The sequence below is a fragment of the Micromonospora sp. TSRI0369 genome (genome assembly GCF_001905625.1).
Taxonomy (GTDB): Bacteria; Actinomycetota; Actinomycetes; order Mycobacteriales; family Micromonosporaceae; genus Micromonospora; species Micromonospora echinospora_A.
The window spans coordinates 1-56180 of the sequence record NZ_LIVU01000014.1 but is presented as its reverse complement, the minus strand read 5'-3'; the positions used below and the strand labels follow the sequence as shown (position 1 = coordinate 56180).

The 56180-nt window shown below is 72.2% G+C and carries 55 protein-coding genes and 1 pseudogene (1 of these 56 running past the window's edge); 39 read left to right on the top strand and 17 right to left on the bottom strand.

What is annotated here, in order from left to right:
* The 6 genes in view from AMK25_RS29305 to AMK25_RS29280 are tightly spaced (at most 50 nt apart) and all read right to left on the bottom strand, a layout consistent with a single transcriptional unit that may run on beyond the window.
* Positions 1 to 43, bottom strand: the start of a protein-coding gene (locus tag AMK25_RS29305) for a TIGR03619 family F420-dependent LLM class oxidoreductase (protein WP_073831597.1). Its footprint begins 827 nt before the window's first position; only the first 43 of its 870 coding nucleotides appear in the window; it begins with the start codon at positions 41 to 43; the stop codon falls past the left edge of the window.
* Positions 44 to 47: 4 nt separating this feature from the next.
* A complete protein-coding gene (locus tag AMK25_RS29300) occupies positions 48 to 566 on the bottom strand; it encodes a nuclear transport factor 2 family protein (protein ID WP_083664858.1) in 519 nt (172 codons plus the stop codon).
* A gap of 50 nt (positions 567 to 616) precedes the next feature.
* Positions 617 to 1513: a TIGR03619 family F420-dependent LLM class oxidoreductase gene (locus tag AMK25_RS29295; protein WP_073831596.1), complete on the bottom strand. Its 897-nt coding sequence runs from the start codon at positions 1511 to 1513 to the stop codon at positions 617 to 619.
* Positions 1510 to 2646 carry a TIGR03617 family F420-dependent LLM class oxidoreductase gene (locus AMK25_RS29290; protein WP_198937704.1) on the bottom strand — a complete coding sequence of 379 codons (1137 nt, stop codon included), beginning with the start codon at positions 2644 to 2646 and terminating at the stop codon, positions 1510 to 1512. Before AMK25_RS29290 ends, AMK25_RS29295 begins: the two co-directional genes overlap by 4 nt.
* Positions 2643 to 3518 carry an SDR family NAD(P)-dependent oxidoreductase gene (locus AMK25_RS29285; protein ID WP_073831594.1) on the bottom strand — a complete coding sequence of 292 codons (876 nt, stop codon included), beginning with the start codon at positions 3516 to 3518 and terminating at the stop codon, positions 2643 to 2645. The genes AMK25_RS29290 and AMK25_RS29285 overlap by 4 nt, the downstream gene beginning before the upstream one ends.
* On the bottom strand, positions 3515 to 4162 hold the full coding sequence (locus AMK25_RS29280; RefSeq protein ID WP_158070682.1) for a PaaI family thioesterase: 648 nt from the start codon (positions 4160 to 4162) through the stop codon (positions 3515 to 3517). Before AMK25_RS29280 ends, AMK25_RS29285 begins: the two co-directional genes overlap by 4 nt.
* Positions 4163 to 4572: 410 nt before the next feature.
* Between AMK25_RS29280 and AMK25_RS29275 the strand changes: the two genes are divergently transcribed.
* The 16 genes from AMK25_RS29275 (at position 4573) to AMK25_RS29200 (ending at position 23446) form a co-directional block, all read left to right on the top strand.
* Positions 4573 to 6144, top strand: coding sequence for an ABC transporter substrate-binding protein (locus tag AMK25_RS29275; protein ID WP_073831592.1), 1572 nt, complete (start codon positions 4573 to 4575; stop codon positions 6142 to 6144).
* A gap of 62 nt (positions 6145 to 6206) precedes the next feature.
* Entirely contained in the window at positions 6207 to 7841 is a 1635-nt protein-coding gene (locus AMK25_RS29270; protein ID WP_083664857.1) for an AMP-binding protein, read from the top strand.
* The gene (locus tag AMK25_RS29265) at positions 7838 to 8986 is read left to right on the top strand and encodes a CaiB/BaiF CoA transferase family protein (RefSeq protein WP_073831591.1); all 1149 of its coding nucleotides are present in this window, start codon (positions 7838 to 7840) and stop codon (positions 8984 to 8986) included. Before AMK25_RS29270 ends, AMK25_RS29265 begins: the two co-directional genes overlap by 4 nt.
* An 89-nt stretch (positions 8987 to 9075) precedes the next feature.
* Positions 9076 to 10773 (top strand): AMP-binding protein, encoded by a 1698-nt coding sequence (locus AMK25_RS29260; protein ID WP_073831590.1) that lies wholly within the window; start codon positions 9076 to 9078, stop codon positions 10771 to 10773.
* A 58-nt stretch (positions 10774 to 10831) separates the two neighbouring features.
* On the top strand, positions 10832 to 12016 hold the full coding sequence (locus tag AMK25_RS29255; RefSeq protein ID WP_073831589.1) for an acyl-CoA dehydrogenase family protein: 1185 nt from the start codon (positions 10832 to 10834) through the stop codon (positions 12014 to 12016).
* Positions 12013 to 13038: a bifunctional MaoC family dehydratase N-terminal/OB-fold nucleic acid binding domain-containing protein gene (locus tag AMK25_RS29250; RefSeq protein WP_073831588.1), complete on the top strand. Its 1026-nt coding sequence runs from the start codon at positions 12013 to 12015 to the stop codon at positions 13036 to 13038. The genes AMK25_RS29255 and AMK25_RS29250 overlap by 4 nt, the downstream gene beginning before the upstream one ends.
* Positions 13038 to 14165, top strand: a complete 1128-nt coding sequence (locus AMK25_RS29245; protein ID WP_073831587.1) for an acyl-CoA dehydrogenase family protein — start codon at positions 13038 to 13040, stop codon at positions 14163 to 14165. The genes AMK25_RS29250 and AMK25_RS29245 overlap by 1 nt, the downstream gene beginning before the upstream one ends.
* On the top strand, positions 14162 to 14587 hold the full coding sequence (locus tag AMK25_RS29240) for a MaoC/PaaZ C-terminal domain-containing protein (protein WP_198937703.1): 426 nt from the start codon (positions 14162 to 14164) through the stop codon (positions 14585 to 14587). The genes AMK25_RS29245 and AMK25_RS29240 overlap by 4 nt, the downstream gene beginning before the upstream one ends.
* A gap of 1 nt (position 14588) precedes the next feature.
* Positions 14589 to 15770: a lipid-transfer protein gene (locus tag AMK25_RS29235; RefSeq protein WP_073831586.1), complete on the top strand. Its 1182-nt coding sequence runs from the start codon at positions 14589 to 14591 to the stop codon at positions 15768 to 15770.
* 128 nt (positions 15771 to 15898) lie between these two features.
* Positions 15899 to 17476: an ABC transporter substrate-binding protein gene (locus AMK25_RS29230; RefSeq protein ID WP_073831585.1), complete on the top strand. Its 1578-nt coding sequence runs from the start codon at positions 15899 to 15901 to the stop codon at positions 17474 to 17476.
* A gap of 139 nt (positions 17477 to 17615) precedes the next feature.
* Entirely contained in the window at positions 17616 to 18557 is a 942-nt protein-coding gene (locus tag AMK25_RS29225) for an ABC transporter permease (RefSeq protein WP_073831584.1), read from the top strand.
* Positions 18554 to 19519 carry an ABC transporter permease gene (locus AMK25_RS29220; RefSeq protein ID WP_083664856.1) on the top strand — a complete coding sequence of 322 codons (966 nt, stop codon included), beginning with the start codon at positions 18554 to 18556 and terminating at the stop codon, positions 19517 to 19519. The genes AMK25_RS29225 and AMK25_RS29220 overlap by 4 nt, the downstream gene beginning before the upstream one ends.
* Before the next feature lie 26 nt (positions 19520 to 19545).
* Entirely contained in the window at positions 19546 to 20613 is a 1068-nt protein-coding gene (locus tag AMK25_RS29215; protein WP_083664855.1) for an ABC transporter ATP-binding protein, read from the top strand.
* Positions 20613 to 21446, top strand: coding sequence for an ATP-binding cassette domain-containing protein (locus AMK25_RS29210; RefSeq protein WP_073831583.1), 834 nt, complete (start codon positions 20613 to 20615; stop codon positions 21444 to 21446). Before AMK25_RS29215 ends, AMK25_RS29210 begins: the two co-directional genes overlap by 1 nt.
* 3 nt (positions 21447 to 21449) lie before the next feature.
* Complete coding sequence (locus tag AMK25_RS29205; protein ID WP_073831582.1) at positions 21450 to 22919, top strand: MmgE/PrpD family protein; 1470 nt, start codon at positions 21450 to 21452, stop codon at positions 22917 to 22919.
* On the top strand, positions 22916 to 23446 hold the full coding sequence (locus AMK25_RS29200; protein ID WP_073831581.1) for a nitroreductase/quinone reductase family protein: 531 nt from the start codon (positions 22916 to 22918) through the stop codon (positions 23444 to 23446). The genes AMK25_RS29205 and AMK25_RS29200 overlap by 4 nt, the downstream gene beginning before the upstream one ends.
* 5 nt (positions 23447 to 23451) lie before the next feature.
* Here AMK25_RS29200 and AMK25_RS33010 read toward each other — a convergent pair whose 3' ends face one another.
* The gene (locus AMK25_RS33010; protein ID WP_073831580.1) at positions 23452 to 24405 is read right to left on the bottom strand and encodes a quinone oxidoreductase family protein; all 954 of its coding nucleotides are present in this window, start codon (positions 24403 to 24405) and stop codon (positions 23452 to 23454) included.
* A 10-nt stretch (positions 24406 to 24415) separates the two neighbouring features.
* Positions 24416 to 25672, bottom strand: coding sequence for an FAS1-like dehydratase domain-containing protein (locus AMK25_RS31670; RefSeq protein ID WP_083664854.1), 1257 nt, complete (start codon positions 25670 to 25672; stop codon positions 24416 to 24418).
* 156 nt (positions 25673 to 25828) lie between these two features.
* On the opposite strand from AMK25_RS31670, the gene AMK25_RS29180 reads away from it, so the two are divergent.
* Together AMK25_RS29180 and AMK25_RS29175 are read left to right on the top strand one after the other, a co-directional pair.
* Positions 25829 to 26623, top strand: coding sequence for a hypothetical protein (locus AMK25_RS29180; protein ID WP_073831579.1), 795 nt, complete (start codon positions 25829 to 25831; stop codon positions 26621 to 26623).
* Positions 26620 to 27435: an SDR family NAD(P)-dependent oxidoreductase gene (locus AMK25_RS29175; RefSeq protein WP_198937702.1), complete on the top strand. Its 816-nt coding sequence runs from the start codon at positions 26620 to 26622 to the stop codon at positions 27433 to 27435. The genes AMK25_RS29180 and AMK25_RS29175 overlap by 4 nt, the downstream gene beginning before the upstream one ends.
* A 10-nt stretch (positions 27436 to 27445) precedes the next feature.
* Here the strand turns inward: AMK25_RS29175 and AMK25_RS29170 are convergent, their stop codons facing one another.
* Genes AMK25_RS29170 through AMK25_RS29155 form a run of 4 tightly spaced genes read right to left on the bottom strand, consistent with a single transcriptional unit; the run spans position 27446 to position 30899 of the window.
* Complete coding sequence (locus AMK25_RS29170; RefSeq protein ID WP_083664853.1) at positions 27446 to 28252, bottom strand: SDR family NAD(P)-dependent oxidoreductase; 807 nt, start codon at positions 28250 to 28252, stop codon at positions 27446 to 27448.
* Positions 28245 to 28835, bottom strand: a complete 591-nt coding sequence (locus AMK25_RS29165) for a nuclear transport factor 2 family protein (protein ID WP_073831578.1) — start codon at positions 28833 to 28835, stop codon at positions 28245 to 28247. Before AMK25_RS29165 ends, AMK25_RS29170 begins: the two co-directional genes overlap by 8 nt.
* Positions 28828 to 29649 carry an SDR family NAD(P)-dependent oxidoreductase gene (locus AMK25_RS29160; protein ID WP_198937701.1) on the bottom strand — a complete coding sequence of 274 codons (822 nt, stop codon included), beginning with the start codon at positions 29647 to 29649 and terminating at the stop codon, positions 28828 to 28830. The genes AMK25_RS29165 and AMK25_RS29160 overlap by 8 nt, the downstream gene beginning before the upstream one ends.
* Before the next feature lie 35 nt (positions 29650 to 29684).
* Positions 29685 to 30899, bottom strand: a complete 1215-nt coding sequence (locus tag AMK25_RS29155) for an MFS transporter (protein WP_073831577.1) — start codon at positions 30897 to 30899, stop codon at positions 29685 to 29687.
* 97 nt (positions 30900 to 30996) lie between these two features.
* On the opposite strand from AMK25_RS29155, the gene AMK25_RS29150 reads away from it, so the two are divergent.
* Genes AMK25_RS29150 through AMK25_RS29140 form a run of 3 tightly spaced genes read left to right on the top strand, consistent with a single transcriptional unit; the run spans position 30997 to position 34238 of the window.
* Positions 30997 to 31896: an SDR family oxidoreductase gene (locus AMK25_RS29150; RefSeq protein WP_338013384.1), complete on the top strand. Its 900-nt coding sequence runs from the start codon at positions 30997 to 30999 to the stop codon at positions 31894 to 31896.
* A 37-nt stretch (positions 31897 to 31933) separates the two neighbouring features.
* Entirely contained in the window at positions 31934 to 33082 is a 1149-nt protein-coding gene (locus AMK25_RS29145; protein ID WP_198937709.1) for an acyl-CoA dehydrogenase family protein, read from the top strand.
* 10 nt (positions 33083 to 33092) lie between these two features.
* Positions 33093 to 34238 carry an acyl-CoA dehydrogenase family protein gene (locus tag AMK25_RS29140; RefSeq protein WP_143194804.1) on the top strand — a complete coding sequence of 382 codons (1146 nt, stop codon included), beginning with the start codon at positions 33093 to 33095 and terminating at the stop codon, positions 34236 to 34238.
* An 84-nt stretch (positions 34239 to 34322) separates the two neighbouring features.
* Here AMK25_RS29140 and AMK25_RS29135 read toward each other — a convergent pair whose 3' ends face one another.
* Together AMK25_RS29135 and AMK25_RS29130 are read right to left on the bottom strand one after the other, a co-directional pair.
* On the bottom strand, positions 34323 to 35129 hold the full coding sequence (locus AMK25_RS29135) for an SDR family oxidoreductase (RefSeq protein ID WP_073831574.1): 807 nt from the start codon (positions 35127 to 35129) through the stop codon (positions 34323 to 34325).
* Entirely contained in the window at positions 35129 to 36280 is a 1152-nt protein-coding gene (locus AMK25_RS29130; protein ID WP_073831573.1) for an acetyl-CoA C-acetyltransferase, read from the bottom strand. The genes AMK25_RS29135 and AMK25_RS29130 overlap by 1 nt, the downstream gene beginning before the upstream one ends.
* Before the next feature lie 183 nt (positions 36281 to 36463).
* Here AMK25_RS29130 and AMK25_RS29125 point away from each other — a divergent pair, with 183 nt between their 5' ends.
* Complete coding sequence (locus AMK25_RS29125) at positions 36464 to 38068, top strand: FadD3 family acyl-CoA ligase (RefSeq protein ID WP_198937708.1); 1605 nt, start codon at positions 36464 to 36466, stop codon at positions 38066 to 38068.
* Between the two features lie 130 nt (positions 38069 to 38198).
* Positions 38199 to 39419 carry an acetyl-CoA C-acetyltransferase gene (locus AMK25_RS29120; RefSeq protein WP_073831571.1) on the top strand — a complete coding sequence of 407 codons (1221 nt, stop codon included), beginning with the start codon at positions 38199 to 38201 and terminating at the stop codon, positions 39417 to 39419.
* 88 nt (positions 39420 to 39507) lie between these two features.
* Here the strand turns inward: AMK25_RS29120 and AMK25_RS29115 are convergent, their stop codons facing one another.
* Together AMK25_RS29115 and AMK25_RS29110 are read right to left on the bottom strand one after the other, a co-directional pair.
* A complete protein-coding gene (locus AMK25_RS29115) occupies positions 39508 to 40584 on the bottom strand; it encodes a phosphotransferase family protein (RefSeq protein WP_073831570.1) in 1077 nt (358 codons plus the stop codon).
* A 54-nt stretch (positions 40585 to 40638) separates the two neighbouring features.
* Complete coding sequence (locus AMK25_RS29110) at positions 40639 to 41226, bottom strand: TetR/AcrR family transcriptional regulator (protein ID WP_073831569.1); 588 nt, start codon at positions 41224 to 41226, stop codon at positions 40639 to 40641.
* Positions 41227 to 41413: 187 nt separating this feature from the next.
* Here AMK25_RS29110 and AMK25_RS29105 point away from each other — a divergent pair, with 187 nt between their 5' ends.
* Together AMK25_RS29105 and AMK25_RS29100 are read left to right on the top strand one after the other, a co-directional pair.
* A complete protein-coding gene (locus AMK25_RS29105) occupies positions 41414 to 42337 on the top strand; it encodes an SDR family NAD(P)-dependent oxidoreductase (protein WP_073831568.1) in 924 nt (307 codons plus the stop codon).
* A gap of 63 nt (positions 42338 to 42400) precedes the next feature.
* The gene (locus tag AMK25_RS29100) at positions 42401 to 43216 is read left to right on the top strand and encodes a sugar phosphate isomerase/epimerase family protein (protein ID WP_073831567.1); all 816 of its coding nucleotides are present in this window, start codon (positions 42401 to 42403) and stop codon (positions 43214 to 43216) included.
* A 4-nt stretch (positions 43217 to 43220) separates the two neighbouring features.
* On the opposite strand, the gene AMK25_RS29095 is transcribed toward AMK25_RS29100, so the two are convergent.
* Complete coding sequence (locus AMK25_RS29095) at positions 43221 to 43982, bottom strand: enoyl-CoA hydratase/isomerase family protein (protein WP_073831566.1); 762 nt, start codon at positions 43980 to 43982, stop codon at positions 43221 to 43223.
* Positions 43983 to 44154: 172 nt separating this feature from the next.
* On the opposite strand from AMK25_RS29095, the gene AMK25_RS29090 reads away from it, so the two are divergent.
* The 14 genes and pseudogenes from AMK25_RS29090 to AMK25_RS29025 all read left to right on the top strand — a co-directional run.
* Positions 44155 to 45015, top strand: coding sequence for a CoA transferase subunit A (locus AMK25_RS29090; protein WP_073831565.1), 861 nt, complete (start codon positions 44155 to 44157; stop codon positions 45013 to 45015).
* The gene (locus AMK25_RS29085; RefSeq protein WP_073831564.1) at positions 45012 to 45830 is read left to right on the top strand and encodes a CoA-transferase subunit beta; all 819 of its coding nucleotides are present in this window, start codon (positions 45012 to 45014) and stop codon (positions 45828 to 45830) included. The genes AMK25_RS29090 and AMK25_RS29085 overlap by 4 nt, the downstream gene beginning before the upstream one ends.
* Positions 45827 to 46942: an NAD(P)H-dependent flavin oxidoreductase gene (locus AMK25_RS29080; protein ID WP_443189936.1), complete on the top strand. Its 1116-nt coding sequence runs from the start codon at positions 45827 to 45829 to the stop codon at positions 46940 to 46942. Before AMK25_RS29085 ends, AMK25_RS29080 begins: the two co-directional genes overlap by 4 nt.
* Positions 46943 to 46944: 2 nt before the next feature.
* The gene (locus AMK25_RS29075; protein ID WP_073831563.1) at positions 46945 to 47820 is read left to right on the top strand and encodes an SDR family NAD(P)-dependent oxidoreductase; all 876 of its coding nucleotides are present in this window, start codon (positions 46945 to 46947) and stop codon (positions 47818 to 47820) included.
* Positions 47817 to 48610 (top strand): annotated as a pseudogene (locus AMK25_RS29070) (SDR family oxidoreductase). The gene AMK25_RS29075 and the pseudogene AMK25_RS29070 overlap by 4 nt, the downstream one beginning before the upstream one ends.
* Positions 48611 to 48658: 48 nt before the next feature.
* Positions 48659 to 49120 carry an FAS1-like dehydratase domain-containing protein gene (locus AMK25_RS29065; RefSeq protein WP_073831561.1) on the top strand — a complete coding sequence of 154 codons (462 nt, stop codon included), beginning with the start codon at positions 48659 to 48661 and terminating at the stop codon, positions 49118 to 49120.
* Positions 49117 to 49641, top strand: coding sequence for a MaoC/PaaZ C-terminal domain-containing protein (locus AMK25_RS29060; protein WP_083664848.1), 525 nt, complete (start codon positions 49117 to 49119; stop codon positions 49639 to 49641). Before AMK25_RS29065 ends, AMK25_RS29060 begins: the two co-directional genes overlap by 4 nt.
* A complete protein-coding gene (locus tag AMK25_RS29055) occupies positions 49638 to 50426 on the top strand; it encodes an enoyl-CoA hydratase family protein (protein WP_073831560.1) in 789 nt (262 codons plus the stop codon). Before AMK25_RS29060 ends, AMK25_RS29055 begins: the two co-directional genes overlap by 4 nt.
* Before the next feature lie 12 nt (positions 50427 to 50438).
* Complete coding sequence (locus tag AMK25_RS29050) at positions 50439 to 51410, top strand: NADPH:quinone oxidoreductase family protein (protein WP_143194803.1); 972 nt, start codon at positions 50439 to 50441, stop codon at positions 51408 to 51410.
* A 29-nt stretch (positions 51411 to 51439) separates the two neighbouring features.
* Positions 51440 to 52690, top strand: coding sequence for an acyl-CoA dehydrogenase family protein (locus AMK25_RS29045; RefSeq protein ID WP_073831641.1), 1251 nt, complete (start codon positions 51440 to 51442; stop codon positions 52688 to 52690).
* A gap of 1 nt (position 52691) precedes the next feature.
* Positions 52692 to 53831 (top strand): acyl-CoA dehydrogenase family protein, encoded by a 1140-nt coding sequence (locus AMK25_RS29040; RefSeq protein WP_073831558.1) that lies wholly within the window; start codon positions 52692 to 52694, stop codon positions 53829 to 53831.
* A gap of 6 nt (positions 53832 to 53837) precedes the next feature.
* Positions 53838 to 54854 (top strand): acyl-CoA dehydrogenase, encoded by a 1017-nt coding sequence (locus AMK25_RS29035; protein ID WP_073831557.1) that lies wholly within the window; start codon positions 53838 to 53840, stop codon positions 54852 to 54854.
* A gap of 48 nt (positions 54855 to 54902) precedes the next feature.
* A complete protein-coding gene (locus AMK25_RS29030) occupies positions 54903 to 55781 on the top strand; it encodes an enoyl-CoA hydratase (RefSeq protein ID WP_073831556.1) in 879 nt (292 codons plus the stop codon).
* A gap of 8 nt (positions 55782 to 55789) precedes the next feature.
* Positions 55790 to 56180, top strand: a 391-nt coding sequence (locus AMK25_RS29025) for an electron transfer flavoprotein subunit beta/FixA family protein (RefSeq protein WP_443189925.1), incomplete at its 3' end; no start/stop codon positions are given.

The window sequence follows — 56180 nt, the reverse complement described above, 5'->3', positions numbered from 1 at the left end:
GCCCGGAGTCGGCCAGGACCGGGGAGCTGAGGCCGATGCGCACGGCCTCAGGCCTCGGATTCGACGGCGCGGGCGAGGAGGTCGCGGCCCTCGTCGGTGCCGTCGAGCTGGCGGTTCCAGCGGTGGGTCACCTTCCAGCCCTCGTCGGTGCGGGTGAACTCCCACCGGTTGGACCCGGTACGCCAGATCCGGTAGCCGTTCTGGTCGGGAGCGCTGAGCACGAGCTGCGAGTAGTTCGTCACGACGGCCCGGTCGCCGTCGACGACGATGTGCGGCAGCCCCATGAGGTGGGCGGCGCCGTTGTTGATCAGGGCCTGGTGCCGCTCACCGTTGACCATGCCGCGCAGCGCGTCCCGGCCGTTGAGCACGACCGGGAAGGTGTCGTACACGCCGTCCTCGGTCCACAACTGGGCGGTGATCTCGGCCGAGCCGCTGTCCACGGCGGGGCCGTAGCTGGCCACGATCCGCCAGAGGGCGAGCTGGTCCTCGGCTGTGGCGAGGCGCCGTTCGGCCTGTTCGAGGCGTGCCTCGAGCAGGGCGAGCCGGTCGGGCTGCGAGTCGCTCATGGTGGGTTCCTTTCGATCGGGCCTCGCCGGCCGGGCCGGTCGACGGCCGGTCAGGTCGTGGACGGGTTCGCCTCGAAGCGTTCCGGGGCGAGCTCGCGCAGCGCTGCCATCTGCTCGAGGTGGTGGGCGGCCGAGGTGGCGACGAGGCTCGCGTTGACAGCGGTCGCCCCGACGGCGTCGGCCGTGCGCAGGTGCGCGCGGGAGCCGTCCGGGTCGCCGAGCGGGTCCAGCGGCGGAATCTGCAGCACGAGGTCGAAGCCGTCCGGGCGTTCCACGGAGTCCCAGATGCGGGTCAGCTCCCGCGGTCCGAGGCCGAACGGCGCCCACCCGGTGCCGTACGCCACGGCGCGGCGCAGCGAGCGGCGGGTGCGCCCGCCGATCCACACCGGCACCGTGGTGCGCGGCGCGTGCGGTTCGACGACGAAATCGGTGAACGTGAACCGGGCCCCCTCGTGGTGCGGCACGGCCCTGCCCCACGCCGCGCGCAGGGCGGTGATCGCCTCGTCCGCGATCGCGCCGCGCTCGGCGAACTCGGCGCCGAGCAGGTCGAACTCCTCTTCGAGGCTGCCGACCCCGATCCCGAGGACGACGCGGCCGCCGCTGAGCAGGTCGAGGGTGCCGTAGGTCTTGGCGAGGGCGAGCGGATGGTGGTAGCCGATGACGACGACGTTCGTCGCGAGCCGGACGCGGCGCGTCGCCGAGGCGAGGAACGACAGCGTGGCCACGGGGTCGAAGTACGTCGCGCCCCGCTCGGCGGCGATCGGGGCGGGCACGGCGACGTGCTCGCTGCATGTCAGGTGGTGGTAGCCCAGGTCGTCGGCGGCGCGGGCGACGGCCAGCAGCGCGCCGCCGACGTCGGGGCCGGACAGGACGTCCCGTTCCCAGGCGGCCGCGGTGCGCGGATGCTGGACGACGACCGGGGTGAGCAGCCCGATGCGTGCGGTCATGACAGGGTCTCCGATCCGGCGACGCCGCGCGTCGCGCTGGTGGGGCCGGCGTTCGCGGGCGGGATGGTGGCCGCGGCACTGGTCGGGATGAGCCGGAGGCGTTCGAGCAACGCGCCGAAGTCCTCGTCGTCGTCCGGGTCGAGCGGGAGCCCGAGCCCGAGCCCGTCGGCGATGCCGCCGTACGCCTGCCCGAGTACGTCCGGCAGCTCGGCGTAGGTGCCGTGCGGGATGAGGGCGGCCAGGGTCTCGTCGTCGAGGACGGTGGCGAGTCCGGTCCAGCGTCCGGAGGCGGCCATCGCGGCGAGCCGTTCGCCGACCCGGCCCAGGCCGAGCCGGTCCAGGGTGGTGCGGTAGGCGGGAGTGGAGAAGAGGAACGCCAGCTCCTGGCGGGCGGAGTCGCGGCTCGCGGCGAGTGCGGCCGGCGTCGGACCGGTGATCGACTTGGACACCACGACGACCCGGGGGATACCCGCGCGTCCGGCCCGCTCGGCCCCGGCGCGCAGCGCGGGGAGCACGACCGTGCGCAGGTGACTCGGGTGTGAGTTCGTCGCGTGGGTGACGAAGCCGTCGGCGAGCTCGCCGGCCACCTCGCAGACGCGTCGGTTGACCCCGCCGGTGTAGAGCGCCGGGGCGGCGGTCGACAGCGGGCCGGGATTGAAGTACGGCTGGAGCCGGGTGAAGCGGTAGTGGCTGCCCTCGTGCTCCAGGGGTTCGCCGGTGCTGAACGCGGCGAAGATCGCCCGGATCGAGGCGAGGTAGTCGCGCAGGTTCTCGACCGGCCGCTCCCACGGCACCGAGAAGCGGCCGACGATGTTGCCGCGAACCTGGGTGGCCAGACCGAGCTGGAAGCGGCCCTCGGAGAACCGCGCGAGGTCCCACGCGGCGTACGCGGTCACCATCGGGCTGCGGGGGAAGGCCAGCGTCATGCTGGTGCGTACGGTGATCCGGCTGGTGTGCTCGGCCGCGAGCAGCGCGACCGCCAGGGAGTCGTGCGTCGTCTCGGGGATGTGCACGGTGTCGAAGCCGAGCCGTTCGATGCGTGCCACTACCGCGGGCACCTCGCGCAGCGCCGTCGTCGGCGGCAGCGTCGTGGTCAGCTCCATCCGGGCGGCGGGTGTCTGTGGTGTCGTCACGGGATGCGGCCCGCCAGGGTGGCGTCGACGACGTCGTCGCCGTTGACGATCCGGGCGAGTTTCTCCAGCCGGGGCGCGCGCCGCAGGTGGGCCCCGCCCTCGACGGGCAGGCAGGCGCCGGTGATCCATGAGGAGCCGGGACCGCACAGGAAGCGGACCGCGGCGGCGACGTCCTCGGCGCGCCCGATCCGCGACAGGGGCTTCTCGGCGACTGTCGCGGCGGCCAGCTCGGGGTCGGCCAGCAGCAGGCCCGGGTTGGCCCCGTCGGTGGCGACGATGCCGGGGCGTACGACGTTGACCCGTACCGCGAGGTGGCCGAGTTCGTCGGCGGCGACCCGGACGAGTGCCTCGAGTGCGGCCTTGCTCACCGAGTACGACGGCATGAACGGGAACGAGTGCCCGCCCGCGCTCGACGAGGTGCACACGATCGCGCCCCCACCGTGCGCGGCCAGGGCCTGTCCGCCGTGCCGGATCGCGTGCAACGCCGTGGTGACGTTGCGCCGGAAGTCGTATTCGAGGGTCTCGGCGTCGAGGGCGAGCACGGGACGGAAGGTGCCGCCGCCGACAGTGGTGACGACGGCCGCGAGCGGGGTCTCGTCGGCGGCGCGTACCGCGACGGCGACGTCCTGCTCCTGGGTGGAGTCGCCGGCACTGATCCGTACCGGTGGTGCTCCGGGGGTGGCTGCGGCGATCGTCCCGGCCGCCGCCCGCAGCGTCGCCTCGGTCCGTCCCATGATCGTCACGGCGGCGCCGTCGGCGGCCAGCGCGGCGGCGATGGCGCGGCCGAAGCCGCCGCCTCCGCCGATGACGAGCGCGCCGCGGCCGGCGAGCGGGCCGGGTGCGGCGGTGCCCGGGTGGGGATCGGTGCTCATGCCTGCTCCCTCGACGGTCGGCGGAACTTCTCCTTTGTCGACGGGTCGTCCATGAGGACGAAGGTGCCCGTGGCCGTGACGCATGTCAGGTCCCCGACGCGCAGCTCGCCGGAGCTGCGCACCTTCCGCCCGTCGCGCCCGTCGTGCCGGGCCAGGATCGTGATCGTCGAGCCGATCGGGATGGCCGCGCGGAAGGAGATGTCGAGCCCGACGGTCACCGCGGCGTATCCGGCGCGGGCGTTGGCGATGCCGAGGGCGTGGTCCATGAGCATGGCCGAGGTGCCGCCGTGCACGTGCCCGGGTGGCCCCTGAAAGGCAAGCCTCAGGGTGACTTCTCCGCGTAGTGAGCCGTCCGGTTCGACCCAGAGGGCCACCGGCGGCGACAGCGGGTTCTCGGTGCCGCCGGCGGGGTCGAAGCGGCCCGGGCCGGGCTGGCGCCACATCGTCGCGATCCGCTCGGAGAGGTCCGGGGCGTGGGCGTCGATCCGGGCGGTGAGCGCGTCGAGGTCGGCCACGATCCGGTTGGCGTCGGCGTCGACGGCTCCGCCCGCACGCGTGATCGCGTCGATGAGCCGGCGGGTGGCCGAGGCGACCGCGTCGATGCCGGTGTCGCGGGGCTGTGCCGTGGCGAGGGGGGCTTCCACAGTGCGGGCTCCTTTGGCCGACATCAAGCAATCAAGCGCTTGCTTGATGCGCACCTTAGCGACCTGATCGCGAGCTGGCAACGGTTGCGCGCGGCGTGCCGCCCCTTGTCGATCATGCCGCCGTTCGGCTATTGACGTGCCCGCACGCTGCCCCTACGGTTCCCAATCGAGCGCTTGTTTGGATCGCGATCGGCCGCAACACCGCCAGCCTCGGGGCGCGGATGCCGATCAGTTCCGGGCAGGCGCTCCACATCAGCGCCGCCACCCATCACCTCCATGACCGTCGCGCCCGCACGGCCGCCGCCGAACGACCTCGGCGGCACCCGGCGCCCTCCGGGGCCCCCCGGGAACCCGCCGGTGACCCGCGGAGCCGCTCCCGCTCCCGGGCCGAAGGTCAGGAAAGGAACACTGTGTCTCGCCTCCCGCGCCGCCGACGCCTCGCCGTCGCCGCAAGCCTGCTCGCCGCCACCCTCGTCGTCGGAGCCTGCTCCGCCACCCCGACCAGCGACCCCGGTGCCACCACGGGTGAGATCGACCCCAACGCCGTCCTGCGGGTGAGCGCCTCGTCGCCGTTCCAGAACCTCGACCCGGCGCAGCCGGCCCCCGGCGGCTACCCCTACCTGACGCTGATCTACGACCGGCTCACCATGGTCGACTCCACCGACCAGGTCGTCCCCGGCCTGGCCAAGAAGTGGACCTACGCCCAGGACGGCTCCTACCTCGAACTCGCCCTGCGCGACGACGTCAAGTTCCACGACGGGACGCCGTTCGACGCCAACGCCGTCAAGGTCAACATCGAGCGCGGCCAGACGCTGCCCACGAGCACCATCAAGCAGGACCTCGCCAGCATCACCGGCGTCACAGTCGTCGACGCGCACACCGTGCGCCTCGACCTCAAGCCGGGCACCGGCGCCGTGCTCCCCTCGGCCCTGGCCACCGCCGCCGGGATGATGGTCTCGCCCAAGGCGATCGCCGACGGCGTCGACCTCAAGCGCGCCCCCGGCAACGCCGGCTCGGGCCCGTACGTCGCCACCGAGTTCGTCCCCAACGAGAAGTACGTCGTCAAGCGCGCCGAGGGCACCTACTGGGACCCCAACGCCGGACGCCTCGCCGGGATGGAGATCACCCGGGTCCCCGAGGGCGCCACCCGGCTCAACGGCGTCATCAGCGGTCAGACCGACCTCAGCTTCGTCTCCTCGGCCAACGAGATCACCCAGGCCCGCCAGCTCGGCGAGACCGGCCAGCTCAAGGTGACCACCCGCCCGTTCCGCAACGTCCTCGGCATCCTGCTGCGCGCCAACATGGGCGACCTGAAGGACAAGCGGGTCCGTGAGGCCATCGCGCGCTCGGTCGACCCGGCCGCCATCCGCGCGCTCTTCGCCGACACCTGCACGCCCACCCGCAGCATCTACCCGAACAGCCCGTGGGAGGACCCGGCGGCGACCTACCCGTACGAGTTCGACCTGGCCAAGGCCAAGGCGCTGATCGCCGAGGTCGGCGGGGCCAAGGTGACGATCAGCTTCTCCGCCGGCACCAACACCGAGCAGCCCGCCACCGCCATCCAGGCCGCCATGTCCCAGGCCGGCATCGACGCGAAGCTCAACCCGACGCCGAACTCCGAGACCGAGGCCCGCTTCATCGCCGGCGACTTCGAGCTCGAGGTGTCCAACACCTTCAACCCGCGTCTCGACCCGGCGGGCACTGTCGACAACTACCTGATCGGCAACTACAAGCTCGCCACCGACCCCGAGGTCATCGGCCCGATCGCGGCCAAGGCCGCCGACCCCCGCTCCAGCGCCGAGGAGCGTGCCAAGCAGTACCACCAGCTGTGGGAGCGGCTGTTCACCGAGGCGTGGTTCATCCCGATCTGCAATCTCACCAGCGCCACCATCGCCTCCCCGAAGGTCGTCGGGGCCGAGCAGCTGCCGTGGACCAACCTCGGCCTGTTCGACCTGCGGACCGTGGCGATGACGAAGGGCTGAGCGTCAGGTCCCCGCCGTCCGCCACCGCGAGCGGCCGACCCGAAGAAAGGTAGCCAGAGCCAGTGAACCGTCCCACCGCAGCCACCCCGCTCCTGCCCGCCCTGTCCCGCCTGCTCGACGAGCAGCCGGACCTCACCCTCACCCTCGCCGGCGCCCCGTTCACAGTGGCCGACCTCGATGCCGCGTCGCGTCGCCTCGCCGGGTTCCTCGCCGACCGCGTCGCTCCCGGCGACCGGGTCGTCGTCCTCGCCCGCAACGGCCGCCTGGCCCTGCTCTCCTGGTGGGCGACGACGCTCTGTGGCGGTTTCGTCGTCCCGCTGAACACGAGCAACCGCGGCCCCGTACTGGCCCACCAGGTGCTCGACGCCGACCCGGTCGCGATGATCGTCGAGGACGAGTTCGTGCCCGTCCTGGACGACGCCCTCATCGGCACGGAGCTACGGGTGCCGGTCCTCGTCGGCGCCCCCATCCGGCCCGCCTCGGGCCCGGCGCCCGCCTGGGCCACCGAGGTCGTCGACTTCGACGCCGCCGTCGCTGAGGGATCGGCGGTGACGACCACCCCGGACCTCGACGCGTACGCCACCAGCCACCTCATCTACACGGCCGGCACGACCGGGCCGTCCAAGGCGTGCATGGTCAGCCACGGCTACGTGGCGAACATGGCCCGCCAGATGCACGAGAACCTCGAACGCCACTCCGGCGACGTCCTGTGGACGGCGATGCCGCTGTTCCACATGGCCGCCGTCGGGCACGTCATGGGTTCGCTCCAGCTCGGCTCGGCCATCGACCTCGCGTCGCGCTTCTCGGTCCGGGGCTTCTGGGACGAGATCCTGCGCAGCCGCGCGACAATGGCCGCGCTCATGGGCTCGATGCTGCCGATGATCGCCGGCGCTCCCGACTCCGAGGCCGCCCGCGAGGCCTTCGGCCGGCTGCGCGTCGTGTCCGGCTCGCCGGTCACCGCCGAGCTCGCCGCTCGCTGGACGGAGCGCTTCGGCGTCGAACGGGTCGGCTCGGGCGCCTACGGCCTGACCGAGGCCTGCCTGATCACCCTCACCCCACCCGGGGGTTACCGCGCCGGGAGCGCGGGCAAGATCAACGACTCGTTCGAGGTGCGCATCGTCGACGAGCACGACAACCCGCTGCCCGTCGGCGAGGTCGGCGAGATCGTCGCCCGTCCCAACCGTCCGGCGATCATGTTCAACGGCTACTGGCGTGAGCCGGAGAAGACGCTGGAGGTCTTCCGGGGCCTGTGGTTCCACTGCGGTGACTACGGCCGTCTCGACGAGGACGGCTACCTCTACTTCGTCGACCGTGGCAAGGACTACCTGCGCCGCGGCGGCGAGAACATCTCCAGCTTCGAGATCGAGGGCATCGTCGCGACGCACCCGGCCGTCGGCGAGGTCGCCGTCCACGCGGTCCCCTCCCCGCTGGCCGAGGACGACCTCAAGGTCACTGTCGTGCCCGCGCCCGGTGCGGAGATCGACCCCGCCGAGCTCTTCGAGTGGCTGCACCCGCGGATCCCGCGGTACGCCGTCCCCTCCCACATCGAGGTCCGCACCGAACTGCCCAAGAACGCCGTCGGGCGGGTCCTCAAGCGGGTCCTGCGCGAGGAGGGCGTGACCGCGCGGACGTGGAGCACGGACCCCCGTGCCGTGACCGGCCTCCCGGTCCCGGCCGGCACCAGGGAACAGGCGTGAGCGCCGCCTCCGGCCGGCGGTTCGAGGGACCGCTGGCCGGCCTGCGCCTGCTCGAACTCGGTGGGCAGGGGCCGGTGCCGTTCGCGACGATGATGCTCGCCGACCTGGGTGCCCAGGTGGTACGGGTCGACCCGCCGGGTGAGCCCGACCGGCGCGAGCGCGCGCAGGTCAACGCGATCGACAGGGGCCGTACGACGGTCACGCTCGACCTGAAGTCCGAGGCCGACCGGGCGCTCGTGCACCGGCTGCTCGCCGACGCGGACGTGCTGCTCGACCCGTTCCGGCCCGGGGTGCTCGAACGTCTCGGCCTGGCCCCGGCCGAACTCACCGAGCGGTACCCGCGCCTGGTCGTGGCGCGGATGACCGGCTGGGGCCAGGACGGCCCCCTCGCCGCGGCCGCCGGGCACGACCTCAACTACATCGCCGTCTCCGGGGTGCTCGACACGATCGGCCTGCCCGATTCCGGCCCCGTCGTGCCGCCGATGTATCTGGCCGACTTCGCCGGCGGCGGCATGATGCTGGCCTTCGGCGTGCTGGCCGCACTGCAGGAGCGTGTCTCCTCCGGGCGTGGGCAGGTCGTGGACGCCTCGATGCTCGAGGGCAGCGCGCTGCTCACCGTCGTCATCCACTCGATGCTCGCGCGGGGCGCCTGGAACCTCACCCGTGGCACGAACTACCTCGACGGCGGGGCGCACTTCTACCGGGTGTACCGCACCGCCGACGACAAGTTCATGTCCGTGGCGGCCATCGAGGCGAAGTTCTACCGCGCGTTCCTGCGAACCCTCGGCCTCGATCCGGAGGACGGGCCGGGGCAGTTCGACGAGTCGGGGTGGGCCGGCTGGGCCGAGCGGATCGCGTCGGTCTTCGCCGGACGCACCCGGCAGGAGTGGACCAGCGTCTTCGAGAGCGTGGACGCGTGCGTGCACCCGGTGCTGGACATCGCCGAGTCGGCCGAGCACCCGCAGGTGCGTGCCCGGGGCGGCGTCGTCGAGGTCGAGGGGGTCGCTCAGCCGGCCCCCACGCCCCGATTCTCGCGTACGCCCGCGGGCGTCCCGCGGGCCCCGCGGCGCCGTGGTGAGGACACCGACCGGGTGCGCTCGGCGCTCGCCGCGAGCAGCCCGTGGGAAGCGTTGTCAAGGTCTTGACCTGCGGCAAGCCTCACTCTACGCTTCGACCAAGCGCTTGCTTGATTGCTGCCTCGCATTCGCCGACGGACGAGACGGAGCAAACGTCAATGACGACACAGGCCCCGGTGGCCCGGAACTCGGGACCCGCCGTCTTCGCCGACATCGTGCGCGCCCGCACGGGTGACGACCATCCCGGCCTGCTCTTCGAAGGCCGCACCATCACCTGGGGCCGGATCGTGCAGGAAGCCGCCGACCGGGCTGCCGCCCTGAACGACGTGCCCCGGCCCGAGGGCAGGCCACTGCACATCGGGGTGCTCCTGGAGAACACCCCCGACTACGTGTACTGGATCTGTGCTGCCGCGCTGGCCGGCGCCACAGTGGTCGGGATCAACCCGACCCGGCGTGGCGCCGAGCTGGCCCACGACGTGCGGCACACCGACACCGACCTGCTCCTCACCGAGGACCGCCTCGCCGGCCTCGTCGACGGGCTCGACCTGGGCATCCCCGCCGGGCAGGTGCGCAACATCGACTCCCCGGAGTACGCCGCCTGGCTGGCCCGGCACGCCGGCGTGCCGGTACCCACCGACGAGGTCGACCCGCGCGCCAACCTGCTGCTCATGTTCTCCTCGGGCTCGACCGGGGCACCCAAGGCGGTCATCTGCTCCCACGGGCGCCTCGCCGCGGTCTCCGAGGCGCTGCTGACCCGCACCGAGCTGACCCGCGACTCGATCAGCTACATGTCGATGCCGCTGTTCCACGGCAACGCCGTCATGCTCAACCTCGGCCCCGCCATGGTCTGCGGCGCGACCATCTGCATGGTTCGCAAGTTCTCCGCGTCCGGCTTCGTACGCGACGTGCACGAGCACGGCGTCACCAACTTCAACTACGTCGGCCGGGCCCTCGCCTACATCCTGGCCCAGCCGGTCGACCCTCGCGACGCGACGAGCACGCTGCGGCGCGCCGTCGGCACCGAGGCCTCGGCCGCCGACATCGCCCGCTTCGCCGAGCGCTTCGGTGTCGTCATCTCCGAGGGCTACGGCTCCAGCGAGGGCGTCATGCGGATCAACCGCACCCCCGAGACGCCGGCCGAGGCGCTCGGCGTGGCCGTCGCCGGCGCCGAGATCAAGGTCATGAACGAGGAGACCGGGCTGGAGTGCCCCCCGGCCGTGCTCGACGGGACCGGGCGGCTCCTCAACGCCGACGAGGCCATCGGCCAGCTCGTCGGCGTCGGCATGGCTGCCCGGTTCGAGGGCTACTACAAGAACCCCGAGGCCGCCGCCGAGCGGATCCGCGGCGAGGACTTCTGGTCCGGCGACCTGGCCTACCGCGACGCCGACGGCTACTTCTACTTCGCCGGCCGCTCCTCGGACTGGATCCGCGTCGACAGCGAGAACTTCGCGGCCGGGCCCGCCGAGCGGATCATCGAGCGCTGGGACCGGGTGGCGGTCGCCCCCGTCTTCGCCGTGCCCGACCCGCGTACCGGCGACCAGGTCATGTGCGCGATGCAACTGCGTGGCGGCGCCACCTTCGACCCGGAGGCGTTCACCGCCTTCCTCGACGAGCAGGCCGACCTCGGCACCAAGTGGCGGCCCCGCTTCGTGCGGATCGTCGACCAGATCCCCAGCACGGGCAACGGCAAGGTCGCCAAGCAGGTCCTGCGCCGTACCGCCTGGATCACGACCGACCCCGTCTACGTCCGCGACGGCGCGTCCACCGCGTACCGCCCGCTGACCGAGGCGGACGTCCGGGACCTCGAGAAGCAGTTCGCCGACAACGGACGTGCCGCGCTCCTGCCGGCCACCTGACCTGCCGGTCCGCCCGGCACACCGACTGGCGCCCACGCCCCGAGAATGAGGAACATCCATGTACCTGGAGTACACCCCCGAGCAGCGAGAGCTGAGCAGGGAGCTGCGAGCCTACTTCGCGCGCCTGCTCACGCCTGAGGTCCGCGAGGCGCTCGGCGGCACCAACGAGGACCGCCCGGCCTACCGCGAGATCATCCGTCAGATCGGCAAGGACGGCCTGCTCGGACTCGGCTGGCCCACGGAGTACGGCGGCCAGGGCCGCCCGGCGATCGACCAGTACATCCTCTTCGACGAGATCAACCGGGCCCAGGCGCCGTTCCCCTTCGTCACCATCAACAACATCGGCCCGATGCTGATGCGCTACGGCACCGAGGAGCAGAAGCGCACCTACCTGCCGGGCATGCTGACCGGCGACGTCATCTTCGCCATCGGCTACAGCGAGCCGGGCTCCGGCACCGACCTCGCCTCGCTGAGCGCCAGGGCCGAGGCCACGCCCGACGGTGGCTGGGTCGTCAACGGCCAGAAGGTGTTCACCAGCGGTGTCAGCCAGGCCGACTTCGTCTGGATGGCCGTGCGCACCGACCCCGCCGCCCCGAAGCACAAGGGCATCACCATCCTCATCGTGCCGACGTCGGACCCGGGCTTCAGCTGCACGCCGATCGCCACCAGCGGCATCACCCACACCAACGCCTCCTACTACGAGGACGTACGCGTCGGCCCCGAGGCGCTCGTCGGCGAGGTCAACGGCGGCTGGCGCCTCATCACCGGCCAGCTCGGTCACGAGCGGGTGGGCCTGGCCGCGATGGGCGGGCGCACCGAGCAGCTGTGGACCGACGTCGCCGCGTGGGCCGCCGAGCCCGACGCCGACGGCAACCGCGTCCTCGACAAGCCGTGGGTACGCACGGAGCTGGCCCGCGACTACGCCGAGCTGACCGCGATGCGCCTGCTCAACTGGAAGATCGCCGTAGTGGGGGAGGGCCAGAACCCGGCGCCCGCCGCCGCGTCGGTCGCCAAGGTCTACGGCACGGAGACCCACGACCGGGTCTGCCGCAACCTCGTCTCCGTCGTCGGGCCCCGCGCGACCCGGCGGCCCGGCGCGCCGGACGCCGTCCTCGGCGGGCAGCTGGAGGCGTACACCCGCGGCTCCTACATCAACACCTTCGGCGGCGGCACCAACGAGGTGCTGCGCGACATGATCGCGGTCGCCGGTCTCGGCATGCCGAGGAAGGGACGTTCCGCATGAGCACCACGACGCAGGCCCCCGCCCTCGACGCCACCGACCAGGACGCCTTCCTCGCCCGCCTGCGCGAGTTCGTCGGCCTCGAGGCCACGCCCACCCGCTACGCCCAGGACGCCGTCAACCAGGCGATGATCCGCCACTTCGTCGAGGCGATGGGCGACGAGAACCCCGTCTACGTCGACGACCAGGCCGCGCGTGACACCGGCCGCGAGGGTGTCATCGCCCCGCCGCCGATGCTGTCCACCTGGCTCATGGTCGGCTACAAGGCCCACACGGCCGCCGCCGCGGGCGCCGCGCCGGACACCCCGATGGCCCGGCTGCTCGCGCTCCTCGCCGACGCCGGCTTCGTCGGGGTCGTCGCGACCAACGACGAGCACGAGTACGTGCGCGAGCTGCGCCTGGGCGACGAGATCAAGATGACGACTGTCATCGAGGACGTCTCCCCGCGCAAGACCACGGGGCTGGGCACCGGCCACTTCATCACGACGCTGCGCACCTACACCGACCAGAACGACGAGGTCGTGGCTCGCCAGCGCTTCCGCATCCTGCGCTTCGACCCGTCCCGTGCCAAGCCCGCGGCGCCGGCCGCCGCCGACCCGGCGCTGCGGCACAAGCCGTTCATCCTGCGCGACAACGCGTTCTGGTTCGCCGCCGCCGCGCAGCGCCGCCTCGTCATCCAGGCCTGCACCGACTGCGGCACGCTGCGCCACCCGCCCGGCCCGATCTGCCCCTCCTGCCACTCGTACGCGTGGCACGAGGTCGAGGCGAGCGGCCGGGGCACTGTGCACAGCTACGTCGTCAGCCACCACCCGAAGGCCCCCGGGTACGACTACCCGCTCACCGTCGTGCTCGTCGATCTCGAAGAGGGCACCCGTCTGGTCGCCGACTTCGCCGGGGACGCCGAGGAGGTCGAGATCGGCATGCCCGTGCAGGTCGACTGGCTCGACTACGACGAGAACCTCACGCTGCCGCGTTTCCGGGCCGCGACCTCCGCATCGGAGCCCACACAAGAGGAAGGGAACTGATGGACTTCCAGCTCGCCGAGGAGCAGGTCACTGTCAACGACCTGGCGCGCGACGTGTTCTCGCGCAACGGCGACCCGCAGCGGCTCTTCGACATCGAGGCCGGCCCGGACCGCTTCGACCGCGCCCTGTACCGCGACCTGGCCGAGTCCGGCATCCTCGGACTGCCCGTACCCGAGGAGCACGGCGGCGCCGGGCTGGGCCTGTGGGAGATCGCCGGGGTCTTCGTCGAACAGGGCCGCACGCTGGGCACCGTCCCGCTGTGGGAGACCCTCGTCGGCGGCGTCCTGCCGCTGCTGCGCTACGGCAACGCCAAGCAGCAGGCCGAGTGGCTGCCCCGCGTCGCCGCCGGGGACGCGGTCCTCACCGTCGCCGTCGACGACCTGACCGACGCCCGGCCGTACGGCGCCCGCGTTCGCGCGCGGTCCGGCGCCGAGCCCGGCGGTGACGGGGTCACCCTGAGCGGCACCGCGGTCGGCGTCCGTTCGGCGCACCTCGCCGACGCGATCGTCGTCCCGGCCACCGACGAGGCGGGCGCGGTCGGGCTCTACCTCGTGCCGACCGCCGGTGCCGGGGTACGCCGGGACACCTTCGAGCGCACCGACCGTGGACTCGCCTCCGACGTGCGCTTCGACGGCGCCGCCGCGGGGCTGCTCGCCGAGGGCCCCGCGGAGGACCGGCTCGACTGGCTGCTGCGCCAGGTCTGGACCGCCGTGGCGGCTCTGCAGAGCGGCATCAGCCAGGCCGCCGTACGCCAGGCCGCCGACTACACCTCGGGCCGTGAGCAGTTCGGTGTGCCGATCGCGACCTTCCAGGCCGTCGCACACCAGCTCGCCGACTGCCACATCGACACCGAGGCGATGGAGGTCACCTACCTCAACGCGCTCTGGCGCGAGACCACCGGGCGGCCGTCCCGTGCGGCAGCGCACGTCGCGAAGTACTGGGCCGCCGAGGCGGGCGACCGCGTCGCGCGCACCGTGCAGCACGTGCACGGCGGCATGGGCGCCGACGTCACCTATCCGGTCCACCGCTACATGCTCTGGACCACGCAGCTGGCCAACACCGCCGGCTCGGGGGCCTGGCATCTGCAGCAGCTCGCGGACCTCGTCGGCGAGGGGGAGCAGCTGTGAGCGGCACGCAGATCACCATCGAGCAGGTGAGCCTCGGCGACACGCTGCCGGAGCTCGAGATCCCGCTGACCCGGACCGTCATCGTCGCTGGCGCCCTCGCGACCCGCGACTACGAGGACGTGCACCACGACCCGGCCCAGGCCGAGCGTCGCGGCACTCCCGACACGTACATGAGCATCAACCACACCAACGGGCTCGTCGGCCGCTACGTCACCGACTGGGCCGGCCCCGCCGCGCGCATGGTGCGCCTGAGCACCCGCCTCGGGGTGCCGAACTTCCCGGGTGACGTGATGCGGCTGACCGGCGAGGTCGTCGGCGTTGAGGAGGACACCGTGCGCGTCGCGGTGCGTGGCATGAACAGCAAGGGTGGGCACGCCATCTCCGAGGTGACAGTGCGCCTGCCCCGTGGATCGGAGCAGTGACGTGACGTCCAACTTCCTGTCGGGTCGCACCGCGGTCGTCGGCATCGGCGCGACGGAGTTCTCGAAGGACTCCGGCCGCAGCGAGCTGCAACTGGCCGTCGAGGCCGTCACGGCCGCCCTGGCCGACGCGGGCCTGAGCCCCGCCGATGTCGACGGCATGACGACCTTCACCATGGAGACCAACCCGGAGAACATGGTCGCCCGCAGCCTGGGCATCCCCGAGCTGAAGTTCTTCTCCCGGATCCCCTACGGGGGCGGCGGCGCCTGCGCCCCCGTCCAGCAGGCCGCCATGGCCGTCGCGAGCGGGATCGCCGACGTCGTCGTGGCGTACCGCGCCTTCAACGAGCGCTCCGGCGTTCGCTTCGGGCAGGGGCCTCCGCCGGCGAAGACCCAGGCCACCTCGGACAACGAGTACCGTTCCTGGGTCAACCCGTACGGCCTGCTCACCCCGGCCCAGCACACCGCGATGTTCGCCCGTCGCTACATGCACAGGTACGGCGCGACCAGCGAGGACTACGGCCGGGTGGCGGTGCTCGCCCGCAAGCACGCCGCGAACAACCCCAAGGCGTGGTTCTACGGCAAGCCGCTCACGCTCGAGGAACACCAGGCTTCCCGCTGGATCGCCGAACCGCTGCACCTGTTCGACTGCTGCCAGGAGACCGACGGCGGCCAGGCGATGGTCGTCGTCAGCGCCGAGCGCGCCAAGGACCTGCCCGTCACCCCGGTCTACATCCGGGGGGCGGCCCAGGGCCTGGGACCGGACCAGTACCAGATGGTCAGCTACTACCGCGAGGACCTGACCCGGATCCCCGAGGTCGAGCTCTGCGCCCGGCAGTTGTGGGCCCAGTCGGGGCTCGGTCCCGCCGACATGGACGCGGCGATCCTCTACGACCACTTCACGCCGTACGTGCTCAACCAGCTCGAGGAGTACGGCTTCTGCGGTCGCGGCGAGGCCAGGGACTTCATCGCCGACGGCAACCTGGAGGTCACCGGCTCGCTGCCGACGAACACCCACGGCGGCCAGATCGGCGAGGCGTACCTGCACGGCACGAACGGTGTCGCGGAGGGCGTCCGCCTCGTCCGGGGGACCTCGACCAACCAGCCCGACGGCGTACGCAACGTCCTGGTGACGGCCGGCGTCGGCGTTCCCACCAGTGCACTGATCCTCTCCGCGGAGGGCTGAGACGCCGGCCACCACCACAGATCTGAAGGCCGTCAGCGACCCACGGATCCCGCCCGGCAGCCGCCGGACGGGACAACACCACCTCTTATCAGCCGGAACGACTCGGCTCTTGTTTGGGAAGGATGAGAATGGGCGTCAACATAACGGCCCGCAAACGTGTGGTCGCGTTGATCAGCATCGGGGCTCTCGCCATGGCCGGCTGCAGCTCGTCGGACAACTCCGGCGGCGGCAGCAGCGCCGCGCAGGGCGAGATCGACACGTCGGCCGTGCTCAAGTTCGCGTCGGCGGGTCCGTTGCGTGACCTCGACCCGGCCCTGCAGACGAGCTACGGCGCCTGGGGCTACCTGTTCCTCGTGTGGGACCGGCTGACCATGCTGGACAAGGACGACAAGATCGTCCCGGGCCTGGCCAAGGAGTGGAACTTCGTCGAGGACGGCGGCGTCCTGGAACTCAAGCTCCGGGACGACGTGAAGTTCCACGACGGCACGCCGTTCGACGCCGAGGCCGTCAAGGCCAACATCGAGCGCGGCAAGACCCTCGAGGGCTCGACCCTCAAGAGCGACCTCGCCGACATCGAGTCGGTCGAGGTCGTCGACGCGACGACCGCGCGGCTCAAGCTGGTCAAGGGCAAGGGCGTCCAGTTGCCCGCGTCGTTCACCGGCACGGCCGGCATGATGGTCAGCCCGAAGGCGATCAAGGACGGCGCCGACCTCAAGAACAATCCCGGGACCGCCGGCTCCGGCCCGTACATCGCCACCCAGCTCGTCCCCCAGGAGAAGCTCGTCCTCAAGCGGGCCGACAACTACTGGGACCCGAACGTCGGCCGTCTCGGCGGCATCGAGCTGCAGCGCGTGCCCGACGCCGCCGCACGCCTCAACGGCCTGCAGAGCGGCCAGGTCGACCTGGCCCCGCTCAGCTCGGCCGGCGAGATCGCCACGGTGGAGAAGATCGTCACCCCGGGCAGCGGTCTCCAGCAGAACCAGGTGAAGTTCAAGAACGTCGTCGGCGTCTACATGCGCGCCAACAAGGGCGATGTCGCCAAGCCCGAGGTCCGCCAGGCGATCGCCCACGCGGTCGACCCGGAGGCGATCAGCGCGCTCTTCAGCGGCTACTGCACGCCGACCCGCCAGGTCGTGCCCGAGACGGACCCGAGCCGCATCCCGAACTACACCTACCCGTACGAGTTCAGCGTGGACAAGGCCAAGGCCCTCGTGCAGCAGGCCGGCGGCGCGAAGGTGTCCGTCACCTTCGCCGCGGGCACGAACGCCGAGCAGCCGGCCAACGTCGTGCAGGCGTCCCTGCGGGCCGTCGGCGTCGACGCGACGCTCAACCCCGTGCCCAACACCGAGAACGAGCCGCGCTTCATCGCCGGCGACTTCGAGCTGATGGTCGGCACGTCGTGGAGCCCGAAGGCCGACCCGGCGGCGACGGTGAACACCTACCTGCTGAACACGTACAAGCTCGCCGCGGACCCCTCGCTCATCGCGGGCAAGGCGGCCGAGGCCGCCAACCCCACGCTGTCGATGGACAAGCGCGCCCCGCTCTACCAGGACATCTGGAAGACGACGCTCGAGCAGGCCTGGTTCCTGCCGCTGTGCAACCAGACCAACGCGAACGTCTCGAAGGCGAACATCGTCGGCACCGACAACATCCCGATGTCGAACATCGGCATCTGGGACCTGCGCCACATCGCCGTCAAGAAGTAACCGGTCGCTCCTGACCACCGGTGGCGTCGCCGCCGGACCCGCCCGCTGCGGCGGGGGCCGGCGGCGACACCACCGGCCTTGCCGGCACCAGGCCGTGCGAGGCGCAGTCCCAGGTACCCGCTCAGAGTCGAGGTAGGACATGATCCGCTACGCCAGCAGGCGCTTACTCGCGGCAATACCCCTGCTGTTCGTCGTCCCGCTGCTCGTCTTCGCCCTGATCGAGCTCGCCCCGGGCGACCCGGCCGTCGTGCTGGCCGGTGACGAGCCGACCCCGGACCGTGTCGAGGCGATCCGCGAGGAGCTCAACCTCAACGCTCCGGTCCTGGTGCGATACGCCATGTGGGTCGGCGACGTCCTCCGCGGCGACCTCGGCACGTCCTTCCTCTCCGACCAGACCGTCATCGAGCTGCTGACGCGGCGAATGGCCACGACGATGTCGCTGGTGCTCGTCGCGATGATCTTCGCCGTCGTGCTCGGGGCCACCCTCGCCCTCGTGGCCACGCTGCGCTCCGGCGGCATCGTCGACCGGATCGTCAACGGGCTCGCCTCGATCGCGATCGCCATCCCGGGCTTCTGGTTCGGCCTCGTGCTCGCCTCGGTCTTCGCGGTGGGGCTGCAGATGTTTCCGGCGTTCGGCTACCAACCGCTGGCCGACGGCTTCTGGCCGTGGCTCTCGCACCTCGTCCTGCCGGGCATCGCCCTCGGTCTGCTTCCCGCCGCCGAGGTGACCCTGCAACTGCGCTCGGCGCTCGGGCAGGTCATGAAGACCGACTACGTCCTCAACGCCGAGGCCAAGGGACTGTCGCGCTCCAGCGTCGTGTTCAAGCACTCCCTGAAGAACGCGTGCATCCCCGTCGTCACCGTCCTCGGCTTCCGCGTCGCGGAGGTCCTCGCCGGATCGGTGACCATCGAGATGATCTACAACATGCCGGGCCTCGGTCGTACCGCCATCGAGGCGGTGCAGGGGCGTGACATCCCGGTGCTGCTCGGCTTCGTCCTGTTCAGCACGACTGTCGTCGTGCTGGTCAACCTCATCGTCGACATCTCCTACGGCTACTTCAACCCGAAGGTGCGGTCATGAGCGCCAACCAGACCCCCTCGGCTCCGGCGCCGGGTAACGACTCGCACGACTCCGGCGGTCTCGCCGAGACCGTCCGCGCCGAGGTGCCGGCGGCGGCCATCGGCACGGGCGACCCGGAGCCGGTCGCCGCCCCCGGCATCCTCAAGAGCATCGTGCGTCGCCCCGCGACGATCGTGGCCGGCGTCTTCCTGCTCGTGCTGACCTTCATCGCGATCTTCGCCCCGGCCCTGGCGCCGTACGACCCCGACGTGCAGAACCTGTTGCTGCGGCTCAGGCCGCCGAACGCCGAGCACTGGCTGGGGACCGACGACTACGGCCGGGACGTGCTGAGCCGGCTCATCTTCGGGGCGCGGGTCTCGCTGTGGGCGGCGCTGCAGGCCGCGGCCGTCGCGCTCGTGCTCGGTCTGCCGTTCGGCATGATCGCGGGCTACCGCGGCGGCTGGGTCGACGCGATCCTGACCCGCGTCATGGACGCGCTCATGAGCGCCCCGTCGCTCGTGCTGGCCATCACCATCGTCGCGGTCCTCGGCGCCGGCATCACCAACGCGATGCTCGCCATCGGTCTGGTCATGGCCCCGCGCTTCTTCCGGGTGGCCCGCGCCGGCACGATGGACGTGCGGCACGAGACGTACATCGAGGCCTCGATCGCCCTGGGTTGCAGCACCGTGCGTACCGCGGTGCGGCACGTGCTGCCCAACGTGCTGCCGCCGATCATCCTCGTCATCTCGGTGTCGCTGGGTACCGCCGTCGCGGCCGAGGCGAGCCTGAGCTTCCTCGGGCTGGGCGTCCAGGCCCCCGCGGCCAGTTGGGGCTCGATGCTCTCGACGGCCTCGTCGAACATGCGCCTCGCGCCGTACCTCGTGTGGCCGCCCGGCGTGATGATCTTCCTCGCCGTCCTCGCCTTCACCTACGTCGGTGACGGCGTCCGCCGCGCCCTCGTTCGCACCCGCTCGGGCAATTGACCGCCCGGCAACCACCAGGAGCTGACATGGCACGTGAAACGGCGTCCGGCGGGACGGCCGGCACCAGGACCGACGCCACCGGCGGTGCGGCGGACCTGCTGCGCGTGGAGAACCTCAACGTCGAGTTCCCCTCGCCCTCGGGTGGGTGGCAGACGACAGTCCAGGACGTCTCGTTCTCGCTCAAGCCGGGCGGGTCGATGGCCCTGGTCGGCGAGTCCGGGTCGGGCAAGACGGTGACCTCCATCGCGGTGATGGGCCTGACCGGGGCGACCGGAGGGCGGATCGCCTCGGGCCGGATCGTCTTCGACGGCGTTGACCTCACCGCGGGCACCCAGAAGCAGTGGCGGGACCTGCGCGGGCCGGGCATGGGCATGATCTTCCAGCAGCCGATCCGCAGCCTGAACCCGGCATACACAGTCGGGGACCAGATCGCGGAGTCGGTGCGCAAGCACCTGGGCATGAGCCGCCGGCAGGCCCGGGCCCGCGCCGTCGAGATGCTCGAGATGGTGCAGATCCCACGGGCGGCGCAGCGGGTCGACGACTACCCGCACGCGTTCTCCGGCGGCATGTGCCAGCGCGTCATGATCGCGATGGTCATGGCGTGCAACCCGCGCCTGCTCATCGCCGACGAGCCGACGACGGCACTCGACGTGACGGTGCAGGAACGGATCCTCGAGCTGCTGCGCGACCTGCAGGAGCAGACCGGGGTGGCGCTTCTGTTCGTCAGCCACGACCTCGCGGTGGTGGCCGAGCTGTGCCGGGAGGTCGTGGTCATGTACGCCGGCGAGGTGGCCGAGAACGCGCCCTCGGAGCAGCTGTTCTTCAACCCGCGGCACCCCTACACGTCCGGCCTGATCGGCTCGATCCCGAAGCCGGGCCTGAGCACCGACCGGCGGCTGCGCGCGATCCCCGGTGGCATCCCGGCCCCGGGCGCCTGGCCGCACGGGTGCCGGTTCACCAGCCGGTGCGAGTTCGCCGTGCCGGGGCGGTGCGACGTGGCCCACCCCGGCCTGGTCCGGCTCGACGGCCCCGCCGAGCACCACGCGCGGTGCGTGCGGGCCGCGGAGCTCTCCCTGGATGGAGTGACGGTCTGATGAGCCTGCTCGAAGTCGAGAACCTCACGAAGTCGTTCAGTTCCGGTCGGGACTGGCTCGGCCGGCGTACGAAAACGGTGCACGCCGTCAAGGGGGTGAGCTTCACCCTGGAGCGCGGTGAGTGCCTCGCGGTCGTCGGCGAGTCCGGCGCGGGCAAGTCGACTGTCGGGCGCATGGTGCTGCGCCTCATCGAGCCGAACTCCGGCTCGGTGACCTTCGACGGGATCGACGTGCTGGCCACGAAGCCGAAGCAGCTGCGCGCGCTGCGCCAGCGGATGCAGATGATCTTCCAGGACCCGTACAGCTCGCTCGACCCGCGGATGACGATCAAGGACGCGGTCGCCGAGCCGCTCCTCGTGCACACCGACAAGGGCCGGGCCACGCGGGAGAAGGAGGCCGTCGAGCTGCTCGACAAGGTCGGCATCGGTTCGCGCTACCTGGAGCGCTATCCGGCCGAGCTGTCCGGCGGTCAGCTGCAGCGCGTCGCGATCGCCCGGGCGCTGACGATGAAGCCGAGCCTCATCGTGTGCGACGAGCCGGTCGCGGCGCTTGACGTGTCGGTGCGGGCGCAGGTGCTCAACCTGCTCCGGGACCTGCAGGAGGAGCTGGGCCTGGCGTACCTGTTCGTCTGTCACGACCTGGCTCTCGTCGAGGTCATCGCCGACCGGGTCATGGTGATGGCCTCCGGTGAGGTCGTGGAGACGGACACGACCGACCAGATCTTCGCCAACCCGCGGCAGGAGTACACGAAGAAGCTGCTCGCGGCGATCCCCGTGCCGCTGCCGCGCGACGCGCACGGCAACCGGCTCGTCGCGCCGGGAAAGGTGGGCTGAGCGGTGACCGGTACGACGGGACCGACCCGGACGCAGCTGCTGGCGCAGTTCGCGACGACGCGCGACGAGGAGATCCCCGACTCGGTACGTGACTACGGCAAGCTCGTCCTGCTCGACTCGCTCGTCTGCGGGCTGGCTGCGGTGCGGCTGCGGCGCAGCCGCATGGTCCAGCAGGTCGCCGCCCGGTTCGGCGGCCCGGCCGAGGCGACGGTCTTCGGGCTGGGGCAGCGGGTCGCGGCGATCAACGCCGCGCACGCCAACGCGGACATGATGAACGCGCTGGACGCGGACGACACCTTCTTCAACTCGGCGCACTTCGCGGTGTTCGGCGTCGCGGCCGGGCTGGCGGAGGCCGAGCGGCTGCACGCCGACGGGGCGAGCCTGCTGCGCGCGAGCATCATCGCCTTCGAGATCAACGCGCGGCTGAACCTGTCGACCTCGCTCATGGCCTTCGAGGACGGCCAGTTCCGCTGGTCGCCGCTGTCGTCGCACGGGTACGCCTCGATGGGCGCGGCCGCGGCGTGCGCTGTCGTCGGCAGCTGGGAGCCGGAGCGGCTGGCCCACGCGCTCGGCCTGGTGGCCTGGCTGGCCCCGCCGGCGAAGAACTCCTACATGGCCGAGCGGCGCTCGTTCAACGCGTTCAAGTACGGCCCGTACGGCGCGATCGCGCACGCCGGGATGCTCGGCGCGGCGCTGGCCGAGGAGGGCTACACCGGCGACCTGGACGTGCTGGACCGCACCCCGGGCTTCATCGAGGCGATGGGCTTCCTCGGCGGCGAGCGGCACGAGATGGTCGCCGGCCTGGGATCGAAGTGGTGGATCAGCGAGACGTCGCTCAAGCCGTACCCGACGTGCCGTTTCACCCACGCGGCGCTCGACGCGATCCGCGCGTTCCCGAGCACCCACGGGGTGCCGGTGTCGCAGATCGAGTCCATGGAGATCCGGCTCAGCCCGGCGGCCTACCGGACGTTGCAGTTCCGGGAGCCGGCCCCGCGGATCCCGGACACCGTCGTCGCGCCGCTGGACGGCGCCTTCAACATGCCGTACGCCGCGGCGCTGGCGTTGCTCGGGCACGCCCCGGGTCCGCAGTGGTACGACCCGGAGCGGCTGGCCGACCCGGCGGTGTGGGACCTGGCGCGCCGGATCACCACGGCGCCCGACCCGGTGCTCGACGCGGAGTGGGAGGCCGACCTCAGGGAACACCCGGGCGGCCAGATCCGCCGGACGCGCGGCGCGCTGACGATCCGGGCCGGTGGCCGGGAGTACGTCGTCGAGTCGGACTTCGCCCAGGGCGACCCGTGGGACGACACGACGCGGGCGGACTGGGACTTCGTGGCCGCCAAGCTGGCCTCGTTCTGCGACGGGATCCTCGACGCGGGCGCGCAGGAGCGCCTCGTCGAGGTGGTTCGCGGCATCGACGAGGTCGCCGACGTCGCCGAGACGCTGTCACCGCTGCTGGCGCGGGCGCGATGAGCCGACGGGACCGGATCGGCGCGGACACGAGGTCGTTCGCCTCGTACGGTCGGTCGTGGCTGATCGTCATCCGCGGGCCGCGCGGGATGGCGTTCGACCGGTTTCTCGTGCGACGGACCGGGTTCTCGCTCGTGTCGTTGCAGTACGCGCTGGCGGGCAGGTTTCCGTACCACCCCACGCTGCTGCTGACGACTGTGGGCCGTCGTTCCGGGGAGCTGCGCGACGCGGCGCTGCCCTACGTGCCGTACGGGAAGGATCTGGTGGTCGTCGGCTCCAAGGGCGGCGGCCCCAAGGACCCGGCCTGGGTGGTCAACGCGCGTCATCACGAACTCTGCTGGATCGTCCTGCGGCGCAGGACGGTCCCGGTGCGGGCGCGGGTGACCGACGGCGAGCGCGATCCGGAGCTGTTCGCGCACGTCGTGGCGCGCAAGCCGAACGTGGGACGCTACGCCGAACGGGCGGCGGGCTTCGGCCGGCAGATCCCGCTCGTCGTCCTGAGCGCCGTCTCGGGGGAGCCGCTCGCTTGAGCGGCTCAGCCCGTGGTGAGGACGATCCGCCCGACGAACTCGGACGCCTCCAGCCGGTCGTGCGCGACAGTGGCCTGCTCGAGCGGGTACGTCGCGGCGATCGCGGGGGCGGCGGTGACGGCCGAGAGGGTGAGCGCCTCGCGTAGCTGGCCGGCCACCGCCCCGGGCCCGGGCCGGCCGATGCCGCGCAGCGTCCAGCCCTTGACCATGAGGCGACCCAGGTGCAGGTGGGCGTGGCTGTCGGCGGTGACGCCGCAGGTGACCAGCCGACCGCCGGGGGCGAGGACCTTGAGCACGTCGGACCAGAGGGTGCCGCCGACCGACTCGACGATGACGTCCACCTCGCCGCCGGGCAGGACGGCACGCAGGGACTCCACGACATCGGGGCGGTAGTGGTCCACGACGTCGAGAGCGCCGAGGGCGCGTACCGCGTCGGCCTTCGCCGGGGCGCTGGTGCCGAAGACGCGCGCGCCCAGGTGGTGGGCGTACTGGACGGCGAAGGTGCCGACGGCGCCCGCGGCGGCGACGACGAGGACCCGGTCGCCGGGGCGTACGCCGGCGAGGTTGACGACCGCGTCGTAGGCGGTGCGTCCGGCGGTGGGCACCGCCGCGGCGTGGACGGCGTCGAGCGCGGCCGGTCGCGGGAAGCAGTGCGTGGCCGGGACGACGGCGTACTCGGCGTGGGTGCCGGTGGTCAGGCCGACGACCGCGTCGCCGTCGGCGAATCCGGTGACGCCGGGACCGGTCCGCACGACGGTGCCGGCGACGTCCCGGCCGAGGATCGTCGGGCCGGTGACCGCCATCCCGTGGGTGCCGCGACGGATGTAGGTGTCGACCCGGTCCAGGCTGGCTGCCTGGACCCGCACGAGCACGTGACCGGGGCCGGGCGTCGGGTCCTTCAGTTGGCCGAGGCGCAGGCTGTCGGGCGAGCCGGAGTCGACGACGTAGCTGGCGAGCACGCGATTCCTCTCAGGGCAGGGCGATGGTGGCGGAGGCGATGACGTGGTCGCCGAGGCTGTTGGTGCCGCGGACGTCGACGGTGACGTGCGTGCCCCCGTCCGCCGGCTGCAGGCCGGTGACGACGCCGTCGAGCGTGCAGGTGTCACCGGGGTGGTTCTGCGCGGCGAGGCGGGTGCGGAAGTCGACGACGCGAGCCTCCGGTCCGGCCCAGTCGGTGAGGTAGCAGTTGACCAGGGCACTGGAGCCGAGGATGTTCATGTAGACGTCACGGGCGCCTCGTTCGTGGGCCGCGTCGCGGTCGAGGTGCACGTCGTTGAAGTCGAAGGTCGCGGTCGCCAGCGCCGCGATGGACAGCTGGGTGACGGGGACCGGCCAGGGGGCGAGGCGTTGCCCGACGCTCACCTCGGCCGCGGTGCGGGTGCTCGTGCGGCGTTCGGGCCGGGGGGCGGTGAGCACCGGCAGGATCTGGCCGTCGCGGGTGCGTCGGTGCGCCACGACGACCGGCATGCCGTCGTGCACGAGGTCGGGGCGCAGGTACGCGACATCTGCGCTGAAGCGGGTCCCGTCGGCGAGTTCGGCGCTGCCGACGAGGTAGGGCCGCTCGTCGAGAGGGTCGGCGGCGTAGCCGGGTTGCAGATGCGCGGTCAGGGTGCCGGTGGTGCCGGCGGGCGGCAGGTCGATCGGGGCGGCGGCGACCGGGCGGACGGGGCGGGCGAGGCGGTCCCCGGGCGTCGCCGGGACCTCGGTCCGGGTCGCCGGGTTCCAGCGCAGCATCCGCAGGACGACGCGCCCGACCGGCTCGCCCTCGACGGTGCGGTAGTCGCTGACGAGGTCGACGAAGTGGCCCCGGCCGAGCCGGGTGGACTTCTCGGGGGAGACCGCGCCGATGGAGGGGAACTGCTCCAGGTGGTCGCCGGGGCGCAGCGGGCGTACGTAGGTGTGCTCCGTCTGCACCGCGGCCACCGAGGTGAACCCGCGCGTGGCGAGCACCTCGTTGACCCGGTCGAGGCTCTCGGCGTGGCGGTGACGACGCCTGTTGCCCGGCAGGGTCCACATGTTCAGCGAGGTCGCCGGGGCCACGATGCCGCCCCAGACGGAGCCGGCGGCCCACTGGGGGTCCTGGTACGCGGGGTTCTCGTCGCCGACGGCGTCGCACCAGATGCGGATGGCTGCTTCGGTGATCGCGTCCTTGGCCCGGCGTGGCGGGTCGGTGAGGCCGATCAGAGCGTCGAGTCGGGCGCGGAAATCCGCGTCACTGCCGGTCATGGGGCTCCTCTTGCGGACAACGGTGTCAACCAAGCGCTTGCTTGACCATATGAGGGGCGCTGCCCTAGGGTCAAGAGCCAGAACACCGGCCGCGCCCGGCGGCGACACCGGACCGATCGTGCGTCACCAGCGCCCCGACCCGCGAGAAGGGCCGAGATGCTCCCGAGCACCCCAGCGACAGCCACCCGAGCCTTCTTCTCGTTCCCGAAGGTGACCGACCCCGCCCGCCACCGCGACTACAACGCGTGGCATCAACTCGACCACCGCCCCGAGAACCTCGCCCTGCCCGGCGTCGTGCACGGCGACCGCTGGGTGCGTACCCCCGCGTGCGAGCGGCTCGGCAGCTACCCCGATCCCGCCCTCGCCGGCAGCCAGTACATGGCGATGTACTGGTTCGCCGAGCCGGCCGCGGACGCGGTCTCCGAGTGGACGGACCTCGGCGACCGGGCGATCCACCAGGGCCGGCGTCCGGAGCTGGCCTGGACCGAACGGCCGATGACCCGGATGTTCCGGCCCGTCCAGGGCCACGTCGCCCCCCGGGCCCTCGTCACCCTCGCCGCGTTGCCGTTCCGGCCCCACCGCGGGGTGTACGTCGAGGTGAGCCGGGTCGAGACGTCCCTGCGTCCGGACGTGGCCGACCTGTCCCGGTTCGAGCACGAGACCCAGGTGCCCGACCTGCTCGCGCGCGACGGCGTCGCCGGTGTGTGGACCTTCCGCAGCGCCCCGAGCCGCAGCCGTCCCGACGGACCCGTCGTGCGGATCCGGCTCACCTACCTCGAAGCCGACCCGGTCGAGTTCGCGCGGGCGCTGGCCGCGGATCCGCCGGCGGCCCCGCCAGCGGCGCTCGCCGGCACGGCCACTCCGCTGTTCACCGGGCCCCTGGCCACCATCACACCCTGGGAGTGGGACTGGTTCGACGAGCCCGCCACGGTGACGGACAGCGGGGCATGAGCGAGGCCATGGGCGGGACCGGCATGGTCGAGCGCTACGGGCCCTGGGCCCTGGTCGTCGGCGGTTCCGAGGGGGTCGGCGCCGCGTTCGCCGAGCAGCTGGCCCGGGCCGGCCTCGGCGTCGTGCTCGTCGCCCGCAAGCCGGTGCCCCTCGGGGAGGCCGCCGACCGGGTCCGGGCGCACGGGGTCCCGTGCCGCGTGCTCGCCCTGGACCTGCTCGACGCCGACGCGACCGCCCGGATCGTCGAGGCCGTCGCCGACGTCGACCTCGGCCTGCTCGTCCTCAACGCCGGCGCGAACACCTACCGTAGCCGCTTCGTCGAGGCGGACCTCGCCCGGGTCCAGGCCGTCATCGATCTCAACATCACCCGCCCGCTGGAGCTCTGCCGGGAGTTCGGCGCCCGGTTCGCCGCACGCGGCCGCGGCGGCATCCTCGTCGTCGGCTCCTCGGCCGGCTACCTCGGCCACGCCGACATCGGCGTCTACGCCGCCGCCAAGGCCTTCACCCGGATCTTCACCGAGGGCCTGTGGCTCGAGCTGGGGCAGGTCGGTGTCGACGTGCTGCACCTGGTGCTGGGGCTCACGGCCACCCCCGCCATGGCGCGTGCCGGCCTCGACCTGACCGGCGCGGCCGACCCGGCCGACGTCGCCGCCCAGGGGCTGACGGCCCTGGGCTCCGGCCCGGTGCACGTGGTGCGCCAGCAGGCCGAGGTCGCCGCGCGGCGCTCCGGCCCGGACCGGGCCGCCCTCGTCGCCGGCAACCATGGCGCGACGCGGGCGATGCTCGGCGAGCCGGGCCCCGACCGGAGCTGACCGCCCGCGCTCACTGCGTGACGGTCCACCCGCCGTCGACGACGAGCAACGCCCCGTTGACGTACGAGGCCAGCGGCGAGAGCAGGAAGAGGATCGGCCAGGCGATCTCGTCCGGCGTGGCCATCCGGTGGCTCGGCACCCGGGCCAGCACGGACTGCCCCGTCGGGGACCCGGCGAAGCCCTGCAGCCTCGGAGTGTCCACCATGCCGGGGGCGACCGCGTTGGCCCGTACGGCGTCGGCCCGGTGCGCGGCCAGGTGCCGGGTGTAGCCGACGATCGCGGCCTTCGCCGCGCTGTACCAGTCCGAGGCGGTGCCCACGACGGTGCCGGCGACCGAGGCGGTGTTCACGAGGGTCGCCCCGGGCGGGGCCTGTTCGAGCCAGACCTGGGTCACCGACCGCACGCTGCCGACACACAGCCGCACGGCGTGGTCGAAGTCGAGCTCGGTCGCCGAGGACGGGCCGGCGTTGTTGACGAGGTGGCGCACCGGCCCGTACGCCGAGCGGGCCCTGGCGAGGGCCGTGCGCACGGCCGAGGCGTCGGCGACGTCGACCACGTGGGGGTCGACCACCCCGCCCGTCGCGCGGACGGCGGCGCTCACCGCCGTGAGGGCCGCGGCGTCGAGGTCCCACGCGGACACCACGAGCCCCTGGGCCGCGGCGGCCGCCGCGGTCGCCGCTCCGATCCCGCTGCCGGCCCCGGTCACGACGACGACGTCGCCCGTGCGGAAGCCGAGCCGTGGCGCACCGGTGTCGGCCGCCGGGTTCCGGTCGCCCGCCTCGTGCGCCTCGTGTGCCGGAGTCCGCGGGTCACTCATGAGAGTGCCCGGGATCGCTGTCCGGGTCCGGCCCGCCCGCAGCCGGGCCGTCGGGCGGCCACGGGCGGTTGATCGGGTCGGAGGCGTCGCGGGCTCCCCGCAGCGACGCCTCGGGGATCGGCCACTGGCCGGCGAGGTCGTCGACCCGTTGCCACTCCGAGACGGTGAGACGTTCCTGCACCCGCCACTCGCCCGCGCGCCGGGTGACGAGGTCGACGTAGCGGAATCCGCTGATGATGTTGCCGCGTGGCGGCTCGGACGTGCTGCGCTGGAACGCGATGCCGTACGTCTCGGCCCGGGCGCGGTCCGGGTCGGCCGGGTCGAGTTCGACCAGGATGTTCGTCAGGTAGTGCATCGTCATGGTGCGCCGCGCCACGAGCGCGAAGACCATGTCCAGCGTCGTGTCCCGTTCGGCAGTGGTCCCGCCGAGGGTGATCCGGGCGTCCGGGTGGAAGGCGCTCGCGGCCAGGTCCCGGTCCATCCGGTCGATCCCGCGCGCGTAGCGCAGCAGGGCCCGCTCGACGGCCCGCTCGGCGAGCAGCGCGTCCAGCTCGGCCGGGAGGGACCGCGACGGTTCAGACACCGAAGCCTCCGTCGACGTCGAGCTTCTGCCCGGTGATGAAGCCGGCCCGGTCGCTGGCCAGGAAGCAGGCGGCCTCGGCGATGTCGAGGGCGCTGCCGAACCGCCGCAGCGGAGTCGAGGAGCGGGCGACGGCCAGGGCGCGTTCGTCGAGGTCCCCCGAGGAGATCAGCCGCTCGGCCATCCCGTCGGTGAGCATGCCCGGCCCGACGCAGTTGAACCGGATGCCGAAGCGGCCCTCCTCGTTGGCGAAGGCCCGTACGAGCGCCTCGACCGCCGCCTTCGGCGCGGCGGAGAGGCCGTCCCGGGCGGGATAGCGCGTCGTCGCCGCGGTCGTGATCGCCACGACGTTGCCACGGCTCTGACGCAGCGCCGAAAGGCAGGCCGAGACCAGCGTGAAGAAGGCCGTCGTGTCGTTTGCGACCTGCGTGGCGAACTGCTCGGGACGCACTGTGGACAGGTGCCGCATCGGCACGTGCGGCCCGGCCGCGTGCACGATCGTGTGCAGCGGTCCGCGGCTTCCGGTGAGGTCCGCCACGAGCGCGGCGGTGGCCTCGGCGTCGGTGAGATCGAGGTGGTGCGCCGAGTGCGTGCCGGACGCGACGGACGGCAGTTCGTCGAGCACCTGCCGGGCGGCGTCGGCGTCGCTGCGGTAGGTGATCGCCACCGCGGACCCCCGGCGCGCCAGTTCGCGGGCGATGATCCGGCCGAGGCCGCCGGTGCCGCCGGTGACGAGCGCGACACCGGCGCGGTGGACGAAGTCGGCGGGCACGGGCAGTGGCGCCGTGGGCGCGGTCGGGGAGGACTGGTCGGTCACGACAACTCCTGAGGAGGTGGGAGGGCCGGGGGAGGTCAGGTCGCGGGGAGGGGGTCGGCGCGTCCGCGGCGCAACCACAGGAGCACGGTGGCGGCCGTGGCCAGGCATGCGGCGGCGTACAGCAGGAACGCGGTCGTGGAGCCGAGCCACGTGCTCAGCCCGCCGAGCAGGAGGGCGCCGAACGGCATGCCACCCCAGCCGAGGAAGTAGAGGCTCATCACCCGGCCGCGCTGCGCGTCGTCGACGACCTTCTGGACCACCGTCTGCAGGGTCACCATGGCGCCGATGCTGAACGTGCCGCACAGCAGCGCGGCCGCCGCGAGCACGGGCACCGTCGTGGCGGCGCCGAGCAGGGCGTTGCTCAGGCCGAGCAGAACGAGGGTGACAGCGGCGTGCCACACGGTGGCGATGCGCTCGGAGAGGCGGGCCACGACGAGGATCCCGAGGAGCGAGCCCAGCCCGGTCAGCGCCACGAGCACGGGGAAGACCGGGTCCGGGTTGTCAGTGGTCGCGGCCGCCCGGACGGGGAGCTGGGTGGTGAAGGCGCACCCGAAGAACGCGTTGACCGCGACGATGACGAGGCAGAGCGCGGCCGGGGGACGCTCGCGGGCGTGCCGGATCCCGGCGCGTACCTGGGTGGCCAGGCTCTCCCGGGCCACCCGGACGGCCGGCGGGATGCGCCGGGTGCGGACCGCTAACGCGGCGGCGGCCGCGGCGAGAGTGAGCGTCGCGTACATCACGAACGTGCCCAGCGGTCCCCAGGCCACGAGGATCAGCCCGGCGACCGCGGGGCCGATCGAGCGGGCGAGGTTGAGCCCGGCAGCCTGGATCGGTACGGCGTGGCCGAGCGCCTCGGCCGGGACGGTGTTGGCCACGAGTGCCTGGGTCACGGGGGACAGGAAGCTGATTCCGGTGCCGGCGAGGAAGGCGAGCCCGAGCATCACGGGCAGGGCGACGATGCTGGCCGCGATCGTCGCCGCACAGACTCCGGCCAGGACGGTGGTCGCCAGGAGCACGCCGATCTGCAGGCGGCGCCGGTCGACGGCGTCGGCCAGCACCCCGGCCGGGATGGAGAAGAGCGTGAACGGCACGAGCAGGCAGAAGAAGAGCGCCCCCATCGTCGCCGGGGTGGCGTCGCTCTCGATGAGCACCGACTGGAAGGCGATGTTGCAGCCCCAGTAGCCGGCCTGGGACAAGACCAGGGTCAGGAGTACGAAGCGGAAGTCTCGGAATTGCAGGGCCGAGAACATTTTCACGTCTTTCGCCATCCTTCTGTCGTTTCCGGGACCCTACCAAGCGCTTGCTTGCATCGCTAGTGTCGGGTGTGGTTTTCTTCCCGTACCTCGAGTGAAAGGGCGTGCCGTGAGCGGCTTCTGCGCAGGACGAACGGTGATCGTGACCGGAGCCGGACAGGGGCTGGGCCGGGTCCACGCCCTCGAGTTCGCCCGGCAGGGCGCCGAGGTCGTCGTCAACGACATCGAGAGCAGCCGGGAGGCGGCCCAGGCCGTCGTCGACGAGATCCGCGCACTGGGCGGTCACGCGGTCGTCAGCACCGGTGACGTCAGCGACTGGGCCTACGGTGAGCGGCTCGTACGCGAGACGGTCGAGACCTTCGGCGGGCTGCACACCCTCGTCAACAACGCCGGCATCAACCGCGACCGGATGCTGGTCAACATGAGCGAGCAGGAGTGGGACCTCGTCCTGCGGGTCGACCTCAAGGGACACTTCGTCCCGATGCGCCACGCCGCCGCCTACTGGCGGGACGCGGCCAAGGCCGGCCGCCGGATCGCCGCGCGCGTCGTCAACACCTCCTCCGGCGCAGGGCTCATGGGCAGCGTCGGACAGGGCAACTACGGCGCCGCCAAGGCCGGGATCGCCGCCCTGACCCAGATCGCCGCCGCCGAGTGGGCCCGCTACGGCATCGTCGTCAACGCGATCGCCCCCTCGGCCCGTACCCCGATGACCGAGGGCGTCTTCGCCGAGGCGATGGCCGCCCCCGAGACGGGCTTCGACGCGATGGACCCGGCCAACGTCTCCCCGCTCGTGGTCTGGCTCGGCTCCGACGCCGCGCAGGCCGTCAGCGGCGCCGTCTTCGAGGTCGCCGGCGGCGAGGTATCGCTCGCCGACGGCTGGCGCCACGGGGCGGCCGCCAGCAAGGGCGCGCGGTGGGAGCCGGAGGAGCTCACCGACGTGGTCGCCGACCTCATCGCCCGCTCCGAGCCGCCGACCCCCGTCTACGGTGCCTGACATGGGTGCTGACGCAGCACGGGCCACCGGTGCGCCGGTGAGCGACGAGCAGTTCCGGGCCGAGATCCGCGGCTGGCTCCAGGAGGCCCTCACCGGGCCGTTCGCCGAGGCGGTCGGCACCGGCGGCGAGGGACGCGAGCACGAGGCGCACGAGCTGCGCCGCGAGTGGGAGCGCCACCTGGGCCGGGCCGGCTGGATCGGCCTCTCCTGGCCCACCGAGTACGGCGGTCGCCCCGCGACCCTCGCCCAGCAGGTCATCTTTCACGAGGAGTACGCCCGCGCCGGCGCACCCGGCCGGCTCGGGCACATGTCCGAGCAGCTGCTCGGCCCGACCCTGCTCGCATTCGGCACGCCGGAGCAGAAGGCGCGCTTCCTGCCCCGCATCACCAGCGGCGAGGACATCTGGTGCCAGGGCTACTCCGAGCCCGGCGCGGGCTCGGACCTCGCCGGGGTGCGCACCCGCGCCGAGCGCCGGGGCGACCACTACGTCATCAGCGGGCAGAAGGTGTGGACCTCGCTCGCGCACCTGGCCGACTGGTGCTTCGTGCTGTGCCGCACCGATCCCGGCTCGACCCGCCACGCGGGGCTTTCCTACCTGCTGGTGCCGATGAATCAGCCCGGCGTGACGGTGCGCCCGATCACCCAGCTGACCGGCACGAGCGAGTTCAACGAGGTCTTCTTCGACGAGGCGGTCGCTGCCGTCGAGCACCGCGTCGGCGCCGAGGGCGAGGGCTGGAAGGTCGCCATGGGCACCCTGGGCTTCGAGCGCGGCGTGTCCACCCTCGGCCAGCAGATCGGCTTCCGCCGGCGCCTCGACGCCGTCATCGCCCGGGCCCACTCCAACGGCGCCTGGCAGGAGCCGGCGCTGCGTGACCGCCTCGTCGACGCCTACATCGGGCTTGAGGTGATGCGGCACTCGGCGGTGCGGCTGCTCGCGTCCGCCGGTGAGGGGCTGTCCGGGCTGGAGGCGTCGATCTCCAAGCTCCAGTGGGCCACGTGGAACCGTTCGCTGGGTGAGCTCGCGGTCGACGTCGAGGGGGCCGGGGCGCTGCTCACCGGGCCCGGGTACGAGCTGGACGACGCCCAGACCCACTTCCTCTTCAGCCGCGCCAACACGATCTACGGCGGCTCCAACGAGATCCAGCGCAACATCATCGCCGAGCGCCTGCTCGGCCTGCCCCGATGAGGTGGAGACGATGACCGGATCGCACGCCGACCCTCGTGCCGTGGCCGAGACGTCGCACACGGAGGCGGCCGAGGATCTCGCCCAGATCCGTGCCTCCGTGGCCGAGGTGCTCGACGGGCAGGCCGACCTGCGCCGAACCCACGAGGTCATGGTCGGGGAGAAGGGCTACGACCCGCTGCTGCACGAGTTGCTCACGGCCGAGCTGGGCCTGCTCGGCCTCGTCGTACCGGAGCACCTCGGCGGGCTCGGCCTCGACGTGCCCGCCGCGACAGCCGTCATCGAGGAGCTCGGGGCCCGGCTCGTGCCGGGCGCGCTCGCGACGAGCCTCACCGCGATCCTCGCCGCCCGCGCCCTCGGCCCGAGCGCCGAGCCTCTGCTGGCACGCGTCGTGGACGAGCAGCTGACCCTGGCCGTTGCGCTCGCCGAGGACGGCGCGGGCTGGGATCTCGAACAGACCGCCACCCGGGCCACCGGCGCCGGGGACGAGTGGGCGCTGACCGGGACGAAGACGCTCGTCGCCGGGGCCGAAGCCGCCCGGGTCGTTCTCGTCACCGCCCGGAACCCCGGTGGTGAGCTCGGCGTCTACGCCGTGGACCGGGCCGCCGACGGGGTGGACGTGCGGACGCACATGACGCTCGACCAGACCCGGCGGCTGAGCACCGTGCACCTGCGCGGGGCCGCCGCCAGCCGGGTCGACGCCCCCGGCGCCGAGGGTGCCCGGGTGCTGCTGGATCACGTACGCGCCATGCTCGCGCTGGAATCGGCGGCCGCCGCCCGCGCCTGCCTCGACATCACCGTCGACTACCTCAAGGTCCGGGAGCAGTTCGGCCGCCCGATCGGGTCGTTCCAGGCACTCAAGCACCGCTGCGCCGACCTCGCCGTCGCGGTCGCCGGAGCGCGGGCCACTGCCGACCACCTCGTCACGACGCTACGCACCGGTGCCGCCACCCGCTCGCACGACGCGGCACTGGCCAAGCTCGTGTGCGCCGACACGCTGATGACCGTCGCGGCCGAGGCGATCCAGTTGCACGGCGGTATCGGGTTCACCTTCGAGCACCACGCGCACCTGTTCTTCAAGCGCGGAAAGTCGGCCCAGCTGCTGGCCGGTTCTCCGACGGCGGTTCGCGCCGAGGTGGCAGCGCTCGCCGGCCTCTGAGCGAGCCGCCGAACTCCACGGCAGGCAGGGACGGAGGGCCGCACCGAACCGGTGCGGCCCTCCGTCGTACGTGCGCCGCGGCGCTCAGCCGAGCGGACCGGTGCCGGGCGGCTGGGCGGCCAGATGCCGCGACGGGATCTCCCCACCACCGTCGATGACGATCTCCGTGCCGGTGACGTAACCGGACAGCGGCGAGACGAGCAACAGGCAGGCCGCGGCGATGTCGGCCGGGGTGGCCATCCGACCCATGGGGATCGTCCGCGCCACACGATCCTGCCCCGCCTCGTCGCCGTAGTAGAGATGCGAGAGCTCGGTCTGTACGAGCCCCACAGTCACCTGGTTGACCCGTACGGCGGGTGCGAAGTCAAGCCCGAGGCACCGGGTCAGCATCGTCAGGCCCGCCTTGGCCGCGGCGTACGCGGCGGTGTCCGGGGCCGGGTTGGCTCCGGCGACCGAGCCGATGTTGATGATTGTCCCGCTGCCCTGACGCTGCATGACCTCGTTGGCCTGCTGCGCGACGTAGAACGGGGCGAGCAGGTTGAGCGTGACGACCGCCGAGACGAAGCGGGGAGACACCGTGGCGGTGTCGGCGCTCGGTGCGCCACCGGCGTTGTTGACCAGGATGTCGAGCTGGCCGAACCGGTCCACCGCCGCGGCGACGAGGGCTTTGGCCTGCTCCGGATCGCGGACGTCCGACTGGACGAAGACGGGGGTGCGTCCGTCAATCTCGGGCAGTTGCTCGGGCTCGCTGCGGCCGCACACGAGCACCCGCGCCCCGGCCTTGAGGAAGGCGCGGGTGATCTCGGCGCCGATACCACGGGTGCCTCCGGTGACGACGGCGACCTGGCCGGTCAGGTCGACGCCGCCGGGCGTCGTGGGGGAGTGGGTCATCAGAGCCTCTCGATGATCGTGACGTTGGCCTGGCCGCCGCCCTCACACATCACCTGCAGGCCGTAGCGGCCGCCGGTGCGCTCGAGCTCGTGCAACAGGGTGGTCATCAGCCGGGCGCCGGTGGCGCCGAGCGGGTGGCCCAGGGCGATCGCGCCGCCGTTGACGTTGACCCGCTCCGGGTCGGCCCTCGTCTCCTTGAGCCAGGCGAGCACGACCGAGGCGAACGCCTCGTTGATCTCGAACAGATCGATGTCGTCGATCGACAGCCCGGTGCGCTCGAGCGCGTGGGCGGTGGCGGGGATCGGGGCGGTGAGCATCAGCACCGGGTCGTCGGCGCGTACCGACAGGTGGTGGATCCGGGCGCGCGGGGTCACCCCGTGCTCGGCCACTGCCCGCTCGCTCATGACGAGCAGCGCCGCCGCGCCGTCGCAGATCTGGCTCGCCACGGCGGCGGTGACCCGGCCGCCCGGGGTCAGCGGGTCGAGGCCGGCCATCTTCTCCAGGCTCGTGTCGGCGCGCGGACAGGTGTCGGTGTCGACCTCGCCGACGGCGCGGATCTCGCGGCTGAAGCGGCCCTCGGCGATGGCCCGCAGGGCCCGCTCGTGGCTACGCAGGGCGAAGCGCTCCATGTCCTTCCGGCTCACGCCCCACTTCTCGGCGATCATCTCGGCTGAGCGGAACTGCGAGATCTGCTCGTCGCCGTAGCGCTTGCGCCAGCCGACGGACCCGGAGAAGGGGTCGGAGAAGCCGTACTGCTGACCGGTGAGCATCGCGGCCGAGATGGGGATGGCGCTCATGTTCTGCACGCCCCCGGCGACGACGACGTCGTTGACTCCGGCCATGACGGCCTGGGCTGCGAAGTGCACCGCCTGTTGGCTCGAGCCGCACTGCCGGTCCACTGTGACGCCGGGTACGTGCTGCGGGAGCCCGGCGGCGAGCCAGGCGGTGCGGGCGATGTCCCCGGCCTGGGAGCCGATGGTGTCGACGCAGCCGAACACGACGTCCTCGACGGCGTCGGGATCGACCCCCGAGGAACTCATGAGGCTGGTGAGCGCGGCGGCGCCCAGGTCGGCGGAGTGGATGTCGGCGAGCGCGCCGCCGCGTCGCGTGACGGGGGTGCGGACGGCGTCCACGATGTATGCCTCTGCCACCGGGTTTCCTTCCTTCACATGCCTCACCGGTCGGTGCCGGAGGTCGGATCGGTTGAGTCGGCGTGGCTCGCTGACGCTGGTCGCCGCCGTCGCCAACGCTAGTCTAGCAAGCGCTTGGTTGGTAGTCTGTGCTTCGTTTCCGACAAGTGACCGGCTCCGCGTGAGGAGATGTGCGTGAGTGACGTGTTGACCACGATCCCCGCCCTGCTGCGGCAGGCCGCGCAGGACGCCGCCGAAGTCGAGGCGCTCGTTGACGGGGACGTGCGGATGACCTTCGCCGAGCTCGACGCCGCCGTCAACAGGTTCGCGCGGGCCGCTGTCGCGCACGGTCTCGAGCCAGGGGACCGCGTCATCGTCTGGGCCCCGAACAGCGCCGACTGGGTCGTCAGCGCCCTCGGCGTGCTGGCGGCGGGGGGCGTGCTGTGCCCCGTCAACACCCGCTTCCGCGGTGCGGAGGCGCGGTCCGTCATCGCCAAGGTCCGGGCCACGATGGTCGTCCTCGACGACGCCTTCCTGGACGCCCACTACCTGGCCGCGCTGCGCGGCGACGGGCCGCCGCCGGCCGCCGGCCGCCCGGTGCCGCTGCTGCCCTCGGTGCGTACCGTCGTCGACCTGTCCGCCACCGGCGTCGAGCAGACCGATGACGGCGTGTGGTCCCTGGCGGCCTTCACCGCGCTGGCCGACCAGGTCGAGCCCGGGGTCGTCGACGAACGGATCGCCGCCCTTTCCCCGGAGAGCGTGGCCGACATCCTGTTCACCTCGGGCACCACCGGCTACCCCAAGGGCGCGATGGTCTCGCACGCCTCGAACCTTCGCGTCGACAGGGAGTGGGCCCGCCTCGTCGGGCTGCGGCGAGGCGACCGCTATCTCATGGTCAACCCGTTCTTCCACAGCTTCGGCTACCGGGCCGGCATCCTGGCCTGCCTCCTCATGCGCGCCACGATCATCCCGGTCGCGGTGTTCGCCGTCGAGACCGTGCTGCGTCTCATCGAGCAGGAACGGGTCACGGTCTTCCCCGGCGCGCCCACCGTCTACACGTCCCTGCTCGAACACCCCGAACTCGGCCGGTACGACCTCAGCTCGGTACGCCTGGCCGTCACCGGCGCCACGATCGTGCCGGTGCCGCTGCTGCGCCGGATGCGCGAGGAACTCGGCTTCCGCGACGTCATCACCGCCTACGGCCTGACCGAGACGTGCGGCACCGCAACCGTGTGCCCGCCCGACGCCGGCCTCGAGCGGATCTCGACCAGCTGCGGGCGGGCGATCCCGGGCACCGAGTTGCGAATCGCCGGCCTCGACGGACAGGCGCTGCCGGCCGGGGAGTCGGGCGAGGTGCTCGTGCGGGGCTACAACGTGATGGCGGGCTACTTCGAGGACCCGGACGCCACGGCGCAGGCCATCGACGAGGACGGCTGGCTGCACACCGGTGACGTCGGCTGGGTCGACGAGGACGGCTATCTGCGCATCACCGACCGGATCAAGGACGTCTACATGGTCGGGGGCTTCAACGTCTACCCCGCCGAGGTCGAGCGTGTGCTGTCCGAACATCCCGCCGTCTTCGACGTCGCAGTCGTCGGGGTCCCGGACGCGCGGATGGGCGAGGTCGGCAGCGCCTTCGTGCAGACCGTTCCCGCCTGGAGCGGGGACGAGTCGGCGCTCGTCGACGAGCTCGATGCGTGGTGCCGGGAGCGGCTGGCCAACTTCAAGCGCCCGCGCAGCTTCACAGTGGTTCCGACGCTGCCACGAACCGCGAGCGGAAAGATCCAGAAGTTCAAGCTCACCAGGTGAGCCCGGCGTTGCGTTTCGTGCGGACGCACCGGCCCCGGTGCCCTGCCCGCCGGCAGGCCCGACCCCCCGACCAGACCTGACACCGACGGCACCGCCGTCACGGGCGCCAGCCCGAGAACCGGAGGACACCATGCAGGACGCAGTCATCGTCGCCGCGGCGCGCTCGCCGATCGGCCGGGCCTTCAAGGGGTCGTTGGCCTCGATGCGGGCCGACGACCTGGCCACCCAGATGATCCAGGCGGCCCTGGCCCAGGTGCCGGCGCTCGACCCGACCCAGATCGACGATCTCATGCTCGGCTGCGCGCAGCCGGCCGGCGAGCAGGGCTGGGGCCTCGGGCGCGTCGTCGCGGTCGAGCTCGGGCTCGACCGGGTCCCCGGGACGACAGTGCAGCGGTACTGCGCATCCAGCTTGCAGACGACCAGGATGGCGCTGCACGCCATCCGCTCCGGTGAGGCGGACGTGCTCGTCTCCGCCGGGGTCGAGGCCGTCTCGCGCTTCGCCGCCGGCAAGTCCGACGGCATGCCGGACACGAAGAACCCGATCTTCGCCGCGGCGGGGGAGCGCACCGCCGCCCGCGGACGGGGTGGCGCCGGCCCGTGGACCGACCCACGCGACGCGAATGAACTGCCCGACGTCTACATCGCGATGGGCGAGACCGCCGAGAACGTCGCGAGCCACCGCGGTGTGAGCCGCGCCGAGCAGGACGAGTGGGCCGCCACGAGCCAGCAGCGGGCCCAGGCCGCGATCGAGTCGGGCTTCTTCGCCACCGACATCACGCCGGTGACCCTCGCCGACGGCACCGTCGTGGCCACCGACGACAGCCCTCGCGCCGGAGTGACGGCCGACTCGCTGTCCGGCCTCAAACCGGCCTTCCGGCCCGACGGTACGGTGACCGCGGGCAACTGCTGCCCGCTCAACGACGGCGCGGCCGCCCTCATCATCATGTCCAGCCGTAAGGCCGCCGAACTCGGCGTGACGCCGCTGGCCCGGATCCTGTCCACTGGTGTCTCGGCGATCTCGCCGGAGATCATGGGTCTCGGCCCGGTCGAGGCGTCGAGGCGGGCCCTCGCGCTGGCCGGGCTCTCGATGGCCGACATCGATCTCGTCGAGCTCAACGAGGCATTCGCCGCTCAGGTCGTCCCCTCCATCTCGGACCTCAAGGCCAACCCCGAGCGGGTCAACGTCCACGGCGGCGCGATCGCCCTGGGCCACCCGTTCGGTCAGACCGGAGCGCGGATGACGACGACGCTCATCAACGGGCTGCGGGCCCGGGACGGCCAGTTCGGTCTCGAGACGATGTGCACCGCCGGTGGCCAGGGCATGGCGATGGTCATCGAGCGGCTCTCCTAGACCAGGTGTGTCGAAGTCCCCGGCCGACCGGGGACTTCGACACCCGGCTCATGCCACCACGCCGGGTGCGTGCGCGGTCGGGCGAGGATCAGCGCTGGCGCAGCGCCGCCGCGAGGGCCGCCGCCCGGCCGGCAACAGCGGCCGACTGCTCGGCGAACGAGGCCGCCGTGCGGTCGCCACCGCTCATCGCGCCCTGCGCGATCCTGGTGTACACGCCCTCGACGATGCACGCGGTCTTCCACCAGTTGTAGGCGACGAAGTAGTCGATCCGCGCCGGGTCGGTGCCGGTGGCGAGGCAGTACCGGGAGAGCAGTTCGTCCCGGGTCGAGAAGCCGGGCAGGACCGTGGCCGGGTCATGCAGCGCGCGGGCCGGGTCGTCGGCCTGCGCCCAGTAGACGAGCAGTTGACCGACGTCGGCCAGCGGGTCTCCGATCGTGGTCAGCTCCCAGTCGAGCACGCCCTGAACCCGCCATCGAGAGTCGAGCATGCAGTTGTCGAGGCGGAAGTCGCCGTGCACGATCCCCGAGCGGGACTGCTCGGGCGCCGCGGCCACGAGGTGCTCGTGCGCGGTCTGCAAATCGGGCAGGTCGCGGATCCTGCTCCGGCGCCAGTTCTCGTGCCAGCGCCCGAGCTGCCGGGTGAGGTAGTCACGGCGACCGGCCAGACCCCCCAGCCCGATGACCTCCGGGGCGAGTCGGTGCAGGGCCACGAGAGCGTCGACGAGCGTGGGGCCGATGAGCGCGCGGTCGGCCTCGGTGGTGAGCCGCCCGACGTCGGCGGGATTGCGCAGGATCACGCCGTCGAGGTGCTCGAGTACGACGAGAGGGGCGCCGGCCACCTCGCCCGTCTCCTCGACGGCGAGCACTCGCGGCACCGGGAGGTGGCCGTGCAGACCGCGCAGGATCCGCGCCTCGCGCAGTACGTCGTGTGCGGTGGCCGGGTGGTTTCCGAGCGGTGGACGGCGCAGCACGACGACGTGGCCGGCCGCGTCGGTGGTCCGGTAGGTCAGGTTGGAGCGCCCGCCAGCGATGACCTCGTGTCGGAGGTTTCCCTGCAACTCGGGCACCGCCCGGCCGAGCCAGGCGTCGACCCCCGCCGGGAGCCCGGCGTGCCGGGTGGTGTCGATCGGGGCCGGGCCTGTCCGGGCGTGACCTGCTGCCGTCATGGGTGCGCCTCCTCTTCGGAAGCTACCCTAGCAAGCGCTTGGTTGTCCGAGCGCTCAGTCGCTCGCGAGAATTCCGTCGAGGAACACCGAGACGAAGTCGTCGGCGAATTTCGCCATGGAGTACGACGGGGTCGGCTTGAACCAGCGGACCGAGAGCCACAGCGAGTCACGCAGCATGCCGTGCAGCACGCGTACCGGGATGTCGTTGCGGAAGTCGCCAGTGGCGATTCCCGCCTCGAGCACCTGGATCCAGGCCCGCTGGATCGTGGTGGCCGCGTCGCGGATGTGCTCATAGCCGTCGATCTTGGGCAGGTAGTTGCTGGAGTTCTGGTATATCTCGGTCGCGTGCGGGTGGGCCTCGATGTTGGCCAGCGAGCTCGTGACGAGCTTGCGCAACTGGATCGCCGGCTTCTCCTCGGACTCCAGCACCTGGGCGTAGCGGTAGGTCAGGTCGGTCAGATAGTCCGAGATGATCGCGTTGACCATCTCGTCCTTGGACTTGAAGTGGTGGTAGAGGCTGCCCGAGAGGATGCCGACCGAGTCGGCGATCTCGCGGACGGTCGTGGCATCGATTCCTTTGGCCGCGAAAAGGTGCGCGGCGTTGTCGAGGATGACCGAGCGCCGGTCCTGGGTCGTCGACATGGGGGTGCTCCCGGTTCCTCGAGCATATGTGTTGGTCAAGCGCTTGCTTTATATCACTTCGATGCCTTCAGCATGATAAGGGCAGCCCTCCTTGACCGGGGTCCTCGCAACGCCTATGGTCCAGCCAACCAAGCGCTCGTTCGGTAGCCCGCGCTGCGGATCCCGATCAGCCGAGAGGGGCTGCCCGATGTCCGATCCGGTCCCCACCGTCCCGTCCGGGCGTCCGCCCGCCACCAGGTCTACCGGCCTGCTCGCCGGTCGCGTCGTCCTCGTCACCGGCGCCGCCAACGGGTTGGGAGCGGCATACGCGCGCGGCATCGCCGCGGCCGGGGCCCACGTGGTCGCCGTCGACGTCGACGCGGACGGACTCCAGCGGCTCGGCGGGCAGCTCGCCGCGGCTGACGGCCAGGGCTCGATCCGGGTCGCCGACGTCGCGGACTGGGCGGGTGCCCACGACCTCGTGCGTGACTGCCTCGCCGAGCACGGCAGGCTCGACGGCCTCGTCAACAACGCCGGCGTCTTCGCCATGGCCCGCGCCGGCGCCGAGTCCGAGGCCACGGTGCGCCGGATGCTCGAGGTAAACGTGCTCGGCGCCGTCGCCTGGGGAGACGCCGCCATCGCGGCGATGCGTACCCAGGGTCACGGGGTCCTGGTCAACGTCACCTCGGGCGAGCAGATGGGCCGTGCCGAGACGGCCGTGTACGGGGCGACGAAGGCCGCGATCGCCACGCTCACCTACGCGTGGGCGGCCGAACTCGCCGACGTCGGAATCCGCGTCAACGCGATCTCCCCGAACGCGCAGACCCGGATGGCCGAGGTGCTCGAGCAGTTCCGCGGCGCACCGAGCGGGCAGAACGCGGGCATTGCGCCCGAGGCCAACGTGCCGCTGCTGCTCTACCTGCTCTCCGACCTCAGCGTCGGGCTGACCGGCCAGGTGCTGCGCTCCTACGGTTCCGAACTCATGCTGACGACCCACCCGGCGCTCGCCGAGCCCGTGCTGCGGCACACGGCGTGGACCCCGGAGCGCATCGCCGAGGCCGTCACGGCGCGGCTGCTGCCGCACCTGGCACCCCTCGGGATGCGCCGGGCGCGCGTCGAATACCTCGACTGACCCGCCATCCGAGACCGACCCGACGTCCCGCACCCGGACGACCGCCGAGCCGACAGGAGCCCGATGTCCGTCACGACCAACCCGGTCTGCGTCAGCGGAATGGCCGCGATGTCCTGGGACCTTCCCGAGGAGATCGCGATGTACCAGCGTACCGGCACCGACCTCGTCGGCCTGCAGCGCAGCAAGGCCGCCTCCTTCGGCGTGGCGGCTCTCGGAGACCTGTTCGCCCGGCACGAGGTACGGCTCGGCTACCTCGTGCACAGCTTCACCGCCCACCCGGACGACGAGTCGGGCTGGGCGCAGCAGGTCGCGGCGTTGCAGGACGGCGTCGTCGACGCCGGTCGGCTCGGGGCCGACCTCGTCTACCTCACCTCGGGCCCCTCGGCGCACCTGACGTGGGAGGAGGCGGCCGGCCGGTTCGCCGAGCGGATCGCTCCGGTCGTGGCCACCGCCCCCGAGCACGGGGTGCGCCTGGGTGTGGAGAACACCCTGCCGGTCAAGTGCGACCTCAGCTTCACCCACACCGCGCGCGACGCGCTCGCCCTGGCCGACCTCTGCGGCATCGGCATCTGCCTCGACCTCTACTGCTGCTGGCAGGAGCGGGGCCTGACCGGCCTCATCCGCGACCGGGTCGGTCAGGTCGAGTTGCTGCAGGTGTCCGACTTCCGGGTCGGCACCTCGACCTTCCCGAACCGGTGGGTGCCCGGGGACGGTGATCTGCCGATGGCCGGTCTGTTGGCGAGCGTGCTGCGGGCCGGCTACACCGGCATCGTCGACGTCGAGTTGATCGGCCCCGCCATCGAGGCCGAGGGCGCCGAGTCGGCGGTGACCCGCTCGATCGCGTGGACGCGCGAGCAGATCGCGGTGGCGCGTCCCTGAGCGCTCAGGGCGCGTCCGCCCATCGTGGCGCGCGCTTGGCGACGAACGCGGCCGCGCCCTCGGCGGCATCCGGTCCGGCGAGCAGTTCGAGGGTCGCGAGCCGGTTGACCGCACCGAGATCGCCCACGCGGGGGTCCAGGCTCAGGTGCATGAGCCGCTTGGTCGCCCGCACCGCCGCGGGGGAGTGGGTCGCGATCCGGGCGCCCAGCTGGAGCGCGCGCGCAAGGACCTCCTCGGCGGGGACCACGGCGTTGACCAGGCCCAGCTCGTGGGCCCGGGCCGCGGGAAGCGGTTCGGCAGTCAGCCCGAGTTCCAGGGCTACGGCGACCGGCACGCGACGGGGCAGGTCGGTGCCGCCCTCGGTGGCGGCGATACCGCGCCCCACCTCGGGCAGCGCGAAGTAGGCGTGCTCGGCCGCGACGACGAGGTCGCAGGCGAGGGCGAGTTCGAAGCCGCCGCCGACGGCGGGTCCGTTGACCGCGGCGATGACCGGCTTGCGGTAGCCGCCGCGCAGCAGCGTCAGCGGGCTGCGGGCCACGTCGACCAGGTGCCCCTCGGCCGCGGCGCGCAGGTCCATCCCCGCGCTGAAGGACAACTCGCCGGTGCCGGTCAGCACGACGGCGCGTACGCCCGCGTCCGCGTCGTACCCGAGCAGGGCGTCGGTCATCGCCAGGAGGGTGTCGGGATCGAGGGCGTTGCGTACCTGCGGCCGATTGATCCTGATGACTCCCACCGCGCCGACGCGCTCGCGCACCACGGTTTCCATCTTTCGTCCTCCTTCGCAACAGGGTCTTGACCCTCCCCCTGGGGCTGTTAGGGTACCAACCAAGCGCTTGCTACATGGCGAGCCGGCCGTGGAGGCCCGGCACGCGACTCGCCCTTCGCGCTGCTCACCACCCGTCGGGCAGTGCTCCGACAGACGCAATGATGAGGGACACATGGCCGACAAGACTCTGACAGCCCGCGACGTCGTGTCGCGGCTCGAATCCGGGATGATCATCGGCATCGGGGGCTGGGGCTCACGCCGCAAGCCCATGGCCCTCGTGCGCGAGATCCTGCGTTCCGACCTCAAGGACCTGACCGTCGTCAGCTACGGCGGGCCGGACGTCGGCCTGCTCTGCGCCGCGGGCAAGGTCAAGAAGGTCGTCTTCGGTTTCGTCTCCCTCGACAGCATCGCCCTCGACCCGCACTTCCGCGCCGCGCGGCAGAAGGGCGCCGTCGAGATCGCCGAGTACGACGAGGGCATGCTCCAGTGGGGGCTGTACGCCGCCGGCATCCGCCTGCCCTTCCTGCCGACCCGCGCCGGGCTCGGGTCGGACGTCCTGAAGCACAACCCCGACCTCAAACTCGTCCAGGACCCGTACGGCACCGAGCAGCTCGTGGCGATGCCGCCGCTGCGCCTCGACGCGGCCCTCGTGCACATGAACCGCGCCGACGCCCAGGGCAACGGCCAGTTCCTCGGGCCCGACCCGTACTTCGACGACCTCTACTGCCTCGCCGCCGACCAGGCCTTCATGTCCTGCGAGCGGATCGTGCCCACGGCCGAGCTGAGTGCCGCCGGGCACTCGGCGACGATCAAGATCAACCGCCAGCTCGTCGCCGGCGTTGTCGAGACCCCGAACGGCGCGCACTTCACCTCCTGCGCCCCCGACTACGAGCGCGACGAGGCCTTCCAGCGTGAGTACGTCAAGGCCGCCGGCGACCCGCAGGCCTGGGCCAGTTTCGAGAAGCGGTACCTGTCCGGCACCGAAGATGACTACCAGGCGGCCGTCGCCGCCCGAGCCGAGGAGGTCGCATGAGCAGCGCCGCCACCGAGCAGCCCACGGGCAGCGCCACCACTGCCGACGCGCCGGTGACCCGTGCCGAGTACTGCGCGGTCGCCGTGGCGGACACGTTCGCCGGCGACGGCGAGTCCATCGCCAGCGCCTTCGGCACGATCCCGGCCATCGGCGTCCGCCTCGCCCGGCTCACCGTCGCCCCCGACCTGCTGCTCACCGACGGTGAGGCCCACTTCGTCACCGGCTCCTGGGAGATCGGCGCGGACCCGCACGCCACCGAGGGCGTCGTCATCGAGGGCTGGAGCCCGTTCCGCACGATCTTCGACCTCGTCTGGCACGGCAAGCGGCACGTCATGATGATCCCGGTCCAGATCGACGGGCACGGCAACACCAACATCTCGGCCATCGGCGACTACGCCCGGCCCAAGGTCCAGCTGCTCGGAGTGCGCGGCGCCCCCGGCAACAGCATCTACCACCCGACCAGCTACTGGGTGCCCAACCACTCCACGCGCAGCTTCGTCCGGGCCGTCGACATGATCTCCGGCGTCGGCACCGACAGCGCCCGCGCCGCCGGCCCGGCCGGGAGCGCGCACCACGATCTGCGCCGCGTCGTCACCAACCTCGCGGTCCTCGACTTCGGCGGCCCCGACGGCACGATGCGGCTTATCAGCCTGCACCCCGGCGTCACGCTCGACGAGTTCCACGCCGCCACCGGCTGTGCCGTGCACGTCGAGGGTGAGGTCGCGCCCACCCGCGAGCCGAGCGCCGAGGAACTGCGCCTCATCCGCGAGGTCATCGACCCCCGCTCGCTGCGCGACCGCGAGATCCCGGCATGAGCCAGGGCCGCGGGCTGCCCCCGACACTGCGTACCCGGGCGACCGACCTGTTCGGGGTGCGGTACCCGATCGTCCAGACCGGCATGGGCTACGTCTCCGACGTGCGCCTGACCACCGCGACGGCCAACGCCGGTGGACTGGGCATCCTCGCGGCCGGCCTGCTCTCCTACGACGAACTCGTGGAGGCCGTCGAGCAGATCCAGGCCGGCACGGACGCGCCGTTCGGCGTCAACATCCGTGCCGACCAGCCGGACGTCGTCAAGCGCATCGACCTGCTCATCTCGGCCGGCGTCAAGGTCGCCTCCTTCGCCCTGGCCCCCAAGCAGGAACTCATCGCCAGGTGCAAGGACGCTGGCCTCGTCGTCGTTCCGTCGATCGGCGCGCGCCGCCACGCCGAGAAGGTCGCCGCGTGGGGTGCCGACGCCGTCATCGTGCAGGGTGGCGAGGGCGGCGGCCACACCGGCGCGGTGCCCACCAGCCTGCTGCTGCCCCAGGTCGTCGACGCCGTCGACATCCCGGTCATCGGCGCCGGTGGCTTCTTCGACGGCCGCGGCCTCGTCGCCGCGCTCGCCTACGGCGCCGAGGGCATCGCCATGGGCACCCGCTTCCTGCTCACCAGCGACTCGCCGGTCCAGCCGTCGGTCAAGGACGTCTACCTGTCCAGGACGGTCAACGACACCGTGCTGACCCTGCAGGTCGACGGCGTTCCGCAGCGCGTGCTGCGCGCCGGCACGATCGAGGAGCTGGAGCGCACCTCCGCCGCCGGCCGGCTGCTGCGGGCCGTACGCAACGCGTTCGCCTTCCAGAAGCTGTCCGGCACGCCGTGGGGCGACATGGTCCGCGAGGGCCTGGCCATGCGCAAGGCCCACGACCTGACGTGGAGCCAGGTCGTCATGGCGGCCAACGCTCCGATGCTCTACCGGTCGGCCCTGCTGGAGGGCAGGACCGACCTCGGCGTCATGGCCACCGGCCAGGTCGTCGGACTGATCGACGACGTCCCGAGCGTCGCCGAGCTCATCGACCGCATCATCGACGAGGCCACCCGGACGCTCGACCGACTCGGCGTGCCCGCGCCGGACGCGTCGACCCCGGCCGGGCACAAGGAGGACTAGTCATGGGAGCACTGCAGGGACGCGTCGTCGTCGTCACCGGTGCCGGCCGCGGCCTCGGCCGTGAGCACGCCCTGCTCGCCGCCGCCGAAGGCGCCTCGGTCGTCGTCGCCGACACCGGCGCCGCCGCCGACGGCACCGGCAGCGACCCCTCGGTCGTCGAGGCCGTCGCCGCCGAGATCACGAACGCCGGCGGGCGGGCCGTGGCCAGCACCGCGGACGTCGCCACCACCGAGGGCGCCCGCGAGCTGCTCGCGCTCGCCCGCGACACCTACGGACGCGTCGACGGCCTCGTCAACAACGCCGGCATCCTGCGGGACCGGATGTTCGTCAACATGAGCGAGGACGACTGGGACGCGGTGATCCGTGGCCAGCTGCGCTCGACGTTCGCGCCGTGCCGGGTGTTCGCCGACCACTGGCGCACCGAGTCCAAGGCCGGCAACCAACCGGTCGCCTCGATCGTCAACGTCTCCTCGACCTCCGGCATCATCGGCGCCGTCGGGCAGACGAACTACGGCGCGGGCAAGGCCGCCATCGCCGCCCTCACCGTCATCCTCGCCCAGGAGATCGGCCGCTACGGCGTACGCGTCAACGCGATCGTCCCGGTCGCGCGTACCCGGATGACCCAGGACCTGCCCGGCATCGGCGAGATGGTCGCCGCACCGGCCGACCCCGCCGCGTTCGACGTCTACCACCCGGGCAACGTCTCCCCGCTCGTCGCCTGGCTGCTCACCGCCGACGTGCCGGTGACCGGCGAGGTGTACTACGCCAAGGGCGGCGAGATCCGTCGCTGCGCGCCGTGGAGCTACGACTGGACCATCGACAAGGGCGCCCGCTGGACCGTCGAGGAGATCGCGAAGGAGATGGCCGCCCGTGTCTGACACCGGTCACACCGACGTCGCCGACTGGGCCGGCCCCGCCCACGGGCTGCTCTCCGGGCGCTCGGTGCTCGTCACCGCCGCGGCCGGCACCGGCATCGGCTTCTCGACGGCGCGCCGCGCCGCGGAGGAAGGCGCGCGTGTCGCCATCAGCGACCGCCACGAGCGCCGCCTCGCCGCGTCCGCCGACGAGATCGAGCGTCGCACCGGGATCCGGCCGCTGGCGGTGCCCTGCGACGTCACCGACCAGGCGCAGCTCGACCACCTCATGGACACCGTCGCCGCCGAGTTCGGCGGCATCGACGTGCTCGTCAACAACGCCGGCCTCGGCGGCACCGCGGCGGTGCAGGACATGACCGACGAACAATGGGACTCCGTCCTGTCGGTGACCCTGACCTCGACGTTCAAGGCGACCCGGTCGGTGCTGCGGCACATGATCCCGGCCGGCAAGGGGGTCATCGTCAACAACGCCTCCGTCATCGGCTGGCGCGCGCAGAAGGGGCAGGCGCACTACGCCGCGGCCAAGGCCGGAGTCATGGCGCTGACCCGCTGCGCGGCCCTCGACGTCGCCGAGCACGGCATCCGGGTCAACGCGGTGTCCCCGAGCATCGCGATGCACGCCCATCTGGCCAAGGTGACAAGCGACGAGCTGCTCGCCCAGCTCTCGGACCAGGAGGCGTTCGGCCGGGCCGCGGCCCCCTGGGAGATCGCCAACGTCATCGTCTTCCTCGCCAGTGACTACTCGTCGTACATGACAGGCGAGGTCGTGTCCGTCTCGAGCCAGCACCCGTGACCACCCGCTGCGTGCCGGCTCGCAGCGGACCAACGAAAGGAGCTCGTCGTGGCAAACCCCGACGCGCAGGGCGTCACCGGCGCCCCCTTCCGGCTCGACGTCGAGCGCGGCAAGATCCGCGAGTTCGCGCTGGCCACCGGAGCGGCTGACGCGGCCTACCTGCGGGAGGAGAACCCGGTCGTCCAGCCGACGTTCCTCACGACGACCTTCTTCTGGCAGGGCGAGGACTCCAACCCGTGGTCCGCGGTCGAGCTCGACCAGCAGCGCGGCCTGCACGCCGAGCAGCAGTACACCTTCTTCGGCGAGCCGCCCCGCGCCGGCACCAGGCTCACCTGCCAGTCGCGCATCGGCGAGATCTACACCAAGGTGGGGCGTCGCGGCGGTGAGATGACCTTCGCCGTGATGTACACCGACTTCCACGACGAGACCGGGCGTCTCGTCGCCCGCGCCAAGCTCACCGGTGTCGAGACGGCCCGCCCGCCGGTCACCGGGGACGGAGCGTCCGCATGAGCGACACGACGGCCACCGCCCGGCCCCGTACGACAGAGGTCGTCCTGCCCGTTCCGGCGACGCCTCCGGCGCGCGGCTACGGCCCGGTGACCCGCACCGACTTCGTCCGCTACCAGGGCGCCTCGGGCGACATGAACCCGATCCACCACGACGAGGTCTTCGCCAGGGCGGCAGGGTTCCCGAGCCCGTTCTCGGTGGGCATGTGGCAGGCCAGCCTGCTCGGCACCTACGCCACCGACTGGCTCGGCGGCCCCAACGTGCGGGACTTCCGCATCCGGTTCCTGGCCCAGGTGTGGCCCGGCGACGTCCTCACCCTCGAAGGCGTTCCGCTGCGCACCTACGTGCTCGAAAGTGCGGACGGCCGTGAGGGCCGCGTCGACATCGAGCTGACCTGCCGGCGGCAGACCGGCGACACGGCCGTCACCGCGTGGGCGACGTTCGTGCTGCCCCTCGACGCCGCCGCCGGGGACGCGACACCCGAGGCCGGCGAGCGGCCCGAGACCACCGAGGAGCAGGCATGAGTCCCACGAGCCACGCGTCGGTGACGACGACGGTGCACCCCGACGGGATCGCCGAGATCGTCGTGGACAACCCGCCGGTCAACGCGCTGCCGGTGGCCGGCTGGTTCGCGCTCGCCGCCGCCCTCGACGCCGCCGGCGCCGACGAGTCGGTGCGTGTCGTCCTGCTGCGCGCCGAGGGCCGCGGCTTCAACGCCGGCGTCGACATCAAGGAGATGCAGCACACCGACGGCTTCACCGCGCTGCTCGGCGCCAACCGCGGCTGCTTCGCCGCGTTCAAGGCCGTCTACGAGTGCCCCGTCCCGGTCGTCACCGCCGTCCACGGCTTCTGCCTCGGCGGCGGCATCGGCCTGGTCGGCAACTCCGACGTCATCGTCGCCTCCGACGACGCCACCTTCGGCCTGCCCGAGGTCGACCGCGGCGCCCTCGGCGCGGCCACCCACCTGTCCCGGATGGTGCCGCAGCACCGGATGCGCGCCATGGTCTACACCTCGGCCACCGCCACCGCCCAGGAGCTGCACGCGTACGGCTCGGTGCACAGTGTCGTACCCCGGGAGCAGTTGCGTGCGACGGCGCTCGCCGTCGCGACCAGCATCGCCGAGAAGGACCCCACCGTGATCCGGGCCGCCAAGGCCTCGCTCAACGGCATCGACCTGTGGGACGTCAACCGCAGCTACCGCTTCGAGCAGGGCTTCACCTTCGAGCTCAACCTCAGCGGGGTCGCCGACCGGATCCGCGACGAGTTCGCCGGCACCGACAAGGCGGCGCGCCCGGGCAGCGAGGGCTGAGCCGTGCGGTCGATGGTGGTCCGCGAGCTCGGGGGACCCGAGGTGCTCACGGTCGCGGACGGGCCGCAGCCGCAGCCCGGACCGGGGCAGGTACTCGTCGACGTCGTCGGCGCCGGGGTGAACTTTCCCGACGGCCTCATCGTCGCCGGCACCTACCAGACCAAGCCGGAGCTGCCGTTCGTGCCGGGCTGCGAGGTCGCCGGCACGGTCGCGGCGCTCGGCGACGGGGTGACCGGCCCACCGGTCGGCACCCGCGTCGTCGGCTTCTGCGGCATCGGCGGCTACGCCACCCAGGTGCTGGTCGACGCCCGCATGGTCCACCCGTTGCCCGAGGGCGTCGACCTCGTCGAGGCCAGCACGATCCCCGTCGTCTACGGCACGTCCTACCACGGCCTCGTCGACCGGGCCGGCCTCGCCGCCGGCGAGACGCTGCTCGTGCTCGGCGCCTCCGGCGGCGTCGGCCTCACCGCCGTGCAGATCGGCAAGGCCCTCGGCGCGACGGTGATCGCTGCCGCGTCGAGCGAGGACAAGCGTGAGCTGTGCCTGGCGCACGGGGCCGACCACGCCATCGGCTACGACGACCTGACGGCGACGGTGCGCGCGCTGACCGGCGTCGGCGCCGACGTCGTCTACGACCCGGTCGGTGGCGACGCCGCCGCCGCGGCGCTGCGTGCCCTCGCGTGGGCCGGGAGGTTCCTCACCGTCGGCTACGCGGCGGGCGCGATCCCGCAGGTCAAGCTCAACCGGCTGCTGCTCACCGAGGGCGCGGTGCTGGGGGTCCTCTGGGGCGCCTGGGCCAGGCGCGACCCGGCGGCGAACGCCGCCAACATGACGACGGTGCTGGAGTGGATCGCCGCCGGCCGGCTGAGGCCGCACGTCAGCGAGGTCTTCCCGCTGGAGGAGGCCGCCCGCGCGCTCGGCACGGTGCTGAACCGTGGCGCTCGCGGCAAGATCGCTCTCCGCACGAGCACAGGCAAGGAGTGACGGTGGCTGACGCGACCGACCTGACCCGGATGGACCTCGGCCCCGGCCCGCGCGCGAGTGAGCTGCTCGCGACGTTGCGCACGTTCATGGCCGAGCACGTCTACCCCGCCGAGAAGGTGTACGCCACCGAACTCGCCGCCGCGGCCCGCGAGAACGGCGGGGTGTCCCACGTCCTGCCGCCGGTCGTCGAGGAGCTGAAGGCGACGGCGCGCAGGCTGGGGCTGTGGAACCTCTTCCTGCCTGACCTGTCGGGCCTCACCAACGTCGAGTACGCCTACCTGGCCGAGGAGACCGGCCGCTCGCCCTACCTCGCCCCCGAGGCGATCAACTGTGCCGCGCCGGACACCGGCAACATGGAGCTGCTGCACATGTTCGGCACGCCCGAGCAGAAGCAGCGGTGGCTGACCCCGTTGCTCGAGGGCACGATGCGCTCCGGCTTCTCGATGACCGAGCCGGACGTGGCCTCCTCCGACGCACGCAACATCGCCACCTCGATCGTGCGTGACGGCGACGAGTACGTCATCAACGGACGCAAGTGGTGGACGACCGGTGCCGCGGACCCGCGCTGCGCCGTCCTCGTGCTGATGGGCAAGACGGACCCGCAGGCGGCCGTCTACCGGCAGCAGTCCATGATCCTCGTGCCGGTCGACACCCCCGGGGTGACGATTCTGCGTTCGCTGCCGATCTTCGGTTACCACGACCAGCACGGCCACTGCGAGATCCGGTTCGACGACGTACGGGTGCCGGTGACGAACCTGCTCGGCGCCGAGGGCGAGGGTTTCGCGATCGCCCAGGCCCGCCTCGGCCCGGGCCGCATCCACCACGCGATGCGCTGCGTCGGCATGGCCGAGCGGGGCCTCGAGCTGATGGTGCGCCGGACGATGGTCCGCGAGGCGTTCGGCGGTCCGATCTCCGACCAGGGCGTGGTGCGGAACTGGATCGCCGAGTCCCGCATGGAGATCGAGCAGGCCCGCCTGCTCGTGCTCAAGGCGGCGTGGCTCATCGACCAGGTCGGCATCCAGGGCGCCGCGACCGAGATCGCCGCGATCAAGGTCGTCGCGCCCCGGGTCGCCCGCAACGTGCTGGACCGTTCGATCCAGGCGCACGGCGGCGGTGGGGTCACCGACGACTTCCCGATCGCCCGGATGTGGGCGAGCGCCCGCATCCTCGGCATCGCCGACGGCCCGGACGAGGTGCACCTGCGCACTGTGGCGCGTACGCAACTACGTCGCTACCGCGACACGCCGCCGACGGTTTCCGCCGGGACGGGACGGGACTGAGATGGATCTGACCTGGTCGGCGCAGGACGAGCAGTTCCGTGCGGAGGCCCGCGACTGGCTCGCCGTGAACGTGCCGCGGCAGCCGCTGCCCTCCGGGGACACCGCGGCGGGCTTCGCCGCCCACCTGGAGTGGGAGCGGGCACTGCACGCGGACCGGTGGTCGGTCGTGTCGTGGCCGCAGGAGTACGGCGGCCGTGCGGCCTCGATATGGCAGTGGCTCATCTTCGAGGAGGAGTACTACCGGGCCGGCGCGCCGCAGCGGGTGACGCAGAACGGCATCTTCCTGCTGGCCCCGACGATCTTCGAGTTCGGCACGAAGCAGCAGCAGGACGAGCTGCTGCCCCGGATGGCGGCGGCACAGGACCTGTGGGCCCAGGGCTGGTCGGAGCCGGGCGCGGGCAGCGACCTGGCGGGGATCAGCTCCCGGGCGGTACGGGACGAGCAGGCCGGCGGGTGGCGCCTGAGCGGGCAGAAGACCTGGTCGACCCGGGGCGCGTTCTGCACCCACCTGTTCGGGCTGTTCCGCACCGATCCGCAGGCGCAGCGGCACCGGGGACTGACGTACTTCCTCGTGCCGCTGGACACCCCGGGCGTGACGGTGCGCGGGTTCGACCGGCTCGACGGTGACGAGGGCTTCGCCGACGTGTTCTTCGCCGACGCGTTCGTACCGGACTCGGCGGTCCTCGGCGGCGTCGACCAGGGCTGGTCGGTCGCGATGTCGACGACCGGCTCGGAGCGGGGACTGACGCTGCGCTCACCGGGGCGTTTCCTCAAGGCGGCGGCCGCGCTCGTGGCGCTCGCGGGCGAGCAGGGCGAGGCGGCGACCGACCTGCTCCGCGACCGGGTGGCACGCACGTGGATGCAGGCGCACGCCTACCAGCAGTTCACGCTGGCTCAGGTCACCGACATCGTCGAGGGCCGTCCGGCCGGCGCGCGTTCCAGCCTCAACAAGGTCTTCTGGTCCGAGCTGGACATCGCGTTGCACGAGACGGCGCTGGAACTGCTCGGCCCGGACGCGCTCGTCGACGGCCCGTGGACCCGTGGCTACCAGTTCTCGCTGTCGGGTCCGATCTACGCGGGCACCAACGAGATCCAGCGCAACATCATCGCCGAGCGCCTGCTCGGTCTGCCGAGGAGGTGATCAGGCGTGCGTTTCGCTCCGAGTGACGAGCAGCGGGAGCTGGAGGCGGTCGTCCGTCAGGTGCTCACCGACCGGTGCCCGCCGCAGACGGTACGCGCCGGAGCCGGATCGGCGCGGGTGGCCGCACTGGCCGAGAGCCTGGCCGGTCTCGGTGTGGCGGGGCTGCTCGTGGCCGAGAACGACGGCGGGCTGGGCCTGGACGAGAACCACCTCGTGTCGGTCTTCGAGCAGATCGGGTACGCCGCCGCCCCGCTGCCGCTCACGGCGACCCTCGCGGTCGCTCCGGCGGTGCTCTCCTCGGGCGCTCCGGACCTGCTGGCGAAGCTCGTCGAGGGGGTGCTCACGGTCGGCGCCGACCTTGCGGTGACCGGGCATGTCGCGTTCGGTTCCGGTGTCGACCTGGTGCTGCGTGGCGGCTTCGGTGGTACGGGGCCCGTCGAGATTCTCGACGTGTCCGACGCGGCGGCCTCGACGTCGCCGTCGGTGGATGTCGCGCTGGACCTGACCGGGTACGCCGGCGCGCGGCTCGTGGCGACAGTGGACGACCCGCAGGTGGTGCGGCTGGTCTGGGAGCGGGGGGTGCTGGCGACCTCGGCCGAACTCATCGGGCTGTCCCGACGGATGCTCGAACTCACTGTCGAGCACGTCCGCACCAGGGAGCAGTTCGGGGTGCCGATCGGCAGCTTCCAAGCGGTCAAGCACCACCTGGCCACGGCACTGCTGCACCTGGAGTTCGCCGCGCCGGTGGTGGCGACGGCCGGGTTCGAGCTGGCCGCGGGCGTCCCGGGCCGACTGCGTTCCCTGGCGACGGCCAAGGCGCTGGCGTCCGAGGCGGCGCACGTCGTGGGCCGGGCCGCTCTGCAGTGTCACGGCGCGATCGGTTACACGACGGAGTACGACCTGCACCTGTTCCTCAAGCGGTCGTGGGCTCTGGAGTCGTCGTGGGGCAGCGCCGCCTGGCATCGGGCGGCGCTGCTGGACGACCTCGGTGTCGGCCTGACCGGCGTGCGCCCCGCGTCCTGACCGCCGGCCCCGCACGACGTACACCCGACCCGTGAGAAGGAGATCCAGATGAGCGAGACCAGCGGCGTGGACCCGCAGGGGGCGGCGGAGGTCGTCCGGTACGAGACGCGGGGGCCGGTGGCCGTCGTGACGATGAACCGGCCGGAGTACCGCAACGCGCAGAATTCGGCGATGACCTACGCGCTCGACGACGCGTTCTACCGCGCGGCCGCGGACGACGAGGTGAAGGTCGTCGTCCTGGCGGGGGCGGGGAAGCACTTCTCGGCCGGCCACGACATCGGCACGCCGGGCCGGGACATCGACTCGTCGTTCGACAGGCGTGCCGGCCTGTGGTGGGACCATGTGGGCAAGGCCGGAGCCGACAGCCGGTTCGCCCGGGAGTCCGAGGTGTACCTCGGGATGTGCCGCCGCTGGCGTGAGCTGCCCAAGCCGATGATCGCGATGGTGCAGGGAGCGTGTATCGCCGGGGGCCTCATGCTCGCCTGGTCCTGCGACCTGATCGTCGCCTCGGACGACGCGTTCTTCGCCGATCCGGTCGTCCGTATGGGGATCCCCGGCGTCGAGTACTTCGCCCACCCGTGGGTGCTCGGTCCGCGCTTCGCCAAGGAGTTCCTCTTCACCGGCGACCGGATGCCGGCGGCGCGCGCCGCCGAGCTGGGCATGGTCAACCGGGTGGTCGCCAGAGACGAGCTCGAGGCGGAGGTCATGGGGCTCGCCGCACGCATCGCGCAGATGCCGCGCCTGGGTCTCGCGCTGACCAAGAAGGCGGTCAACCAGGCCGAAGACCTCATGGGCCTGCGGGATGGAATGGATTCGGTGTTCGGGCTGCACCACGTGGCCCACGCGCACAACGCCGAGGTGGGCAGTGACTCCCTCGGTGGCCAGGACGCCCGGAGCATGCGTGACGCCGCGAGACAGGAAGGGTGATCGAAGCGATGAATATCGTCGTACTCGTCAAGCAGGTGCCTGATTCGGGCGCGGACCGCAGCCTGCGTGCTGACGACAACACCGTCGACCGCGGTTCGGCGAACAACGTCATCAATGAGATGGACGAGTACGCCATCGAAGAGGCGTTGAAGATCAAGGAAGCGCACGGTGGTGAGGTCACGATCCTGACGATGGGTCCGGACCGGGCGACCGAGTCGATCCGTAAGGCGCTGTCGATGGGCCCGGACAAGGCCGTGCACGTGGTGGACGACGCTCTGCACGGTTCCTGCGCGGTGGCCACCTCGAAGGTGCTCGCCGCCGCTCTCGGTCAGTTGAACGCCGACCTGGTTCTGTGCGGCGCGGAGTCGACCGACGGTCGGGTCCAGGTGATGCCGCACA

Excerpts from the sequence above, each read along its gene's own strand:
- AMK25_RS29300 (WP_083664858.1), bottom strand. The coding sequence starts at position 566 with ATGAGCGACTCGCAGCCCGACCGGCTCGCCCTGCTCGAGGCACGCCTC.
- AMK25_RS29295 (WP_073831596.1), bottom strand. The coding sequence starts at position 1,513 with ATGACCGCACGCATCGGGCTGCTCACCCCGGTCGTCGTCCAGCATCCG.
- AMK25_RS29285 (WP_073831594.1), bottom strand. The coding sequence starts at position 3,518 with ATGAGCACCGATCCCCACCCGGGCACCGCCGCACCCGGCCCGCTCGCC.
- AMK25_RS29260 (WP_073831590.1), top strand. The coding sequence starts at position 9,076 with ATGACGACACAGGCCCCGGTGGCCCGGAACTCGGGACCCGCCGTCTTC.
- AMK25_RS29255 (WP_073831589.1), top strand. The coding sequence starts at position 10,832 with ATGTACCTGGAGTACACCCCCGAGCAGCGAGAGCTGAGCAGGGAGCTG.
- AMK25_RS29250 (WP_073831588.1), top strand. The coding sequence starts at position 12,013 with ATGAGCACCACGACGCAGGCCCCCGCCCTCGACGCCACCGACCAGGAC.
- AMK25_RS29245 (WP_073831587.1), top strand. The coding sequence starts at position 13,038 with ATGGACTTCCAGCTCGCCGAGGAGCAGGTCACTGTCAACGACCTGGCG.
- AMK25_RS29230 (WP_073831585.1), top strand. The coding sequence starts at position 15,899 with ATGGGCGTCAACATAACGGCCCGCAAACGTGTGGTCGCGTTGATCAGC.
- AMK25_RS29225 (WP_073831584.1), top strand. The coding sequence starts at position 17,616 with ATGATCCGCTACGCCAGCAGGCGCTTACTCGCGGCAATACCCCTGCTG.
- AMK25_RS29220 (WP_083664856.1), top strand. The coding sequence starts at position 18,554 with ATGAGCGCCAACCAGACCCCCTCGGCTCCGGCGCCGGGTAACGACTCG.
- AMK25_RS29215 (WP_083664855.1), top strand. The coding sequence starts at position 19,546 with ATGGCACGTGAAACGGCGTCCGGCGGGACGGCCGGCACCAGGACCGAC.
- AMK25_RS29210 (WP_073831583.1), top strand. The coding sequence starts at position 20,613 with ATGAGCCTGCTCGAAGTCGAGAACCTCACGAAGTCGTTCAGTTCCGGT.
- AMK25_RS29200 (WP_073831581.1), top strand. The coding sequence starts at position 22,916 with ATGAGCCGACGGGACCGGATCGGCGCGGACACGAGGTCGTTCGCCTCG.
- AMK25_RS31670 (WP_083664854.1), bottom strand. The coding sequence starts at position 25,672 with ATGACCGGCAGTGACGCGGATTTCCGCGCCCGACTCGACGCTCTGATC.
- AMK25_RS29180 (WP_073831579.1), top strand. The coding sequence starts at position 25,829 with ATGCTCCCGAGCACCCCAGCGACAGCCACCCGAGCCTTCTTCTCGTTC.
- AMK25_RS29175 (WP_198937702.1), top strand. The coding sequence starts at position 26,620 with ATGAGCGAGGCCATGGGCGGGACCGGCATGGTCGAGCGCTACGGGCCC.
- AMK25_RS29170 (WP_083664853.1), bottom strand. The coding sequence starts at position 28,252 with ATGAGTGACCCGCGGACTCCGGCACACGAGGCGCACGAGGCGGGCGAC.
- AMK25_RS29155 (WP_073831577.1), bottom strand. The coding sequence starts at position 30,899 with ATGTTCTCGGCCCTGCAATTCCGAGACTTCCGCTTCGTACTCCTGACC.
- AMK25_RS29140 (WP_143194804.1), top strand. The coding sequence starts at position 33,093 with ATGACCGGATCGCACGCCGACCCTCGTGCCGTGGCCGAGACGTCGCAC.
- AMK25_RS29135 (WP_073831574.1), bottom strand. The coding sequence starts at position 35,129 with ATGACCCACTCCCCCACGACGCCCGGCGGCGTCGACCTGACCGGCCAG.
- AMK25_RS29120 (WP_073831571.1), top strand. The coding sequence starts at position 38,199 with ATGCAGGACGCAGTCATCGTCGCCGCGGCGCGCTCGCCGATCGGCCGG.
- AMK25_RS29115 (WP_073831570.1), bottom strand. The coding sequence starts at position 40,584 with ATGACGGCAGCAGGTCACGCCCGGACAGGCCCGGCCCCGATCGACACC.
- AMK25_RS29110 (WP_073831569.1), bottom strand. The coding sequence starts at position 41,226 with ATGTCGACGACCCAGGACCGGCGCTCGGTCATCCTCGACAACGCCGCG.
- AMK25_RS29105 (WP_073831568.1), top strand. The coding sequence starts at position 41,414 with ATGTCCGATCCGGTCCCCACCGTCCCGTCCGGGCGTCCGCCCGCCACC.
- AMK25_RS29100 (WP_073831567.1), top strand. The coding sequence starts at position 42,401 with ATGTCCGTCACGACCAACCCGGTCTGCGTCAGCGGAATGGCCGCGATG.
- AMK25_RS29095 (WP_073831566.1), bottom strand. The coding sequence starts at position 43,982 with ATGGAAACCGTGGTGCGCGAGCGCGTCGGCGCGGTGGGAGTCATCAGG.
- AMK25_RS29090 (WP_073831565.1), top strand. The coding sequence starts at position 44,155 with ATGGCCGACAAGACTCTGACAGCCCGCGACGTCGTGTCGCGGCTCGAA.
- AMK25_RS29085 (WP_073831564.1), top strand. The coding sequence starts at position 45,012 with ATGAGCAGCGCCGCCACCGAGCAGCCCACGGGCAGCGCCACCACTGCC.
- AMK25_RS29080 (WP_443189936.1), top strand. The coding sequence starts at position 45,827 with ATGAGCCAGGGCCGCGGGCTGCCCCCGACACTGCGTACCCGGGCGACC.
- AMK25_RS29075 (WP_073831563.1), top strand. The coding sequence starts at position 46,945 with ATGGGAGCACTGCAGGGACGCGTCGTCGTCGTCACCGGTGCCGGCCGC.
- AMK25_RS29060 (WP_083664848.1), top strand. The coding sequence starts at position 49,117 with ATGAGCGACACGACGGCCACCGCCCGGCCCCGTACGACAGAGGTCGTC.
- AMK25_RS29055 (WP_073831560.1), top strand. The coding sequence starts at position 49,638 with ATGAGTCCCACGAGCCACGCGTCGGTGACGACGACGGTGCACCCCGAC.
- AMK25_RS29050 (WP_143194803.1), top strand. The coding sequence starts at position 50,439 with ATGGTGGTCCGCGAGCTCGGGGGACCCGAGGTGCTCACGGTCGCGGAC.
- AMK25_RS29045 (WP_073831641.1), top strand. The coding sequence starts at position 51,440 with ATGGACCTCGGCCCCGGCCCGCGCGCGAGTGAGCTGCTCGCGACGTTG.
- AMK25_RS29040 (WP_073831558.1), top strand. The coding sequence starts at position 52,692 with ATGGATCTGACCTGGTCGGCGCAGGACGAGCAGTTCCGTGCGGAGGCC.
- AMK25_RS29030 (WP_073831556.1), top strand. The coding sequence starts at position 54,903 with ATGAGCGAGACCAGCGGCGTGGACCCGCAGGGGGCGGCGGAGGTCGTC.